At 63.8% G+C, this 53,459-nt stretch carries 61 protein-coding genes and 1 riboswitch (2 of these 62 only partly in view); of the genes, 27 read left to right on the top strand and 34 right to left on the bottom strand.

Features of this window, described 5'->3' with window-relative positions; genetic code table 11:
• A protein-coding gene (locus tag FJW10_RS30415) for a hypothetical protein (RefSeq protein WP_181177519.1) crosses the window boundary here: on the top strand, positions 1–33 show its 3' portion. Its footprint begins 462 nt before the window's first position; only the last 33 of its 495 coding nucleotides appear in the window; the start codon falls outside the window, past its left edge; its stop codon occupies positions 31–33.
• A gap of 304 nt (positions 34–337) precedes the next feature.
• Here the strand turns inward: FJW10_RS30415 and FJW10_RS30420 are convergent, their stop codons facing one another.
• On the bottom strand, positions 338–820 hold the full coding sequence (locus FJW10_RS30420) for a hypothetical protein (RefSeq protein ID WP_181177520.1): 483 nt from the start codon (positions 818–820) through the stop codon (positions 338–340).
• Between FJW10_RS30420 and FJW10_RS13355 the strand changes: the two genes are divergently transcribed.
• On the top strand, positions 802–1,350 hold the full coding sequence (locus FJW10_RS13355; protein WP_140900449.1) for a hypothetical protein: 549 nt from the start codon (positions 802–804) through the stop codon (positions 1,348–1,350). The genes FJW10_RS30420 and FJW10_RS13355 overlap by 19 nt on opposite strands.
• Positions 1,351–1,460: 110 nt before the next feature.
• On the opposite strand, the gene FJW10_RS13360 is transcribed toward FJW10_RS13355, so the two are convergent.
• Together FJW10_RS13360 and FJW10_RS13365 are read right to left on the bottom strand one after the other, a co-directional pair.
• Entirely contained in the window at positions 1,461–2,105 is a 645-nt protein-coding gene (locus tag FJW10_RS13360) for a response regulator transcription factor (protein ID WP_140831564.1), read from the bottom strand.
• Positions 2,102–3,499 (bottom strand): sensor histidine kinase, encoded by a 1,398-nt coding sequence (locus FJW10_RS13365; protein ID WP_140900450.1) that lies wholly within the window; start codon positions 3,497–3,499, stop codon positions 2,102–2,104. The genes FJW10_RS13360 and FJW10_RS13365 overlap by 4 nt, the downstream gene beginning before the upstream one ends.
• Positions 3,500–4,046: 547 nt before the next feature.
• Between FJW10_RS13365 and FJW10_RS13370 the strand changes: the two genes are divergently transcribed.
• Both FJW10_RS13370 and FJW10_RS13375 read left to right on the top strand, forming a co-directional pair.
• Positions 4,047–4,229: a hypothetical protein gene (locus FJW10_RS13370; protein WP_140831568.1), complete on the top strand. Its 183-nt coding sequence runs from the start codon at positions 4,047–4,049 to the stop codon at positions 4,227–4,229.
• 475 nt (positions 4,230–4,704) lie between these two features.
• Positions 4,705–4,926 carry a hypothetical protein gene (locus FJW10_RS13375; RefSeq protein ID WP_140900451.1) on the top strand — a complete coding sequence of 74 codons (222 nt, stop codon included), beginning with the start codon at positions 4,705–4,707 and terminating at the stop codon, positions 4,924–4,926.
• Between the two features lie 128 nt (positions 4,927–5,054).
• Here the strand turns inward: FJW10_RS13375 and FJW10_RS30425 are convergent, their stop codons facing one another.
• From FJW10_RS30425 to FJW10_RS13385, 3 genes are all read right to left on the bottom strand, one after another.
• Positions 5,055–5,216, bottom strand: a complete 162-nt coding sequence (locus tag FJW10_RS30425) for a hypothetical protein (RefSeq protein WP_181177536.1) — start codon at positions 5,214–5,216, stop codon at positions 5,055–5,057.
• Between the two features lie 147 nt (positions 5,217–5,363).
• Positions 5,364–5,744, bottom strand: coding sequence for a YkvA family protein (locus FJW10_RS13380; RefSeq protein WP_140900452.1), 381 nt, complete (start codon positions 5,742–5,744; stop codon positions 5,364–5,366).
• A 59-nt stretch (positions 5,745–5,803) separates the two neighbouring features.
• Entirely contained in the window at positions 5,804–5,986 is a 183-nt protein-coding gene (locus tag FJW10_RS13385; RefSeq protein WP_140900453.1) for a hypothetical protein, read from the bottom strand.
• A gap of 246 nt (positions 5,987–6,232) precedes the next feature.
• Between FJW10_RS13385 and FJW10_RS13390 the strand changes: the two genes are divergently transcribed.
• Positions 6,233–6,382: a hypothetical protein gene (locus FJW10_RS13390; RefSeq protein WP_140900454.1), complete on the top strand. Its 150-nt coding sequence runs from the start codon at positions 6,233–6,235 to the stop codon at positions 6,380–6,382.
• A gap of 35 nt (positions 6,383–6,417) precedes the next feature.
• Here the strand turns inward: FJW10_RS13390 and FJW10_RS13395 are convergent, their stop codons facing one another.
• Both FJW10_RS13395 and FJW10_RS13400 read right to left on the bottom strand, forming a co-directional pair.
• Positions 6,418–6,753, bottom strand: coding sequence for a hypothetical protein (locus FJW10_RS13395; protein ID WP_140900455.1), 336 nt, complete (start codon positions 6,751–6,753; stop codon positions 6,418–6,420).
• A 159-nt stretch (positions 6,754–6,912) separates the two neighbouring features.
• A complete protein-coding gene (locus FJW10_RS13400; RefSeq protein ID WP_140900456.1) occupies positions 6,913–7,668 on the bottom strand; it encodes an SDR family oxidoreductase in 756 nt (251 codons plus the stop codon).
• A 104-nt stretch (positions 7,669–7,772) separates the two neighbouring features.
• On the opposite strand from FJW10_RS13400, the gene FJW10_RS13405 reads away from it, so the two are divergent.
• Positions 7,773–8,675, top strand: a complete 903-nt coding sequence (locus FJW10_RS13405) for an AraC family transcriptional regulator (RefSeq protein WP_140900457.1) — start codon at positions 7,773–7,775, stop codon at positions 8,673–8,675.
• 59 nt (positions 8,676–8,734) lie between these two features.
• Here the strand turns inward: FJW10_RS13405 and FJW10_RS13410 are convergent, their stop codons facing one another.
• The 4 genes from FJW10_RS13410 to FJW10_RS13425 all read right to left on the bottom strand — a co-directional run bounded on the left by FJW10_RS13410 (position 8,735) and on the right by FJW10_RS13425 (position 11,496).
• A complete protein-coding gene (locus FJW10_RS13410) occupies positions 8,735–9,682 on the bottom strand; it encodes a DMT family transporter (RefSeq protein WP_140900458.1) in 948 nt (315 codons plus the stop codon).
• A 65-nt stretch (positions 9,683–9,747) separates the two neighbouring features.
• Positions 9,748–10,332, bottom strand: coding sequence for a hypothetical protein (locus FJW10_RS13415; RefSeq protein ID WP_140900459.1), 585 nt, complete (start codon positions 10,330–10,332; stop codon positions 9,748–9,750).
• Positions 10,333–10,383: 51 nt separating this feature from the next.
• Positions 10,384–11,124, bottom strand: coding sequence for a CbtA family protein (locus tag FJW10_RS13420; RefSeq protein ID WP_140900460.1), 741 nt, complete (start codon positions 11,122–11,124; stop codon positions 10,384–10,386).
• Between the two features lie 162 nt (positions 11,125–11,286).
• Entirely contained in the window at positions 11,287–11,496 is a 210-nt protein-coding gene (locus FJW10_RS13425; protein ID WP_140658443.1) for a CbtB domain-containing protein, read from the bottom strand.
• Positions 11,497–11,640, bottom strand: a riboswitch (adenosylcobalamin (AdoCbl) riboswitch).
• A gap of 85 nt (positions 11,641–11,725) precedes the next feature.
• On the opposite strand from FJW10_RS13425, the gene FJW10_RS13430 reads away from it, so the two are divergent.
• Positions 11,726–12,298, top strand: a complete 573-nt coding sequence (locus FJW10_RS13430; RefSeq protein ID WP_140900461.1) for a histidine phosphatase family protein — start codon at positions 11,726–11,728, stop codon at positions 12,296–12,298.
• 41 nt (positions 12,299–12,339) lie between these two features.
• Positions 12,340–12,720 (top strand): PilZ domain-containing protein, encoded by a 381-nt coding sequence (locus FJW10_RS13435; protein ID WP_348639754.1) that lies wholly within the window; start codon positions 12,340–12,342, stop codon positions 12,718–12,720.
• A gap of 210 nt (positions 12,721–12,930) precedes the next feature.
• Here the strand turns inward: FJW10_RS13435 and FJW10_RS13440 are convergent, their stop codons facing one another.
• The 6 genes from FJW10_RS13440 to FJW10_RS13465 all read right to left on the bottom strand — a co-directional run bounded on the left by FJW10_RS13440 (position 12,931) and on the right by FJW10_RS13465 (position 19,597).
• Positions 12,931–13,254, bottom strand: a complete 324-nt coding sequence (locus tag FJW10_RS13440; protein WP_140900462.1) for a DUF2934 domain-containing protein — start codon at positions 13,252–13,254, stop codon at positions 12,931–12,933.
• Positions 13,255–13,352: 98 nt separating this feature from the next.
• A complete protein-coding gene (locus FJW10_RS13445) occupies positions 13,353–14,462 on the bottom strand; it encodes a mandelate racemase/muconate lactonizing enzyme family protein (RefSeq protein ID WP_140900463.1) in 1,110 nt (369 codons plus the stop codon).
• A gap of 55 nt (positions 14,463–14,517) precedes the next feature.
• Positions 14,518–16,956: an FAD-dependent oxidoreductase gene (locus FJW10_RS13450; protein WP_140900464.1), complete on the bottom strand. Its 2,439-nt coding sequence runs from the start codon at positions 16,954–16,956 to the stop codon at positions 14,518–14,520.
• A 148-nt stretch (positions 16,957–17,104) separates the two neighbouring features.
• Complete coding sequence (locus FJW10_RS13455) at positions 17,105–18,103, bottom strand: L,D-transpeptidase (RefSeq protein WP_140900465.1); 999 nt, start codon at positions 18,101–18,103, stop codon at positions 17,105–17,107.
• A 315-nt stretch (positions 18,104–18,418) separates the two neighbouring features.
• Positions 18,419–18,646: a hypothetical protein gene (locus FJW10_RS13460; RefSeq protein ID WP_140541733.1), complete on the bottom strand. Its 228-nt coding sequence runs from the start codon at positions 18,644–18,646 to the stop codon at positions 18,419–18,421.
• 63 nt (positions 18,647–18,709) lie between these two features.
• Positions 18,710–19,597 carry a transcriptional regulator GcvA gene (locus FJW10_RS13465; RefSeq protein WP_140900466.1) on the bottom strand — a complete coding sequence of 296 codons (888 nt, stop codon included), beginning with the start codon at positions 19,595–19,597 and terminating at the stop codon, positions 18,710–18,712.
• A gap of 133 nt (positions 19,598–19,730) precedes the next feature.
• Between FJW10_RS13465 and FJW10_RS13470 the strand changes: the two genes are divergently transcribed.
• The 3 genes from FJW10_RS13470 (at position 19,731) to FJW10_RS13480 (ending at position 21,450) form a co-directional block, all read left to right on the top strand.
• The gene (locus FJW10_RS13470; protein ID WP_140900467.1) at positions 19,731–20,192 is read left to right on the top strand and encodes a VOC family protein; all 462 of its coding nucleotides are present in this window, start codon (positions 19,731–19,733) and stop codon (positions 20,190–20,192) included.
• A 31-nt stretch (positions 20,193–20,223) separates the two neighbouring features.
• Positions 20,224–20,955: an SDR family oxidoreductase gene (locus tag FJW10_RS13475; RefSeq protein WP_140900468.1), complete on the top strand. Its 732-nt coding sequence runs from the start codon at positions 20,224–20,226 to the stop codon at positions 20,953–20,955.
• A gap of 306 nt (positions 20,956–21,261) precedes the next feature.
• A complete protein-coding gene (locus tag FJW10_RS13480) occupies positions 21,262–21,450 on the top strand; it encodes a hypothetical protein (RefSeq protein WP_140900469.1) in 189 nt (62 codons plus the stop codon).
• A gap of 25 nt (positions 21,451–21,475) precedes the next feature.
• Here FJW10_RS13480 and FJW10_RS13485 read toward each other — a convergent pair whose 3' ends face one another.
• Both FJW10_RS13485 and FJW10_RS13490 read right to left on the bottom strand, forming a co-directional pair.
• Positions 21,476–22,234: a sulfotransferase gene (locus tag FJW10_RS13485; protein ID WP_348639755.1), complete on the bottom strand. Its 759-nt coding sequence runs from the start codon at positions 22,232–22,234 to the stop codon at positions 21,476–21,478.
• Positions 22,235–22,419: 185 nt separating this feature from the next.
• Positions 22,420–23,313 (bottom strand): LysR family transcriptional regulator, encoded by an 894-nt coding sequence (locus FJW10_RS13490; RefSeq protein ID WP_140900470.1) that lies wholly within the window; start codon positions 23,311–23,313, stop codon positions 22,420–22,422.
• A gap of 177 nt (positions 23,314–23,490) precedes the next feature.
• On the opposite strand from FJW10_RS13490, the gene FJW10_RS13495 reads away from it, so the two are divergent.
• The 4 genes from FJW10_RS13495 to FJW10_RS13510 are packed head-to-tail and all read left to right on the top strand — an operon-like array spanning position 23,491 to position 26,628.
• Complete coding sequence (locus FJW10_RS13495; protein ID WP_140900471.1) at positions 23,491–24,693, top strand: MFS transporter; 1,203 nt, start codon at positions 23,491–23,493, stop codon at positions 24,691–24,693.
• A complete protein-coding gene (locus FJW10_RS13500; RefSeq protein WP_140900472.1) occupies positions 24,690–25,154 on the top strand; it encodes a cyclophilin-like fold protein in 465 nt (154 codons plus the stop codon). Before FJW10_RS13495 ends, FJW10_RS13500 begins: the two co-directional genes overlap by 4 nt.
• 19 nt (positions 25,155–25,173) lie before the next feature.
• Positions 25,174–25,569: a cupin domain-containing protein gene (locus FJW10_RS13505; protein WP_140900473.1), complete on the top strand. Its 396-nt coding sequence runs from the start codon at positions 25,174–25,176 to the stop codon at positions 25,567–25,569.
• Between the two features lie 42 nt (positions 25,570–25,611).
• Complete coding sequence (locus FJW10_RS13510; RefSeq protein WP_140900474.1) at positions 25,612–26,628, top strand: zinc-dependent alcohol dehydrogenase family protein; 1,017 nt, start codon at positions 25,612–25,614, stop codon at positions 26,626–26,628.
• Here FJW10_RS13510 and FJW10_RS13515 read toward each other — a convergent pair.
• A complete protein-coding gene (locus FJW10_RS13515) occupies positions 26,612–27,202 on the bottom strand; it encodes a hypothetical protein (RefSeq protein WP_140900475.1) in 591 nt (196 codons plus the stop codon). The genes FJW10_RS13510 and FJW10_RS13515 overlap by 17 nt on opposite strands.
• 80 nt (positions 27,203–27,282) lie before the next feature.
• On the opposite strand from FJW10_RS13515, the gene FJW10_RS13520 reads away from it, so the two are divergent.
• Together FJW10_RS13520 and FJW10_RS13525 are read left to right on the top strand one after the other, a co-directional pair.
• Positions 27,283–27,813 (top strand): cupin, encoded by a 531-nt coding sequence (locus tag FJW10_RS13520; protein ID WP_140900476.1) that lies wholly within the window; start codon positions 27,283–27,285, stop codon positions 27,811–27,813.
• A gap of 1 nt (position 27,814) precedes the next feature.
• Positions 27,815–28,426 (top strand): dihydrofolate reductase family protein, encoded by a 612-nt coding sequence (locus tag FJW10_RS13525; protein ID WP_140900477.1) that lies wholly within the window; start codon positions 27,815–27,817, stop codon positions 28,424–28,426.
• 22 nt (positions 28,427–28,448) lie between these two features.
• Here the strand turns inward: FJW10_RS13525 and FJW10_RS13530 are convergent, their stop codons facing one another.
• Positions 28,449–28,808: a hypothetical protein gene (locus FJW10_RS13530; RefSeq protein ID WP_140900478.1), complete on the bottom strand. Its 360-nt coding sequence runs from the start codon at positions 28,806–28,808 to the stop codon at positions 28,449–28,451.
• Positions 28,809–29,008: 200 nt separating this feature from the next.
• Here FJW10_RS13530 and FJW10_RS13535 point away from each other — a divergent pair, with 200 nt between their 5' ends.
• Positions 29,009–29,323, top strand: coding sequence for an EthD family reductase (locus FJW10_RS13535; RefSeq protein WP_140900479.1), 315 nt, complete (start codon positions 29,009–29,011; stop codon positions 29,321–29,323).
• Here FJW10_RS13535 and FJW10_RS13540 read toward each other — a convergent pair.
• The 4 genes from FJW10_RS13540 to FJW10_RS13555 form a co-directional block, all read right to left on the bottom strand.
• Complete coding sequence (locus FJW10_RS13540; RefSeq protein ID WP_140831617.1) at positions 29,320–29,883, bottom strand: DNA-3-methyladenine glycosylase; 564 nt, start codon at positions 29,881–29,883, stop codon at positions 29,320–29,322. The two genes, FJW10_RS13535 and FJW10_RS13540, sit on opposite strands and share 4 nt — an antisense overlap.
• A 42-nt stretch (positions 29,884–29,925) precedes the next feature.
• On the bottom strand, positions 29,926–31,074 hold the full coding sequence (locus FJW10_RS13545) for an amidohydrolase (protein WP_140900480.1): 1,149 nt from the start codon (positions 31,072–31,074) through the stop codon (positions 29,926–29,928).
• Between the two features lie 112 nt (positions 31,075–31,186).
• Positions 31,187–32,125: a GNAT family N-acetyltransferase gene (locus FJW10_RS13550; RefSeq protein ID WP_140900481.1), complete on the bottom strand. Its 939-nt coding sequence runs from the start codon at positions 32,123–32,125 to the stop codon at positions 31,187–31,189.
• 9 nt (positions 32,126–32,134) lie between these two features.
• The gene (locus FJW10_RS13555; protein WP_140900482.1) at positions 32,135–33,682 is read right to left on the bottom strand and encodes a winged helix-turn-helix domain-containing tetratricopeptide repeat protein; all 1,548 of its coding nucleotides are present in this window, start codon (positions 33,680–33,682) and stop codon (positions 32,135–32,137) included.
• Between the two features lie 186 nt (positions 33,683–33,868).
• Between FJW10_RS13555 and FJW10_RS13560 the strand changes: the two genes are divergently transcribed.
• The 7 genes from FJW10_RS13560 (at position 33,869) to FJW10_RS13590 (ending at position 43,235) form a co-directional block, all read left to right on the top strand.
• Positions 33,869–34,627, top strand: a complete 759-nt coding sequence (locus FJW10_RS13560) for an alpha/beta hydrolase (RefSeq protein ID WP_246674244.1) — start codon at positions 33,869–33,871, stop codon at positions 34,625–34,627.
• Positions 34,628–34,771: 144 nt separating this feature from the next.
• Entirely contained in the window at positions 34,772–36,745 is a 1,974-nt protein-coding gene (locus tag FJW10_RS13565; RefSeq protein WP_140900483.1) for an EAL domain-containing protein, read from the top strand.
• A gap of 448 nt (positions 36,746–37,193) precedes the next feature.
• Positions 37,194–39,344 (top strand): ABC transporter ATP-binding protein/permease, encoded by a 2,151-nt coding sequence (locus tag FJW10_RS13570; RefSeq protein WP_140900484.1) that lies wholly within the window; start codon positions 37,194–37,196, stop codon positions 39,342–39,344.
• Between the two features lie 99 nt (positions 39,345–39,443).
• Positions 39,444–40,205 (top strand): Stf0 family sulfotransferase, encoded by a 762-nt coding sequence (locus FJW10_RS13575; RefSeq protein WP_140900485.1) that lies wholly within the window; start codon positions 39,444–39,446, stop codon positions 40,203–40,205.
• A 159-nt stretch (positions 40,206–40,364) separates the two neighbouring features.
• A complete protein-coding gene (locus FJW10_RS13580; RefSeq protein WP_140900486.1) occupies positions 40,365–41,363 on the top strand; it encodes a nucleoside hydrolase in 999 nt (332 codons plus the stop codon).
• A gap of 539 nt (positions 41,364–41,902) precedes the next feature.
• Entirely contained in the window at positions 41,903–42,325 is a 423-nt protein-coding gene (locus tag FJW10_RS13585) for a DOPA 4,5-dioxygenase family protein (RefSeq protein ID WP_140900487.1), read from the top strand.
• A 133-nt stretch (positions 42,326–42,458) separates the two neighbouring features.
• Complete coding sequence (locus FJW10_RS13590; protein ID WP_140900488.1) at positions 42,459–43,235, top strand: hypothetical protein; 777 nt, start codon at positions 42,459–42,461, stop codon at positions 43,233–43,235.
• Here the strand turns inward: FJW10_RS13590 and FJW10_RS13595 are convergent.
• The 3 genes from FJW10_RS13595 to FJW10_RS13605 all read right to left on the bottom strand — a co-directional run bounded on the left by FJW10_RS13595 (position 43,220) and on the right by FJW10_RS13605 (position 45,679).
• On the bottom strand, positions 43,220–43,831 hold the full coding sequence (locus FJW10_RS13595) for a nitroreductase family protein (protein WP_181177522.1): 612 nt from the start codon (positions 43,829–43,831) through the stop codon (positions 43,220–43,222). The two genes, FJW10_RS13590 and FJW10_RS13595, sit on opposite strands and share 16 nt — an antisense overlap.
• 64 nt (positions 43,832–43,895) lie before the next feature.
• Positions 43,896–44,492 carry a 7-cyano-7-deazaguanine synthase gene (locus tag FJW10_RS13600; protein ID WP_140900490.1) on the bottom strand — a complete coding sequence of 199 codons (597 nt, stop codon included), beginning with the start codon at positions 44,490–44,492 and terminating at the stop codon, positions 43,896–43,898.
• Positions 44,492–45,679, bottom strand: a complete 1,188-nt coding sequence (locus FJW10_RS13605) for a PfkB family carbohydrate kinase (RefSeq protein ID WP_181177523.1) — start codon at positions 45,677–45,679, stop codon at positions 44,492–44,494. The genes FJW10_RS13600 and FJW10_RS13605 overlap by 1 nt, the downstream gene beginning before the upstream one ends.
• Before the next feature lie 700 nt (positions 45,680–46,379).
• On the opposite strand from FJW10_RS13605, the gene drt5 reads away from it, so the two are divergent.
• Positions 46,380–48,002: an antiviral reverse transcriptase Drt5 gene (gene drt5, locus FJW10_RS13610; protein ID WP_140900492.1), complete on the top strand. Its 1,623-nt coding sequence runs from the start codon at positions 46,380–46,382 to the stop codon at positions 48,000–48,002.
• A gap of 19 nt (positions 48,003–48,021) precedes the next feature.
• Here drt5 and FJW10_RS13615 read toward each other — a convergent pair whose 3' ends face one another.
• From FJW10_RS13615 to FJW10_RS13635, 5 genes are all read right to left on the bottom strand, one after another.
• On the bottom strand, positions 48,022–48,267 hold the full coding sequence (locus FJW10_RS13615) for a MoaD/ThiS family protein (protein WP_140681360.1): 246 nt from the start codon (positions 48,265–48,267) through the stop codon (positions 48,022–48,024).
• A 171-nt stretch (positions 48,268–48,438) separates the two neighbouring features.
• Positions 48,439–50,703 carry a xanthine dehydrogenase family protein molybdopterin-binding subunit gene (locus FJW10_RS13620; RefSeq protein WP_140900493.1) on the bottom strand — a complete coding sequence of 755 codons (2,265 nt, stop codon included), beginning with the start codon at positions 50,701–50,703 and terminating at the stop codon, positions 48,439–48,441.
• A 3-nt stretch (positions 50,704–50,706) separates the two neighbouring features.
• Positions 50,707–51,183 carry a (2Fe-2S)-binding protein gene (locus tag FJW10_RS13625; protein ID WP_140900494.1) on the bottom strand — a complete coding sequence of 159 codons (477 nt, stop codon included), beginning with the start codon at positions 51,181–51,183 and terminating at the stop codon, positions 50,707–50,709.
• Positions 51,183–52,043: a xanthine dehydrogenase family protein subunit M gene (locus FJW10_RS13630; protein ID WP_140900495.1), complete on the bottom strand. Its 861-nt coding sequence runs from the start codon at positions 52,041–52,043 to the stop codon at positions 51,183–51,185. Before FJW10_RS13630 ends, FJW10_RS13625 begins: the two co-directional genes overlap by 1 nt.
• Before the next feature lie 297 nt (positions 52,044–52,340).
• Positions 52,341–52,877 (bottom strand): DUF1629 domain-containing protein, encoded by a 537-nt coding sequence (locus FJW10_RS13635; protein WP_140900496.1) that lies wholly within the window; start codon positions 52,875–52,877, stop codon positions 52,341–52,343.
• Between the two features lie 217 nt (positions 52,878–53,094).
• On the opposite strand from FJW10_RS13635, the gene FJW10_RS13640 reads away from it, so the two are divergent.
• A protein-coding gene (locus tag FJW10_RS13640; protein ID WP_140900497.1) for a GlxA family transcriptional regulator crosses the window boundary here: on the top strand, positions 53,095–53,459 show its 5' end (the start). 613 nt of this gene lie beyond the right edge of the window; only the first 365 of its 978 coding nucleotides appear in the window; its start codon is at positions 53,095–53,097; its stop codon lies off the right edge, out of view.

Genomic DNA, 53,459 nt, shown 5'->3' on the forward strand with positions numbered 1-53,459 from the left:
ATGGCCGATCTCAATCGCCTGAAGAATTTGTGAGACAGAGTTTGTGAGAGCGAGGTTTTATCGGGATTAGATCTTAAGGGACCGAAGGTCAGCGCTGCAAAATCAGGTTGCCACCTTTTGCTTCGTCTCTGCGGTCCTGATCGTCTTGCGGTAGAACTTGGCTACTCACCTTACCCCCGCCTTCGTGCGGGGGTAATTTTTTGCGCGGTAGAACCTGTCGTTGCGACATTGGTCAGCCATGGCGCCGGAAATGGTCCGACTGGCCGGGGCATGGGTCGTGGGCCGCTTTCGTCGCCCCGCCGGATATGAATTCTTCAAGACACCGGTTCCGCCTCGGCTATGCCGCGAGCGGAACTTCGGCCATGCCGAGATGGAACCGGAACGAGGAGAGAAGATGCAAAACATTCCTTTCAGCAAGCTCGTCTGGCTCGCCTTGCGCGCTTCGACCGCGCTGGCGCTCACCGTCACGCCTTATCACCTGACGCTCGACGGCGCCAAGTTGGTTCCATCCGCCGCCTATGCAGAGGGCGAAGGTGGTGGTGGCGGCGGCGAGGGTGGCCATGGTGGTGGCGGCGACGGCGGTCACGACGGCGGCGACCACGATGGTGGCGATCATGACGGCGGCGACCATGACGGTCAGGGTGGCGACCACGATGGCGGTGACCACGACGGCCAGGGCGATGATCACGATGGCGGCGACGACGGCGCCGAACACGATCATGGCGAAACTGTCGATGACAATGACGATCAGGGCGAGGACAATGGCGACGCGCCGCCATTGGTTACGCCCAACTAAGGCTGATGAGAGCGACCCGGGCATTCAGCACAGGCTGGTTCATACTGCGTGCCTCCAGCGCGCTGGCGCTGACCGTTGCGCCCTGGCACGTCATCTTTGAGGGTACACCGAGGATTGCCGTAGCCACGGCCGATGCCGGCAACGGCAATAACGGTGGTAATGGCGGCAACGGCAGTGGCGGCAATTCGGGTTCCGCCGGCGGCTCGAATTCCGGCAATAGCAATGCCGGCGGCAATTCCGGCAACAGCAATGCCGGCGGCGGCAACTCCAATGCCGGCGGCGGCAATCCCAATGCCGGCGGCGGCAACCCTAATGCCGGGCCGGGCAACAACAGCGGCAAGGGCAATACCGATCCTGGCGGCAAGAACAGCTACACCAACGCTGCAACCGGCGACACACTCTCGATCGATGGCGACAAGGTTACCGTCATCCATCGCAACGGCATGAAGGAGCAGGTCCAGAACGGCCGTTTCGAGATGAAGGACGCGCAAGGCCGCACCATCATCGAACGGCAGGCGACGGAGGAGGATCTGTCGCGTCTGCTGAACCTGTGAGGGTTGAGGAATTGAAGAACTGAAGATCTGGGGAATTGAGGAGCCCTTTCTTCTTCAAATCTTCAAATCTTCGATTCCCCAATTCCTCAATTCCTCAATTCCTCAATTCCTCAATTCCTTTCCCTCGCCTCATGCATCAGCAGCGCCGCCTCGGTGCGGTTGCGCACGTTGAGCTTGGCGAGCACCCTGGTCATGTGATGCTTGACCGTCTTCTCCTGCAGCGACAGCCGGGCGGCGACCTCTTTGTTGCTGAGGCCCTCCGCGACAAGTTTCAGGATCTCGGCCTCGCGGCCGGTGAGTTGGCTGAGCGGATCGGGCTTGCTGCCGGTGGGCTGCAAAAGGTCGGAAAGCAGCCTCGCCGAGAGGCTCGGCGATACGTAGCTTTGGCCGCCGGCGACGTCGCGCAGGATCTCGGCCAGCGCCTTGGAGCCGACGCCTTTCAGCACATAGCCGCGCGCGCCGGCCTTCAGCGCCTGGGCGACGTCGGCGTTGGTCTCCGACACGGTGAGCATGACGACCTTCTGCTCGGGCATCGCTGAAAGGATGCCGGCCAGCGCGTTGAGGCCGCCGCCCGGCATGCTGATGTCGAGCAGAAGAATATCGGGCGTGCTGGCGCGCGCCAGCCTTTCGGCGTCCTCGGCGCTGGCGCCTTCGCCCACAAGTTCGAAGCCGCCTATCTCGCCGAGGCTGCGCGCCACGCCCTCGCGAAACAGAGGGTGGTCGTCGACTATTGCGATGCGGATGGATGTGCTCACGGTTGCTCCTCGACAGACAAGGTGATCACCAGCCTGGTTCCTCCCGGGCCGGTCAGCGTTTCGAACTGCCCGCCTATGCTTTCGATACGTTCCCTGAGGCCGGCAAGCCCAAGGCCCTCGCTTCGGGCCGGGTCGAAGCCGGGGCCGGTGTCCAGCACCTCGACCAGGAATTTGCCGCCTTTCGTCGTGGCTCTGACCTGCTGGCCCTTGCCCTTGCCGTGGCGGAAGGCGTTGTTCAGGCCTTCCTGCACGAAGCGATAGATGCTGATCTTTTCCGATGTGCCGAGTTCCGGCAAGCGCTCGGGCAGGGTTAGCAACACTTTGGTGCTGGTGCGCCGCTCATGCTCGGCCACCGCCAGCCGCAAAATGTCGGCGATAGCCTGCGTTTCGATCTGCGGCAACACCAGCCCGTTGCAGATGCCGCGTATCTCGCGCATCGCCTCGCCGAGCGTCTTGTGGATGCCGGCGATCTCGGCCTCGCGCAGCGCGCTCGATGTGGTCGGATCGACCAGCACCGGGCTGTCCATCCTGAGCGCGGCGAGCGCCACCAGTTGCGCCGGCCCGTCATGCAGGTCGGCGCCGATACGCCGCAGATACCGCTCGTTGATGGCGGTGGCGCGGCGCGAGGCGCGCTGGACGCGCTGGCGCAGCGACGAATTCTGCGCCAGCGCCGCCTGCAATTCGGCAACCTTGGCCTCGAGCGCAGCCTGTTGGGTGACGATGGTGCGGCTGCCGCGGAAAACGATGCCGGAGAGCAGCGCCAGCGCCGCCGCGGTGGCGGCCGCCACCACCAGCCACGTCCACAATAGGGCGGAGTGCAGCGATTCCTCGAAGTCGCCGGACAATTCGTAGAATTCGGTCACGGCGACGACCTCGCCCGACCAGGGCTCGCGCACCGGGTTGTAGATTTCCAGCAGCGGAACGTCCATCGACCGCTCCTTGTCATCTTCCTCGTCCTCGAGCCTGTTGTATTTGACCATGATATCGCCGGCGAAAGCGGCGATGAGATTGGCGTTGGGCTTGATATGCATGCCAATAAGGCTCGCGTCCTTCGAGTAGAGGATCGTGCCGTCCCGCCGCCACAGTTTGAACGACACTAGTCGTTTCCCGAGCGCGCCTTGGCCGAGCGTCTCGTCCAGCGCCCGCTTGACGGTGTCGTCGAGCTCCTGGCTCTTGCGCATATCGGGCAGCAAGGGTGCGATCACGCTGTCGACATAGAGCGCGGTGGTGGCGGCGGAATTGTGCAGGACGCCGTCACGGATCTGCGATGTCACCCACAGCCCGACCACGAGCATCACCGCCAGAAGGCCGATGCCGCCCGCGATCACGAACTGCCAGGCCAGGGAGAGCCCGCTCCAGACTCGTGCAAGTCGCTTGAAATATCTCCCAAACATCGGCCCCGCTCACCCACCCGCTTGCAAGATTATAGGCGAGGGACGGCAATTGCGACACCGACCTTGGTCCGTGCCCATGGGGAAGGTTAATGGCGACGGGTTTGCGCGCTCGCGAACGGTCGGGCTTGGTTTCGCCAGCGGCAAGGGTGGCTCTCCCCGAGCGGCAAAAGCCCGCGTCATTCCTGTTGACGGAGAAGACGCGGGCCGGCTGCCACCTGAAATTATGGATGATTTTAGCAAGACAACCACCAATCGAGCGCCGGGTCCATACCAAAAGACGTATAACCTGCAAGATATAGCGCCACACCGCCCGCGCCTTGGCCTGAGGCGGTCTTTTTATCGGGCGTTGTAGGTAGAGACATATAGCGGCGGACCTGTCGGATGGATCGGCATGCAACCCGTCCACATTCGGCAGGCCGAGCCGCACCCTCGCGGCAGAAGACGCGGCAAAATTTGCCCCCAAAAGAAGTCAGGGCCACGGTGTTGATGGGTCGAACGGCCGCCGCATATACGATGGGCTTCACCTTGCGCTTCTTGGCAACGCACTATGGACGCCGGCACAAAAAAACAAAAAAGAAACCAGCGGCTGTCGATCTTTGAGCTCGAGGCTTTGCGGGAAGCTTTCAGGCAGTCCGTTCGTGAGAACGACGTCGCTGAAGCGGAATGGGCGCAGCACGCCGAGCTTTTCGTCAGGAGGGCGCTGCAAAAGGGCGGTCTTACGGGGGCTTGAGCGTTCGGGCGTAGAGCAATTCCAGCAAAAAGTGTGAGCGGTTAGGCTCGGCGCTTCCCCGCAGCCTTCCGTCCGGAATTGCGGCATCACGTCTCCAGCCGGTCGGACCATTGCGCTGGCGCATAGGACCTCAGCGACAATTGCGGGCGCAACGGGAAACGGACACTCTATCCGTGCGCCGGCTTCCCCCCAAGGAAACCCAATGGTCGGCGCTTTAGCCCGGCTTGTCTGTCAAAGAGCCGTACTCTTTTACCGCCAAGGCAAGCCGGGCTACCCCAGCCGCCGATCCGGCGCGCTCTCATGCTCGATACCGCTTGAAACAGGGCGCAAACTTAAAGAAATGCGCCTTCGCGGGTATCGTGACGCATGGAGGTTCCGCCGCGCCACCGTCGAACCGGGAACGCGTTAGGGTCGAGGCGTCCGGCCCGCCGCTTTCGACGGAACGAAAAGCGGGGCAAGCGCGTTTTCCGCCGCTATGTCGAGGATCCTTCACCATAGCAAGGCCGAAAGGGCTTTTCAGGCCTCGGTTGCCGAGGCCGAGCGCCTGGCGCGCGCGCAAAAGAATGCCAGGCTGAAGGATCTTCGCACCCACGCTTCATGGCTGGTGCTCGACCCGCAGGCAAACTTCCAGGAGGAGATCGACTGTTCGGCGTTGTTCGGCGACCTGTCGATCCGAAAGGTCGTCCGCGACGGCTAGAGCAATTCCAGGAAAAATGTGTAACGGTTTTTCCGTCCGGAATTGCATAAGCACGAAGAGTTAGAGCCGTTCGGCGCTTCCGCGAAACGCTGAACCGCTCTTTAGCAATGAAAACGGTGGCTCGAGCCTCAGACCGCCTGTAGCCCGACTGCGCCATCCTCGCGCGACATCTCGATGAGCCGCGCGACCGCCCATGGCGCCATCAGCGCGAAGAACGCCGTGACATCGAGGAAGAGCGACCGTGCCAGATCGAACCCGCTGTGGTCGTAGCAGACTGCGAACTCCATCACGCCTGACCCCTTGTTGACCCACCCATTGCGCCTGCCATTTCACGCGCTCGGCGAGCATGACCCTGATTTGCATAAATTACAAGGGACAGCTAATTTAGCTGCCGGGTGAGATTCCGCCAGGATGCGCGGCTGCGCCGGCTGAAGGATCTAGGCCGGCTTCGGCCAGAACAGCCAGGCGAGGACCAACGCCGCAAGCACCCAGAGCGCGATCATGAAGGCGAGCCCGGCCTTGCTCGCCGGCTTCTCGCGTCGCGCGGCCTCTTCGCGGAATTCCTGCATCAGACCGGGCGGGACCAGCTTGACCGCGAGCATGATGCCGACAGGCACGATCAGCAGGTCGTCCAGGTAGCCGATGATCGGGATGAAATCCGGGATAAGATCGATGGGGCTCAGCGCGTAGGCGGCGACTGCGCCCGCGGCGGCTTTTGCATACCAGGGCACACGCGGATCGCGGGCGGCGATCCAGAGCGCAACCACATCGCGCTTGATCTTGCGCGCCCACCGCTTCGCCGTATCGAGTATCGACATGCCGCTTATATATGGGTGCGCGGGTCTTCAGGCCATTTGGCGATCGATGGCTCGGCCTCTCAGGCGCAGTCCTTCAACTCGACAACCTCGACGCCGAGGCGGTAGGCTTGGCCATCGGCATAGGAGCGAGCATATTGCTCGGCTTCGAAGGGAAATATGAGTGTCGTGCCGTAGGCGGTGACGCGCACCGTCCACTTTTGGCCCCTGACGAGTTCAACGCCGTGAAGCTTCGCCGTAACCATCTCACCCTCCTCAGATCCGGCACTTCGGCGACATCCGCATAACGTCGCCAAAGTCATTTGAATGCAAATAATCCGACTTAATCGTGTCGCTGCGGTGTGGATTCCGACATTGGGTCGTTTACGTCCGTGAAATGGTTCACCGACAGCGGCGCTTTTTTTTCGGCCGGGCCGCGAGCGGGCTGGATGGCCTGCCTGGAACCGCGACGGCTCCAGCGGGTTAGATTCCTGGTCCACAAGGAGATCGCCATGATCCGCAAGCTGAAATCCGGCGAATACAGGCTCTACTCGCGTAAAACCGATCCGAGAACCGGCAAGCGCCGCAATCTAGGTACCTTCAAGTCGCGCGAAGCGGCGGAAAGGCACGAACGCGAAGTGCAGTATTTCAAGCGCCATTAGACGGCCATCGTCCCACGACAGGGCTCAGCCCCGGCTCACCCATGCGGTCGCGGCGGGGTGCGTGGGCGAGGGTGGCCCGGCACGTTCGAGCCGATATGGTCCAGGTCGCAACGTCGCGTCACCATCTCGATCGACCTGGTGTCGACGGTCACGCGCCCCAGAACCTGCACGGTCGTGCGTCCGAGATCCTCGTCGACATGCACGACTTCGCCCTCGAGTCTGAGCTTGTCGCCAGCCTTGGCATTGGGCTCGACCGTCGAATATTTATGGCTGTCGCCGTCGAGCCTCAGCATCACGCGGTCCTCGGTGCGTTCGACCACCGTGGCGATGACAGCCACCCTGTCGCCTATCTCCACTGCCGGCCGTGTCATCGCGGCCTCCTTTCCGCCCTCGGCGGTATCTCGCCGACGGAGCCGGCTGGCGCCACGCTGTGTGTCGGCAGCCGCTGAAATAAACGGCAAAACAAGCATTTGGTTGCCGCCGGCCGCCTGCAGAGGCCGGCGTTGACCCCCGGCGTTTGCCCGCTGCCCTCAGGCCGACAGCGCCAGGGCGACCGCATCGGCGCCGGCGGGAAAGCGCAGCGTGCCGGTCGTGTCGTTGACGGCCCGCCACACGCTTTCGGCGACATCGGCTTCCCTGGTGGTCAGCGCCCCGGTCATCGCCGGATTGGCGAGATTGCCGAAGATTGCCTTGGCGAACTCGGCATAGGCCTCCGGGATGAGATCCTGGACATTGACGCCGGTGTTGGCGGAGAACCTTGTCGTCGGGCCGTAGCCGGGTTCGACCAGCTTGGCGAGCACGTTGAAGGGCGCGAGTTCCAGCGCTAGCGAGCCCGTGAAGCCTTCGATTGCCTGCTTGCTCGCGGTATAGGGCGCCGCCAGCGGGAAGGGGGCAAGCGCGGCGCTCGACGTTACGTTGACGATGACGCCGGAGCGCCGCTCGCGCATCTGCGGGATCACCGCCTGGGTCATCGCCATGACGCCGAACGTGTTGGTCTCGAAGACCTTGCGGATATGCGTCATCGGCGTTGCCTCGAAAGCGCCGGCGACGCCGATGCCCGCGTTGTTGATCAGCGCGTCGATCGACCCGGCCGCCTCGACCGCCGCCGCGATGCTGTTGTCATCCGTCACGTCGAGCGCAAGCACGCGCAGTGACGGCGAATGCGGCAGCACGTCATCGCGGGGGCTGCGCATGGTGGCAACGACGTTCCAGCCATTCGAGAGGAAATGGCGCGCCGTTTCCAGGCCGTAGCCCGAGGAAGCGCCGGTGATCAGGACGGTTTTCATGGGATTGGTCCTTGTTGCTTGGTGTTCACTGCGGCAAGGTTTATCGCCAAAATTCAGGACTATCTACAATTGACAGTCCACATTTTGTTTGCAAAAGTCCGGATATGGTCGATCCACTATCCGAAGTCATAGGCCTGCTCAGGCCGCGCGCCGTATTCACCAAGGGCATCAGCGGTGCCGGGCGCTGGGGCGTCCGCTACGCGGATTTCGGCCATCCAAGCTTCGCCATGGTCATCGAGGGAGCTTGTCGGCTGGCGGTGGACGGCCAGCCGCCTTTGACGCTGGAAGCAGGCGATTTCGTCCTTTTGCCGACCACGCCTGGCTTCACCATGACGGGCTTCGAGCCGGTCATTCCGACGCTGATCGATCCCAACCTTGCCGCGGCGGCAACGAAAGAGCTGCGTCACGGCAAGCAGGACGGCCCCCCGGATCTGCGCATGCTTGGCGGCTATTTCCTGTTCGATGGCGAGGATTCCGGCCTGCTCGTTTCGCTGCTGCCCGGTCAGGTGCATGTCCGCGGCGTCGATCGGCTGTCGACCTTGGTCAAATTGCTTATCGAGGAGGCCTCTGGCCGGCATGCGGGGCGCGACCTGGTGCTTGCCCGGCTGGTGGAAATCCTGCTGGTAGAATCCCTGCGGCAGACGCAGGCGCCCGACGCGCCGGCCGGCCTGCTGCGCGGCTTGGGCGACGCGCGGCTTGCCGAGGCGATCCGCCGGATGCACGCCGATCCGGCGCGGCCGTGGACGATTGTCGAACTGGCGAAGGAGGCGGCGCTCTCGCGATCCGCCTTCTTCGACCGTTTCGTGCGCGGCGTCGGCGTGCCGCCGATGGAATATCTGCTCGCCTGGCGCATGGCGTTGGCGAAGGACCTGTTGCGCCGCGAGCAGGCGGACATCGCCGAGGTCGCCGCGCGAGTCGGTTATGGCTCGGCGAGCACGTTCAGCACCGCCTTCAGCCGTCATGTCGGCCAGCCACCCGGCCGTTATGCCCGGTCGGCGGCGCACTAGGTTCCGCATGTCGACTGCTGTCGCCGCCACGGCAGCGGGCTCGCGGCGGCCGGTTTGATCTACCTAACGCTGATCAGAGCCGTGCCGACGATGGCCAGCAGCGCGCCGGTCCAGGCGGCCGCGGTCGGCCGCTGACCGCTGCGCAGCCACAACATCGGCAGGATGATGACCGGCGTCATCGAGGACAGCGTCGAGATGATGCCGGCATTGCCGGTGCGCAGCGCGGCCATCAGGCAGGACATGCCGAGCGAGGTGCCGACGAAGGCGGAAAGCACGGCGAGCCCGACCGTGCCGAACCGGACGGCCTCCCGCTTGCCCCTGCCGAACGGCGTCGCGGCGAGCGCGATGAACAGGATCACGGCTAGGCCCGAGCGCAGCGCCATGGCGCTGAACGGCTCGACGCCGGCGGCCATGGCCGGCCGCGCCAAAAGGGTGCCGATCGCCTGGCCGAATGCGGTCGTGACGCCGAGCACGATGCCTGGTCCCAGGCGCCCGGTGAGCGGCGGGCCGGGCGCGGTGCTGACCGGCACGGTGGAAGGGGTGAGGACCGGCATCGCCGGCGCCAGGTCGCCGCGCATGAGGAACCGCCGCGGCATGCCGATGGCAAGCACGATGCCGGCAAGCGCCAGCGCCACGCCCAGCGCCTGCCAGCGGCTGATGGTTTCGCCGAGCACGAGATAGCCGAGCGCCAGGGCGAAAGGCGAGGTAAGCGAGAAGAGCAACGCCGTGATACGCGGGCCGACCGAATAGATGGTGGCGAAATAGGTCGTGCTGGCAATGCTGATGCCGGCGAAGCCCGATCCGGCAAGCAGCCAGAACTCCCTTGGTCCGATCGTGTGCCAGCCGCCGATCGCCAACGACACCGAGCCGGTCATCACGAAGGTCGCGAGCATCTGCCAGCGGGCAAGCTGGAGCAGGGGAACGCGGCCCTTGAGCTCGCTCAGGAACATGGAGCTCAGCGCGCTGCACAAGGCGGCGGTGACGGCGAAGGCTTCGGGGGCGAACATGGCTGGCGGCTGCGAATCCGGGAACCGGACAATTGCCGATGCTTACGCCGGCGCGCAGCGCTCGGCTAGGCCGCGCGGGCGCGCGGCGTGCCGAAGATGGACCATGCGGCGACGACGAGCGCCGCCATCGTGGCAAGCAGCACGCAGAGGCTCGGCAGGTGGAAGACCATGTCGCGCCATCTGGGCTCGACGACGGCGCCGGTGCTGAAGGCCTCGCCGCTATACTGGCACAGGATCCACGACGCGCCGCTGCGCACCATGTCGGCGTCGATATCGGAGATTAGTGCTTTCGCGTTGCGTTCGGCTGAGGGCATCGTCGCCATATAAGTGAGCAGCGCCTTGGCGGTGGCGAGGTAGGCGTGGCTGCATTCGTTGAAGGGGCTCTCCTCGTCGCCGAGGCTGCCCGGCATCAGGCCCCAGAGGCAATAGGTGAATTGCAGATTGCCGTGATTGTAGAGCCGCCGGAAGGTCGGGTCGGTCGCGGTCTGGCGCTGGGCGAGCTCGAGGATCTCGCCGCGGTAGCGCGCGATCACGGCCATCTGGCCGTGGGTCAGGCTCGGGATCTGGATGCCGGGAGGAGGCGGGGCGAAGGATCCGCTATGCGCTTCGGCGGGTGCTACCGCCGTCATGATCGAAAGGGCGGTTGCCAAAAAGAAAATGGCCGCCAGGGCAAGGAACCGTGGCGGCCGACGCATCGGATTTCAGGCGAAGCGGCGGGCAGGGCTGCGCTGGTCGCGCGCCGCGACCACGCGCTCGGCAACCGCGCCGAAGCCGAGCCCGACGACGGTCCATAGCACAAGCTGGATGCCGAGCGAGGCGACGCGGAACTGCCACAGCACCGTCGCCGAGAAGTTCTCCGGTACTTCGTTGATGTCGGGCAGGGCTGCCTTCACCAGCGCGAAGACCACGAGGAAGGCCAGCCCAGCCACGATCGAGGCGTTCCAGGCGCCGAGCCGGGTCCACAGCCGCTGCGCTAGGCCGACCGCCGCCACCATCGCCGCGATCGAGACCACGATCATGATGAAGAACAATTCCGTGCGGTAGCCGATGGTCTCGGCATTGCCGACCGCGGGCGGGTTGGCCGGGTATTTGAGGCTGGGCACCACGATCACCGCCAGGAAGCCGAGCAGCGCTATGAGCGCCGAAGTGCCACGGGGCCCAAGCGAACCCAGCCGGCCATAGGCATAGGCGAAGACCAGCGAGAACAGCCCGCCGAGGGCGGCGCCATAGACCAGCACGCCGGTCGCGAGACCGATGCCGGCCTGCGTGACCCGGCTGACCATGTCGGGCTGCGGCGCCTCGCCGGCCGCCTGGGCCTGCTGTTCCTCGAAGGCGATCGCCTTGTCGACCTGCGGCTCGCCATAGACGCGGGCGAAGGCGAATGCCAGAATCCCCGCAACCAGCCCGACAAGCATGCCGCGCAGCAAAAGTTTTCCGACCATGTCGTTAACCCTCTAAGCAATTCCAGGGAAAGTGCGTAGCGGTTTTCCCGTCCGGAATAGCGTTAAACCAACCCAGCAATTCCAGGAAAACTGCGTGCCGGTTTTCCGTCCGGAATCGCGTTAGACCAGAATCGAAGCGAGTTCAGCGATGCTGACCCCGTCTTAGTGGCAGGGGAAGCCGAGCAGGTGGCGGCCGTCATGCACGAATTCGTGCACATAGGTGCCGCGGATCAGCGACGTCGCGCCTTCTTCCGCCCCGACGAAATAGATCGCCAGCATCAACAGCAGGCCGGCGAAGATGGCCCAGGGCAGAAGCTCGCGAACCGGAATCGCAACCGGACCGTAGCTGGGGGCGAAGGTGGTGTCGGACATATTGACCTCCCGTGGGATACTGCGTCCCGTTGATCGAACAATGCTGCGGAATAAGGCCTGACTTTCGGCTGGTGCCGATCACAGTGGCGCGACCGTGCCGGACTCGCACCGGCTTCCAATCCCGTATAGCGCTAAAACACTTGTCAGCACTTCGTTCGCCTGTCAACGACATGTAATGGCCAACACGGCTTCGCGCGGCCGAAATTTCACTGGACCAGGGAGTTTTGGGATGCTCGCCCGCCTTACGATGATCGCAAACGGCGCGACGCGGTCCATGCGCAAGAGGCGCTTTCCGAGTGACGAGGGGCTGGAGCCGCAAGCCATCGACCGCGCCGCTGCGCTGGCCGTTTCGCTGCGCCGCGCCGACCGCGTCTGGACGAGTCCGGCGCTTGCCGCGCGGCAGACGGCCGAGGCGCTCGGCCTCGAGGCGACGGTCGAGCCGCTGCTTGGTGAGCAGGACTTCGGGCGCTGGGCCGGCAAAGGCTTCGAGGAGGTGCAGGCAGAGGATCCGGAAGGCATGGCGGCTTGGTTCGCCGATGCGGACGCGGCGCCCCATGGCGGCGAATCGCTTGCCGCCGTCGCCCGGCGCGGCGCCGCGCTGATGGAGCGCCTCGCTTCCGAGAGCGGTCATACCATCGGGCTCACGCACGCCCTGCCGATCCGCGCGGCCATGGTGCATGTTCTGGGCGCGCCGCTTTCCTCGGTCTGGAAGATCGACATCGAGCCGCTGTCGCTCACCGAGTTCCGCGGCGACGGCCGCCGCTGGGTGCTGCATGCGAGCGGTGTCATCGTCTCTGGTTGAACCCTCTGGGCGTGAAAGATCCCGATGAACGCGGTCGGCCTATGAAGCTGCCGTTCCGCGTTTCAGTGATTGCTAACGGAACGGAAACGCCTCGCTGCTATGGTGCTGCCCGGTTGCGAGGAGAGCCTTGCCTGAGGAGCCCGTCGGATATGGCCAATTTTCCCGAGACCGAGCGCCGTCTTCATGCGCGCGAATTCGTGCTCAAGGAAGCCACGATCATCGCCGCCGGCGTTAGGATCGGCTGCTCGGTCAGAAATCAGCACGAGCAAGGTGCGGAATTGCGCATCGGCGCCGATGTGGAGATCCCAGACCGCTTCCTGCTCGAGGTCCCGGCCGACGATACGGCCTATCGCGCTTGGGTGCGGTGGCGGCGCAACGACCGCATCGGCGTGGCGCTCTACAGCAACGCGCCGAAAGACTGATACGCGGGCTCGCCGCTCAGCAATTCCTGATTTGATCCTGCCCAAGGCGACGTGCAACCTGGCATATCGGGAACGCAGCCGCCGCGAGCGCGTCCACTGCCGGACCAGCAGGGATTTGCGAATGAGCAGGACAGCCGTTTGGGTGGCGCTGCTCGCTTACCTGTTGCAGGCCGTGCTTCCCACCTCAACTCGCGCTCGATTTAATATGGATCAACTCCGCCCCTTCGCTTTCAGACTCCGCGCCGCCTGCTCGATCGCCGCGCGGTCGTTGCCCAGCCGGTCGAGCAGTTCCTGCGCCTCATCGCCGGAAATGCCGGTGCGCATGGCAAGCGCCTCCACCGTGAGCACATCGGCGCTGTCGATCTCGCGCGTTTCGGGCAGAGCATCGTCCGCTGTCAGCGGCAGGGCCGCCTCGCGGTCGATCTCCAACTCGGCCTGTTGCCAGTGCCGTTCGTGATTGCCGAGGATACCGCCCTCGCGTTGAAATATCTCATAGGCACGCTGCCTGATCTTCTCGGTCCGATCGTCGTCCATTGCCGTTCCTCCTTGCGTGTCACGAGAACGCAGGACAGGGCGGAACGATCCGTGGCATCGCGAAGGTGATCGACCGGCGCTGTTCCAGGCGCGTCCGCTCAGGGCCCGTAGATGGCGACCGGCTTGCCGAACATGCCGGGCTCCGGTTTCACGCCCAGCCCCGGCCGTTGCGGTACGGCGATGTGGCCTTGCTTGATGACGATCGGGTGCTTCGCGTCGAAATGGCCTTTGATGTATTCCTGCGCGATCCAGGCGCCTTCCATGCGGCGCGGCTCGACCGTGGCGGCCAGATGCACGCAGGCCGCCGCGATGATGTCGCCGCCCCAGGCGTCGTCGCAGCTGTGCGGCAGCGAACGGATGGCGCAGAGATCGCGCACCGTCGTCATCTTGGTGAGGCCGCCAAGCCGCGTGACCTTGAAGCCGAAGCCGTCGGCGATGCCGAGCGAGATCGCGCGCAGCACGGCGTTCTGGTCCTCGGTGCTTTCGTCGAGATAGACCGGATGCGTGATGCGGCCCTTCAGGGTCGCGATCTCGTCCATCGTGTTGCAGGGCTGTTCGAAGACGAAGGGGATTTGCTGGCAGAGCCGGTCGAGGTGTATCGCGGCGGCGACCGTCAGGCCGCGGTTGCCGTCGACCGCTAGCCGAGCCTTGTAGCCGACCGCTTCCCAGACCTTGTGGACGACGGCCACGTCTTCTTCCAGGTTGCGCCCGCCGATCTTGATCTGCAGGCGCGGATAGCCTGCCTTCACTTTGTCGGCGGCGATCCGCGCCGTCTCGTCCGGCGCCCCGACGATCAGCGAATAATAGGCCGGCACGCGGTCGGTCAGCGCGCCGCCCAAAAGCGTCGAGACCGGTACGCCGAGCTTTTGGCCGAGCAGGTCCAGGAACGCCATGTCGAATGCGGCCTTGGCGTAGCCGTGCCCGCTGAGCCGCTCGTCCATCTGTTTCGCCAGCAGCCTGATCGAGGCGATCTCCGAGCCGATCAGACCCGGCGCGATTTCGGCGATCGCGGCGCGGGCGCCAAGCGCATGATGCGGCTGGTAGACCGGGCCGATCGGACAGGTCTCGCTCCAGCCGGCAAAACCATCATCGGTGACGATTTCGACCAGTGTGGAGTCCAGCGCCTCCACGTCGGCGCTCGCCATGCGGTAGACACCGCCTTTGACTGGCAGCTGCGCCGAATAGACGTTGATGCGGTCGATACGCATACGGGCTTCCCTCCGAAGGACACGTCGGTAACGGGGCCTTCGCAGGCCCCGCCTATTACATCCGCGCCCTGGCCGAGGTCGGGTCGTAAGGCGAATCCGCGATCACTTCGGCGGCCTTCCATTCGCCCAGGATCGCGACGTCGAGCTTCGTGCCGGGTTTGGAAAATAGTTCGGGCAGCAGCGCCAGCGCCACGTCATGCCCGAGCGCATAGCCGTAGCCGCCCGACGTGATGCGCCCGACCAGCGCGCCGTCGCTGTAGAGTCCTTCATTGGCAAGGGAGCTTGCGCCTTCGGTGTCGATCCTGAGCGTCACCGAGCGGCGCTGGTCGTTGCGCTCCTTGTATTTCAGCACCGCGTCGCGCCCGACGAAGTCGCCCTTGTCGAGGCGGATGAAGCGCTCCAGCCCGCTCTCCAGCGCGTTGAGCTCGGGATTCATGTCGCGGTACATGGCGCGATAGGACTTCTCGAGCCGGAGCGACTCCAGCGCGTGCAGCCCGACCAGCCGCAGACCGTGCTTCTCGCCTTGCTTCAAGATCGCGTCGAGCAATTGACGCTGATAGGGCAGGGGATGGTAGAGCTCCCAGCCCAACTCGCCTTCATAGTTGACGCGCAGCAGCCGCACGTCGCTGGCCAGAGCCACATTGCCGGTCTTGACGCCGAACCACGGAAAACTTTCGTTGGAAAGGTCGATCTCGGTGAGCGGCTGCAGCACCTCGCGCGCCTTGGGTCCGACGACCGTGAAACAGCCGCGATCGTTGGTGACGTTCTTCAGGCTCACGCTGCCATCGGCGGGGAGCAGCCTGGACAGATCGTCGAAGTTCCAGCGCTCGGCGCGCGGCGTCGAGATCAGGTAGAACAGGTCATCGCCGAGGCGCGCCACCATATATTCCGCCTGCACGCCGCCGTTGGCGGTAAGCTGATGCGCCAGCGTCACCTTGCCGACCGCCGGTAGACGGTTGGCGATGATCCGGTCAAGCCAGGCGGCCGCGCCTCGTCCCGACACTTCGAACTTGGTCATCGGAGTCATCTCGACCAGGCCGACGGCGTTGCGCACAGCGAGCACCTCCTCGCCGACGAGGTTGCCCTTCGGCGTCCAGCGCCAGCTAAACTGGTCCTTGGCCTCGACCCCGTCGCGCGCGAACCAGTTGGGCATCTCCCAGCCATTGAGCACGCCCCAGACGGCGCCGAGCTCGGTCAGCCTGTCATAGGAGGGCGCGGTCTTTTGCGGCCGCGCGGCGGGCATGTCCTGTCCGGGATATTTCTGCTCGGCATGCGTGCCCCAGGCCTCGCGCACCTTTTCGCGCGTCCATTCCTTGTTGGCGTAGTCGCCGAAGCGGCGTGGATCGAGATCGGAGGTGTCGATACTGTTGCCGCCTTCGACGATCCGCTCCGACAGATTATAGCCGATCGTGCCGCCCCACAGGATGCCGCCCGGCACGCCTTCGGCCAGCCACACATTGGGCAGGCCCCAGGCCGGACCCATCAAGGGCAGCTCGTCCGCCGTCATCTGGAAGGGGCCGCGCACATTGGCCTTGATGCCGACGCGTCCGAGCGCCGGGACGAGCTGAAGCGCCTGTTCCCAGTTCCACGCCACCGCGTCGAAATCCTCTTCCAGCAGGTCGGCGCCGAACCAGGACGGCACGCCATCCTCGGCGAACAGCTTCAGGTTGGCAGTGCGTTCGTAAGGTCCGAACATCAGGCCGTCGCCTTCCTCGCGCAGATAGCCCTCAAAACCTTCGTCGCGCAGGATAGGCATTTCGGGCCGGCCAGCGCGTTTGCGCTCGACCACTTCCGGCACGGCTTCGGTGATCCAGTACTGGTGCAGGATCGGGATCGCCGGGATGTCGAGGCCGAGCAACGCGCCGGTCTGGCGCGCGTAATTGCCTGTGGCCGTGATCACGTGCTCGCAGGTGATGTCGCCCTTGTTGGTCTCAACCAGCCACTCGCCGCCCGGCGTCCGTTTGAAGCCGGTGACCTCGGTGTTGAGATAGACCTTGGCGCCGAGATCGCGCGCGCCCTTGGCCATGGCATGCGTCACGTCGGCCGGCGCGATATGGCCGTCATCGGGATGGTAGAGCGCGCCGAGCATCTTTTTGTTGTCGAGCAGCGGCCAGAGCTTGCGCGCCTCGTCGGGCGTCAGCAACTGCGCCCGCATGTTCTGCACCTCGGCGACGCTCATATAGCTTTTGTATTCGTCGAGCCGGTCCCTGGAATTGGCGATGCGCAACTGCCCGCATTTGTGCCAGCCGACCGGCTGCCCGGTCTCGGCCTCGAGCCCTTCATAGATCTCGATGGTCTTGTTGATCATCCGCCCGACATTGATGTTGCGGGCGTAGGACGGGATCAGCCCGGCCGCATGCCATGTCGAGCCGGCGGTCAGTTGCGTGCGCTCCAGCAGCGCGACGTCCGTCCAGCCGCGCTTCGCCAGCCCATAAAGGATACCGGCGCCGACGCATCCGCCGCCAACGATCACCACCCGCGCATGTGTCTGCATCAAACCACCGAAACTGTATCATTGTTGAACGAGCGCCGCCGAAACTACAGGCGGGGAAAGCCCGTGTAACGTCTTCAAAAACTGGGGGTCATGATAAGCTGGATTTATGCAGCAGGTTACAACTCGGCGGCCTCGACCTGCCGGCATTTCATTGCGCCTGCCCGTCTTGCGCCGTCTCCTGCTCGAAGTCGACTTTGGTGCCGGGCTTGACCATGGCGGCGAGGTCTTCGGCATCCCAGTTGGTCAGCCGGATGCAGCCATGCGAGAAGGTCGTGCCGATCTTGCCCGGATCGGGCGTGCCGTGGATGCCGTAGCTTTCGATCGACAGATCGATCCAGACGATCCCGACCGGATTGTTCGGCCCCGCGGCGACGGTGAAGGGCCGCTTGCTCCTCACCCCCTTGAAGGCGAACTTCGGATTGTAATGATAGGCCGGATTGTGGACGACGCGCTTGACCTCCGCCGCGCCGCTCGGCGCCGGCTTTTCCTCGCTGCCGATCGAGGCGGGATAGACCGCGAGCGCCTTGCCTGACGCATCGAGCGTGCGCACCTGGCGCGTGCCCTTGTCGACCTCGACGCTGGCGACGGTCGCGGGAGGATCGCCGCGGCCGATATCAGGCACCACCAGCGTGGTGTCGGCCCTCCTGAAACCGATTTTTGGATTGAGCAGCCTCAGCAATTGTTCGCTGACATGGAAGCGCTCCGCCAGTTTTTCCCGCGCGTTGCGATAGCCGAGCCGCTTCAGATGCGCCATCCGCTCCATGCGGGCGGGGATGCGCCTGGTGAACGGCCCGCGCACATCCTTGGCCGTGACCTCGTAGCTTATCAGCACCGGGCCGGCGAAAGTCGCCGCCAGCTTGTCCCAGGTATCCCGGGTGAGCTTGCCGTCGGAGGGCAGTCCGTTCGCCGCCTGGAAGGCCGCGACGGCCTTGGAAAAATTGTCGGAAAGGCGGCCGTCGATCAGACCGGGGGAGAAGCGGGCGCGATCGAGAAGGATCTGCGCTCTGAGCACCATCGGATCCACGCCCTTCGGCTCGCCCTCGCCGAATTGCGCCTGGTTGACAGCAGCGAGGTCGAGCTTGGCTGCCAACGTCCCGCCGCAAGCGAGCGCGAGCGCCAATGCAACGACAACAAGCAGCTTGACCATCGACGTCACTCCAGGATCACGACAAGAGCCTGTCCCTATGACGCGGGACGGCCGATGTGGTTCCTGTCGCGGGGAGCCGCACGAAGATCATCGCGAGTGTGCGCTTTCTCCCATATACATTTGAATTTTAAGCCGGAAACCAGTTTCCAGGAACGCACAGAACTGGCATTATTGTGTCAGGGCCTGCGCATTTTTCTCATTCCATGGCCCCTCGTCCTGGTAACCGGCGGCTCCCCAACGCCCCCGCCATGCCGTCGGTTGCCCTGTTGAGCGCTTTCCGGTCTGAGCCCCATGGGCTCCGGCGGCAGCGGCTGGTCATCGGCTGGAATTGAGCTTCTGGATGCGCCCCTTATCCAGTCGGAATACGCCGTCCGTGCCGCCCTGGAGCTCGAAATCGGTTTGAAGCTCATCCCATGAGCCGAGATATTTGCCGCACTCAGCGCAATGGATCGCCGTTTCGGGTTGAGCATCGGCCGGAATTTGCAAACGGATAGTGCCGCAAAACGGGCATTCCAATTTGTGATCCAGATACTCGCCAGCCATGGTTGCGCAACATCGCGCAATCGGCACGTCTTCGCAAGGCTGGGATTTTGGCAAGCCTTTGCTTCAGCCCGGCCCGATCTCCTCAAACAGCCAATCGCGAAACGCCTTCACCTTGCGCTGGCGGATCGCCTCCGGCGGGTAGACGAGGTAAAAGCTGGAGACCGCTTTCAGCGCATGGTCGAACGGCCGCACCAGCCGGCCGGTGGCGAGGTCGGCCGAAACCAGCATGGTGCGGCCGAGCACCACGCCTTCGCCCTGCACCGCCGACTCCACCGCGAAGGTGGCGGAGTCGAAGGTGAGGCCGCTGTTCGGGTCGATGCCCTCGACGCCGGCACTGGCCAGCCACGCCGCCCAGTCGATGCGGTAGCCGTCGCGGATCAGCGTGTGGTGCCTGAGGTCCTCGGGCCGCTTCAGCGGATGCGGACCCTCCAAGAGCTTCGGGCTGCAGACGGGAAACACCTCCTCGCCGGTGAGGAATTCCGACGTCAGCCCGTGATAGTGCCCGCCGCCATAACGGATAGCGACGTCGATGCCGTCGCCGCGGAAATTGGTCAGCTTGCCGGTGGTCGAGACGCGCACGTCGATGTCGCCATGCGCGCGGTGGAAACGATAGAGCCTCGGCACCAGCCACTTGCCGGCAAAGCCGTCCGAGGTGCTGACATTCAGCGTCGAACCCGAATGGCGCGAGGTCGCCGTGTGCGTCGCCAGCGCGAGCTGGTCGAGCGTCTCGCGCACGGCCAGCGCATAAGGCTCGCCGACCGGGGTGAGCCGCACCGAGCGCGTGGCGCGTTCGAAGAGCTGCACGCCGAGCTGCTCCTCCAGATGTTTTATTGCCCGGCTGACGGCGCCATGGGTGAGATTGAGCTCGTCCGCGGCCCTGGAAAAATTCAGGTGCCGGGCGGCAGCCTCGAAGGCCGGGAGGGCATTGAGCGGCGGCAGTCTGCGGGTCATGGCCAGATCGATTTGTGAGTGTTGGTAACAAATCCTTGCCAAACTTTGGTTTGTCCGTCGAGCTTTTTCCAGCCAAAAATCCTCACAGAATTTGTGATCAACACTCACTTCAGATCAAACCTGCGAGGACATCATGGCCACCGTTCACCCTTTCCTCTGGTTCAACCTGGACGCCGAAGTCGCGCGCGACTTCTATCTGTCCGTTTTCAGGAACGGTCGCGCGCTGCAGAGCATCGAGTTCACCGACAAGCCGCACGCGATCTTCGACTTCGAACTGGAAGGCCAGCGCTTTACCGCTTTGAATGCCGGCGGCGTGCCGCCCTTCAACGAGCGCATCTCGCTCTACATCGAGACTGAGGACCAGGCCGAGACCGACTATTTCTGGAACGCGCTGACCGCCGACGGCGGCTCGGAACAGCCCTGCGGCTGGCTGAAGGACAAATTCGGCGTCTACTGGCAGGTCATTCCCAGCGAAGCCCTGCGGCTGATGAACGACCCGGACCGCGAAAAGGCCGGCCGAGCGCGGCAGGCGATGTATTCGATGAAGAAGATCATCCTCGCCGACATCGCGGCCGCCCACGCCGGCCGCGCCTGAACATCCCACAATTGAAGAACGGAGAAGACCTATGGCCAGTCTCACGGGAAAGAAGCTCATTGTCGTCGGTGGCAGCTCCGGCATCGGTTTCGGCGTCGCGGCCGCGGCGCTGGAAAACGGCGCCGAAGTCGTGATCGTCGGCCGCTCGGTGCAAAAACTGAAGACCGCCGAAAAGCGGCTCGGCGGGGCAGGGCGCGTGACTGGCATCGCCGCCGACATGGCCAATGAGGCAGAGGTGTCCCGCTTGTTCGAGGCAGCCGGCACCTTCGATCATCTGGTGGCGACGGCCGGCACGCCACCGCCCAATTATCCGATCGGCGAGACCGACATGGATTTCGTACGCGGCTTCGTCGACGGCAAGCTGATCGGCGCGGTGATGCTGGCCAAGCATGCCGTGCGCACGCTGAACAAAGGCGGCTCGATGATCTTCACCTCCGGCATCAACAAGGATCGCCCGCCGGTCCCGGGCGGCTCGGTGGTCGCGGCGGTCGCCGGCTCTTTCAGCTATTTCGCCCGCGCGCTGGCGCTGGAGCTTGCGCCGATCCGCGTCAACATCGTCTCGCCCGGCTGGGTCGACACCGAGATGTGGGACGAGATCGTCGGCGAGGCTAAGACAGGCTATTTCGAGCAGATGGGCGCGCGTATCCCGGCGGGAAAAATCGCCAAACCCGCCGACATCGCACCCGCCTATCTCTATCTGATGCAGAACGAATTCATGACCGGCGAGACCGTCCACATCGACGGCGGGCAGCGGCTGGTGTGAGCGGGCAGGGCCGGATCTCTGCTGAGGATCCGACCTCATCCATCGCCGCCGCAAGGGCCGGGCGTCGCCTTCCGGACCTTCGCCGCGCAATGGCGTTTCCGGCCGAACGCTAATATACAAGACGCTCGAATGAGCAGCGCCTCCGCTTCGTCGAGGAATGCCATGCGAAGGGTCATCGTCACAGCCATGTGGATTGGCGCCGCGACAGGCGCCAACGCCCATGACTGGTACGAAAACAAGGTTGACCCGGTAACCAACTTCAAATGCTGCGGCGGCTCGGATTGCCGCCCCATACAGGAGTCTGCCGTGCAATCCAGGGCCGACGGTGGCTATGTCTATCTTCCCGATGGTTTCAACATCCCGCGAGAGCGCGTGCAGGAATCGCCGGACGGCCGCTACCATATCTGCGAGAACCATTACGTCATAACCGACCAGCCCTATCTGCGCTGCTTCTTCGCGCCGCGGCTCAAGGTCTCGCGGCTGCTCCCGCGCTGATCAAACGATCGCTCCTCGACTACGCTTAGGTCTGGTGATCGACATCAGCCGAATGCTCGGCCTGCGCGTATCCGAAATAGTCCATGATTTCCCGCGCTTCGCCGGCGTCGAAACGGCAAGCCACTTCCGTCGGCAGCCTGGATCGCCAGCCGCCCCTATAATCGGTGATCGGCTGGTTCACCTGGGCGTGCCGGCGAGCGGAATGCGCCGTGCGAACCGCCTTTTCCCGCCCCCATACAACAGGCTGCTTGTGATAGTTCAGAATGCCCGGATCGAAGGCCACGCCGATGAAGCGGCACAGCCGTTCGATGGAAAGCGCCGGCGATTCGATGAAGTCCTCATAGCGCCACAGGATGCTTTCGCCCTTTTCGACGCGCAGCATCGAGGCCTTGCTGTCGGCGATCCATCTTTGGAAAGCCTTGTCGAAATCGCCCTCGTAACGCTGTCCGAGCGAAGCCACGACATCCCTGCCGTCGCGCGTGACGACGATAAAGCGCGCGCCCGGGATCGTCTCGATGATCTGCCTTGTGTAGTGGATATGATTGGGAGTCTTTTCAACCCAGACGCTGCGGCGTGAAATGGCCGCCTGCAATAAGACCAGGCTTAGCTTGGTCCATCGCGCCCCGTTTGGCGAGACAAAAGCGCTTGTCTCGCGTCGAATGGCGAAAACATCCGGATGGCCAGCCAGTATCCGGGCGAGCAAGGTCGATCCCGTATGCCCACAACCGCAAATGAATATGGAAACCTTGGGCTTCGGAAGAAGCCGCACCACACCCCTATGCACGATTTTTTATTCTCCCCCGGAAATTTTAATGAACCTTCTTCTTCCGGAGATTGCAATAGGAAATGCTTATATGGGGGTCGGCGATGAACAGCTGATTGCCGCTGACGACAGTGACCTGGAGGGCGGGGGCAAGCGCCGGACGTCCGGCTGGTCCAGCCGGTGGAAACGACCAGGACGTTCTGCCGTCAAACGCGGTGCCGAAGCGCCGCGACGATCACCGCCATCGCCGGCGAGAGCTGGCGCCGGCTTGGGTAGTAGAGGTGGTAGCCCGGAAAGGGCAGGCTCCAGTCGTCGAGAACGAGCCTCAGCCGGCCCTCGGCCACATGCTGGCTGACGAGGTCTTCCGGGACATAGGCTATGCCGTAGCCGGCGAGTGCGGCCTCGACCATGGGGATAGTCGTGTTGAAGGTAAGTTGGCCCTCCACCCGAACCCTGAGCTCGCGGCCCTTTTTCTCGAACTCCCACGCATAGAGCCCGCCGAATGTCGTCTGCCGCAGGCAGATACAGTCATGCGCGACCAGGTCCTGCGGCGCTTTCGGGATGGGGCGGCGCGAAAAATAGTCCGGCGAAGCGACGGCCACCAGCCGCCAGTCGGCGCCGATGCGCACCGCGATCATGTCCTTGTCGACGTTCTCGCCGAGCCGCACGCCGGCGTCGAAGCGCTCCTCGACGATGTTGCGCATGCCGTTGTCGCTGTAGAGCTCGACGCGCAGGTCGGGATAGTCGCGCAGCATCGGCTGCAGCTTCGGCCAGACAACCATCCGCAGCGCATGGTCCGACAGCGTGATACGCACCGTGCCGGCAGGCCTGTCGCGGAAGGCGACCAGGCTCGACAGGTCGGACTCTATGCCTTCGAACCGCGGGACAAGCGACTGGTAGAGCCGCTCGCCTGCTTCCGTGGGCGCCACGCTCCGCGTCGTGCGGGTCAGCAGCCGCACGCCGAGCCGCGCCTCCAATTGCTTGATGGTATGGCTGAGCGTCGATTGCGACGTGCCGAGCTCTGCCGCCGCCCTGGTAAAGCTGCGCTCCCTGGCCACCGTCAGGAACCACAGCAAATCCTTCAGATTCTCGCGCTGCATGGGCACAATCCTGGCTCGGGCGCTCGTTCTAGCTCTGGCGGTTCGTGGCCACCACTCGTCAATTTATATCAAAAATGGATAAGTCCATGCAGATTGCAACGGCTAATGCGAATAGTGCCAGTGATCTATATAGCCGTCAGCGAAATGACTGGAGGGCCCGACGGCGGGTCGCGGCATATGGATACGACCTACGACCGCCAATTGGCGAAAGCCCAAGCGGTGAAAGCGCCCAGTGCCTGGGGAGCGGTGACATGCCTGTCGCTGCTCACCTTTGTGCTGGTGGCGTCGGAGTTCATGCCGGTCAGCCTGCTGACTCCGATCGCCGATGAACTCGCCATCTCGGAAGGGCAGGCCGGCCAGGCGATCTCCGTCTCGGGCTTCTTCGCGGTCCTTACCAGCCTGTTCGGCAGCGCGCTCTTGTCGCGGCTCGACCGGCGGACCGTCATTGTCCTCTACACGGCCATCCTCGTGGTCTCCGGCCTGGCGATCACCTTCGCGCCGAACTATCTCGTCTTCATGCTCGGCCGGGCCCTGATCGGCGTGTCGATCGGCGGCTTCTGGTCCTTGTCCACCGCTATCCTGGCCCGCCTCGTGCCTGGCTCCGACCTGCCCAGGGCAATTGCCATGCTGCAGGGCGGAACGGCCTTTGCCACGGTGATCGCGGCGCCGCTCGGAAGTTTTCTCGGCGGACTGATCGGCTGGCGCGGCGCCTTCTTCATCGTCGTCCCGATTGGCCTCCTCGCGATCGTCTGGCAGCTTGCCGCCTTGCCGAAAATGCCCGCGGGTGAGCAGGCTTCGGTCGGCAAAATGCTGGGCCTGCTCGGCAATCGCGTCTTCGCCATCGGCATGGCGGCCACCACGCTCGCCTTCATGGGCCAGTTTGCACTCTCCACCTATCTTCGCCCCTTCCTCGAAGGCGTCACCGGCCTGGAGGTGAATACGCTGTCGCTGGTGCTGCTTGGCCTCGGGCTCGCCGGCCTTGTCGGCGCGTCGCTCGTCGGCTTCATTCTTCGCACGCATCCTGGCGTGGTGCTGGTCGGCCTGCCAACGGTTCTGGCGATCATCGCGTTGCTGCTGATCGCGCTCGGCCCGTTCGCCATCGCGACCGCCGCCCTGCTGATCGCCTGGGGCCTGTTCACCACGCCGATTCCCGTCGCCTGGAACACCTGGATGGCCCGGGTGATCCCGCACGATCTCGAGGCGGGCGGCGGGCTGCAGGTCGCGCTGATCCAGTTCGCCATCACCTTCGGCGCGTTCGCGGGCGGGCTGCTGTTCGACGCGGCCGGCTGGTGGGGCCCATTCGCGCTCGGCGCCGTGCTGCTTCTCGGTTCGGCGCTGCTTGCCGCCGCGGCGACAGCGCGCGGGAGCAACCATCGATGACGCGACAACCGGTCAGCCGGCGAACGCTGCTCTGCGCCGCGCTTGCAACCGTGGTCGCGCCGCGGTCGGCCAACAGCCAACAGGGCAGGGATCCGGCCAACCAGGAGCCGACCGACATGAGAATCAGGATGACGTTCGATGGCCGGACCATGACCGCCACGCTCCACGACAATCCTTCGGCGCGGGACTTCTTCTCGATGCTGCCGCTCGACCTCAAGATCGAGGACTACGCGCACAACGAGAAGATCGCTTACCTGCCGCGCAAGCTGACCGGGGAGGGCAGCGGTCCATTCGGCAACGAGCAGCCCTACGATCTCTGCTATTTCATGCCCTGGGGCAATCTGGCGATGTTCTACGCCGACTATCGCCATCCTGGGCTGACCAGGCTCGGCCGCTTCGACGAGGGCCAGGAGGGCTTGCACGGTCGCGGCGCTTTCCCGCTTCACATCGAACGCATTTGACGACGTAAAGGAGATTACCATGGACATTCTTCGCGCAGGCACCAGGCCTTCCGGCAAGGGCCCTTCCGACTGGTTCACCGGCACGGTGCGGATCGATCCCCTCTTCAACCCCTTCGACGCCGCGCGTGTGCAAGGCGCGCAGGTGACTTTCGAGCCCGGCGCCCGCACCGCCTGGCACACGCACCCGCTCGGACAGACTCTGATCGTCGTTGCCGGCCTCGGCCGCGTGCAGCGCGAGGGCGGCCCCGTCGAGGAGATCCGGCCGGGTGACGTCGTCTGGTTCGCGCCTGGCGAAAAACACTGGCACGGCGCGTCCCCCGCAACCGCCATGACCCACATCGCCCTCCAGGAGGTCAAGGACGGCAAGGTCGTCGACTGGCTGGAACACGTCAGCGACGCCGATTACGGCGCCTGAGCTTCCTGCCCGACCCTGTCTGATTGAACGAAAGGAAAGCAAATGCTCGCAACCGTTCTTCACAAGCCCGGCGACATCCGCTGCGAGGAAGTCGCCGATCCGAAAATCCTGCGCTCGACGGACGCCATCATCAAGCTCTCGGCCAGTTGCATCTGCGGCTCGGACCTGTGGCCCTATCGCGGGCTGCAGCCGGTCGACGGCCCGCAGCACATGGGTCATGAGTATTGCGGCATCGTGGTCGAGGTCGGCAGCGAGGTGCGCAATGTCCGTCCCGGCCAGTTCGTCGTCGGCTCCTTCTGCCTCTCCGACAACACCTGCCCGCATTGCCGTTTCGGCTTCCAGTCGTCCTGCGAGCAGCGCGAGTTCATGAGCGGCGCCCAGGCGCCTTATGCCCGCGTGCCGCTGGCCGACGGGACGCTGGTGGCGACTCCCGAGGTTCCGCCGGCCGAACTGGTACCGGATCTTTTGGCCGTCTCCGATGTGCTCGGCACCGGCTGGTACGCGGCCGATGCGGCCGAGGTCCGCGAAGGATCGACGGTGGTTGTCGTCGGCGACGGCGCTGTCGGCCTCATGGGCGTGCTGGCGGCCAAGGAGATGGGCGCCGAGCGCATCATCGCCGTGAGCCGCCACGCGAGCCGCCAGAAGCTGGCTCGCGAGTTCGGCGCCACCGACATCGTGGCCGAGCGTGGCGAGGAAGGCATTGCGCGCATCAAAGAGCTTACCAGGGGCATCGGCGCGGATTCGGTGTTGGAATGCGTCGGCACGGGAGAATCCTTCGACCAGGCGCTGGCCTGCTCGCGGCCCGGCGGCACGATCGGTTATGTCGGCGTGCCGCATGGCGTGAGCTTCGACGGCCAGCGCCTGTTCTTCGGCCAGAAGCGCATGTTGGGCGGTCCGGCGCCGGTGCGCCGCTTCCTGCCCGACCTGATGGAACGCGTGCTGCAAGGCCGCATCAAGCCCAGCACGGTCTTCGACCTCAAGCTGCCGCTGGCCGAGGTGGCGGAAGGCTACCGCGCGATGGACGAGCGTCGCGCCGTCAAGGTCATGCTCGAGGTCTAGGTTTCGCCGGCAGGTGGCCGCGAGCCCTCGGCAGTCGGGCCGAGGACCCGCGCATGTCAGTGCCGGGGCACTTCGGCCCACAGTTTGGTGGCAAAGCCGCGCTGTCGAGCACCCATGGCTGGCCGGTGATCACCGCCTTGCCAGCCGCGCATTTGTAGGCATAGACGGCGTCGTGTCCCGTCGCGAAGGCCGGCACGACGTCCCCATTCGGGTTGGTCCTGCAGAACTCGTCCGCGCCGGGATTGTCGCGCGCGGCGTTCATCTTCGCGCAGGGCAGGTTGGCGCCGACGAAGCAGGCCAGCAGCTTGCCGTTCATGCAGCGATAGTTGGCTTGCGTCGCAAGCTCCGATTCCTGCGGCGCGCTCTTGGCCTCCGGAAACAGCTTCTTGAACGCCTTGACGGTGCCGGCGTGAAGCGCGTGCGAATAGGGGCGGACCGTGTCGTCATTCTTCACCTGGCGGCAGAGCTTATGGAGATCCTGCGCAGGCGCCGCCGTGGCGTTGCCGGCGGCAGCGGCGGTAAAGGCAACTGCCGATGCAAAAAGGCCGATTGCCGAAAGACGAAATGCAGCCATTGTGACCTCCTCGGACTGGCCGGAGCAAAACCCGCGGAAAACCGTTAGGTCCGATTAAGACCATGCAGGAAGCCGCAAGGATGGCACAATCTGTCAACAAAAAGGAACCGCTCGCCTTCCGCTTTGCCGATGACGGGCTGGTGCCCAACCATCCGCGCTGGCCGATGCTCGTCTATCCCGGCGCGGTGCAACTGCCGAATGACGCCGATCCCGCGGCCGTCTTCGAGGATATTTTTGGCGCCAATGGCTGGGGCGACAGCTGGCGAGACGGCATCTACGGCTTCGTCCACTATCATTCGCGCATCCACGAGGTGCTGGGCATCGCGCGCGGCGCCGCCGAGGTCCGCTTCGGCGGCGATAAGGGCAAGGTGCTCAAGGTCAAGGCGGGCGACGTGGCGCTGCTGCCGGCCGGCACCGGCCATCAGCGCCTGTCCGCCTCGGTCGACCTTCTGGTGGTCGGCGCCTATCCGCCTTTCGGCACATATGATCTGTGCCGGAGCGCCGAGCAGCACGCCGAGGCGCTGCGCACCATCCCGGCTGTCGGCCGGCCGGACAAGGATCCGGTCCATGGCGGCGACGGGCCGCTGCTGAAAGCATGGAGCGAAGGCTGAAATGGCAAGGATCGTCGCCATCGAGCATCTGACGCTGGACGGTGTTTTCCAGGCGCCGGCGCGCGCTGATGAAGACACGCGCAACAGTTTTGCGCATGGCGGCTGGGGCATTCCGGGCAGCGACCCGCAGATGCAGGAGGTCATCGGACGCGCCATGGCCGGCGGCTGGTCGCTGCTCGCCGGCCGGACGACCTATGAGGATCTTCACGAAGCCTGGGCTGTCCGCCAGCCAGCCAGTCCGATGACCAGGGCGCTGACCGGCGCGCAGAAATTCGTCGCCTCGCATGACGCCGGCTACGAACCGCGCTGGGAGAATTCGACGCTGCTTGCCGGCGATGCCGGGGAGGCCGTGCGCGCGCTTAAGCAAGGCCACGACAAGACGCTGGTCATGTTCGGCAGCGGCAAGCTGCTGCGCGCGCTGATGCGGCACGGGCTGATCGATGAGCTGGTGCTGATGGTCCACCCGCTGGTGCTGGGGGAAGGCTCGCGCCTTTTTGAGCCGGGGCAGACGCCGTCGGCGCCGAAGCTGTCGGACCTGGTATCGACCGCGACGGGCGTGGCGATCCTCACCTACGCGTTCGACGGGGAGGGCGCGGCGGAGCGGCCGCGGTAGAAACCGGGCCGCGGCCCACCGCCTACGGATAATGCGTCTTCTTCGGCGCGTAGGTCGACGGATCGAAATCCAGTTCCTTCGGCAGCGGCTGGCTCGAGCACTGCAGATGTATCTGGCGGGCGAGCAGCCGTCGCTGCTGCTGCTCGTGCTCCTTGGCGGCCGCGACGAGCCCCATGCTGTAGGGGCCAACCAGCACGCCGAAGCCCCAGCCGGGGTTCTGCTTCTCGCGGGTGGCGTAATCCGAGGCCGCTTTGCGGGCCTGCTGGCATTCCGGCGAAGCCCATTTCGGATCCTGCTGGGGAAGCGAGGCGCCATAGTCGACTGGGGAGGATACGCACCCAGCCGCTGCCGCGCTCAGCGCGACGATGACCGCAATTTTCATCGTTTGAGTCTCTGCTAATTTAGGGCGAAGACTACACGGAACGCGTCTTCGCACAAGCGAGATGGTTTCGAAAGCGGATGGAAGGACCGAGAGCCGCATCGTCGCACTTCGAGCCCGGTTCCCGGATTCTTTTCAACGCCCCGTTCCATTTCCGCCCGCCATTTCGTCCTTGGTTCGTCCACGCAAAAAGGAGAACCGCAATGGCTGGAATGATCGTCATCTACAAGCAGCCGGCGGACGCGCAGGCGTTCGACAAGCATTATTTCGAGACGCACATACCGCTTGCCAAGAAAATTCCGGGTCTCAGGAAATACGAGGTCAGCCGGGGACCTATCACGGTGCTGGCCGGCCCATCCGACATCTACCTGATCGGGGTGCTGCATTTCGACGATCTCGACGCCATGAAGAAGGGTTTCGCGAGCCCGGAAGGAAAAGCGGCGGGCGCTGATCGCCGGCTTTACGCACCTGACGAGTCGGGCGTCCAGATGTTCATTTTCGACAGCAGGGAAGTTTAGAACCTGCGGCTGAGATAAGCCGATCCGCCGAGGCCAAAGCGCCACTCGGCTTCCACGCCCTTGGTGAGGCCGATCCGGCGACCCGCGAGGATCGCGGCCGGGTCGGCTTCGGAACGGGCGAATTCGAAAGGTGGCGCGGTCAGCGGCAGCCGGTTGTGCGAGCTGTCGATGCCCAGCGCCTGGCAAAGCTTGCCGGGGCCTGAGCAGAGCAGCCGCTCGTCGTCCATTCCGCGCCGCGCGCGCATGGCGGCGATACCGGACTGCGGTTGGATTGCTCGGATCAGCACCGCGCTGCCCGGCAGGCACACCGCGTTCAGGCACCAATGCAGTCCGTAGGAGCGGTACACGTAAGCGGAGCCGGGCGCGCCATACATCGGCGCGTTGCGCGGCGTGCGGCCGCGAAAGCTGTGCGAGGCGGGGTCGTCGGGCCGGTACGCCTCTGTCTCGACGACGATGCCGCCGACGCCACTGAGCTCAATCCTCGCGCCGATCAGCGCGCGTGCCACGACAACCGCGTCGCGGGCGAAGAAATCGGCGGCGGAGCCAGCACTAAATGGCATGGTGATTGACGTCGATCGGGCAGGCCATCTTTGGCGCGCCGCTCAGCCCAAAAGGTTGCGCGCCGTGCGCATGAAGATGCGCGAGCCGATCGGGATGAGGTCGTCGGGGAAATCATAGTCGGGATTATGCAGCGAGGGGGTGCGTTCGCCGGCGCCGAGGAAGAACATCGCCGACCTGGCATTATGGCCGAAAATGCCGAAGTCCTCCGAGGCGCGCATCGGCAGCGCCGCCTCGCTGCGTAAAACGCCTTCCTCGTCGAGCGCGCGGTTGAGATGCTCCACCGCGTCCGGCGCGTTGACGCTGGCAACGAAGATTTCATGATAGTCGAAGCGCACGGCAAGGCTGTGCCTGGCGGCGATTTTTGCCGCAAGCGCTTCCGCGGCGGCGACCTGTTCGGCCATACGCTCGTCGCGGCGCGTGCGCAGCGTCGCCCACACTTCCGCGTAGCCGGGCGCGATGCCGAACACGGCTTCGCCCATCACGCAATGGGTGACGGTCACCATGCCGAAATCCTCATCAGCGAAGGTCCCGCTCCCGAGCACTGGGAGCGCCGGCATCAGCTCGCTCACCGCCGGCATCGGCGAGGTGCCGGTTTCCGGCATCGAGGAATGCGCGGTCTTGCCCTCGAGCACGATGCGCATGCCGCGCGAGGCGCAGTTGACGGTGCCGGCCTTCAGCCGCGCCTCGCCGAACGGCACGCCCGGCAGATTATGCAGCGAAAACGCGAAATCAGGCTGAATCTCGCCGAAGCGCGGATCGGCGACAACGCCGGCCGCGCCGTTGCCGGTTTCCTCGGCCGGCTGGAACATCAGGACTACGCGGCCTCGCGCCGGCCTTTCGCGTCCGAACTGGCGGCCGAGCGCCGCCAGGATCGCGGTGTGCCCGTCATGCCCGCACATATGCGACTTGCCTGGCACCTGCGAGCTATGCGCGACGCCCGAAAGCTCCTCGATCGGCAGCGCGTCGAGCTCCGACCGGAACAGCACCGTCGGCCCGGCCTGCCCGCTGTCGTAGACCGCCGCCACGCCGTGGCCGCCGAGCCCCGTCAGCACTTTGTCCGGTCCCGTATCGGCGAGGAAGGCAACGACCTCGCTCGCCGTCTTCTGCTCCTCGTTCGAGATTTCCGGCTGCCGATGTAGCTTGCGCCGCCATTCGGTCAGCTCGACGATGTCTCGATTGGTGAGGGTCATGGGTTGGGGCTCCGATTGGCTTGCCGGTCACACAAACACGATAGGGTTTTTCTCGCGCCGTGCCATGCCGATCAATTCCGATGGTCCATCGGCTTTCGCAAAATCAATGCCGCTATCTGACCGCCTTCACCTGCGGCAGGTCGCGACTGATCGGGCGAAAGCCGACGCCGTAATACATGTTCCGGGCGGCCGGATCCGCCGGCGCGCCGCGGCAGGCGATCAACATGCGCGTGGCGCCCGCGGCTTTCGCCAGCCGCATGCCGTGCAATTGCAAGGCGGTGCCCAGTCCGCGCCGGCGAAAAACGCGATGCGTGCCGACAGGTTCGAATTCGGCGGTCCGCGTCGTCTCGTCCAGCCAGATGATCGCGGTGGCGGCCAGCGTGCCGTCGGGCGCGGCGATGAGCACATGCAGGTCGCCCCGGTACGGCCACGTCCGCCGCACCCGCTCCAACGCCGCCTCGTTGAAGCGCGACTTATGCCAGGCCTGGCGATGCGCCTCTACCGCATCGGCCGCCGAAACGTCGTTCGCGTTGAGGAAACGGAAGCCTTCGGGCAGCGCCGGATCGGGCAGGTCGGTCAATTCCCGCGTGTTGAACTGCGCCCAGGACCCGTTATCCGCGCCGGCTTCCGCGTCGAAGGCGTAGCCATGCGCGGCGACGATCCGCTGCGCCTCGATGTCGGCGGATTGCACTGTCAGCAACTGGTCGACACCGCCGGCGACGTCATCGTACCAGTCGAGGATTTCCCCAAGCAGCGCGGCGCGGTCCGGATGCGTCTGCCAGGTCAGGTTGGCGGTCTCGATCTCGTGCACCGTGCCGTCGCCGCGCGGCACCCGATGGTGCAGGCAGGCCCATCCCCATGCCACCAACCGCCCATCCACGAACCACAGCCGGTGCCGCCAGAAGGGGGCGAGCGCATCGAAATCCTTGGCCCAGACCCAGGCCAACTCGCCGATTGTCGCATCCCCGTTGAGCAGTTCCGGCCGCAGCGCCGTCACGTCCTGGGCGAGGCCTTGCATCAGCCTGAGCTCGGTCGGGCCGGGTTCTTCCATCCTGATCGCCTATTCCGGCAATCCGGCCAGCCGCAGCGCGCCGGTCACCTCGTCGACGATCTCCGGCGCGAAGCCCACCGCCTTCGACCAGCCACCGATGGTGAAATGCGGGTCGAGGGCCGTCAGCCGCGCGCCTGCGGCCCTGGCCTCCTCGATGCGTCCGAGCCTTGCCAGCGGCGCCGCCAACCAGCCGTGCAGGACGCTGAAGCCAGGTGTCATCTCCACCGCGCGCCGGCCCGCGGCGACCGCCTGCTCGTGCTGGCCGGCCAGGAAATTGCCGAAGCCGATAATGCCTTGCGGCACGCAGTTCATGGCGTCCAGCGGCGACAGTCGTAGCGCCTGCTGGCCCCAGTCGATGGCTCGCCGCGCGTCGCCGCCATAGGCTACCGAAACGCAGCCGAAAGCATAGACGAAGGCGCAGGAGGCGCTGAGCGAAAGCGCTTGCGAGAACGCCTCGTCGGCGAGCTTGCGATCATGCTCGACCATGCCGATGGTGAAGCCGGCCAGCGCCAGCGCCATCGCGTCGCCTGAGCCATGCTCGATCGCCGCATGGGCGTGGCGGGTCGCCTTGTCGCGGTGCTCGGCCTGGAAGCCGCCGCGTATGAACAAGGTCTGATGCGCCCAGGCGGCGAAGCCGTGCGCCAGCGCGTAATCGGGCTCGATGGCCAAGGCCTGGGCGAGCAGCGGCAGCCCTTTGGCGGCGCCCTGCGGCATGAAGGTGTAGACATCGGGCAGCGCGCGCAGGAAGAGATCGTAAGCGTCGAGGCTATCGGGCCGCTTGCGCCTGACGCGCTCGATCTCGGCGCGGCGCAGATTGGGCTCGATCGCCGCCACCACGGCGATGGTGATCTCGTCCTGCAGCGCGAACACGTCGGTGAGGTCGCGGTCGTAGCGCTCGGCCCAAAGGTGGCTGCCGTCCTCCGCGTCGATTAACTGGCCGGTGATGCGCACTCGGTTGCCCATCTTGCGCACCGAGCCTTCCAGCACATAGCGCACCCCGAGCTCGCGCCCGACCTGCTTCACGTCGACAGCGCGGCCTTTGTAGGTGAAGCTCGAATTCCGAGCGATCACGAACAGCCAGCGGATGCGCGACAGGCCGGTGATGATGTCCTCGACCATGCCGTCGGCGAAATAATCCTGCTCCGGATCGCCGCTCATGTTCTGGAAGGGCAGCACGGCAATCGAGGGACGGGCGGGAATTTCGGGGCGGGGGGCAGCTTGCTCCGCCGTGGCGGTGCCCTGCGCGCCGTCCTCGCGCACCGTGCCGACGAAGCGCAGACCCCGGCGCAGGATGGTGCGGATCAGCCGCTGGTCCTCGCCATTGTCGCCAAGCGCGCCGCGGGCGGCGTTGACGCGGCTGGCCAAGGTGGCGTCGGAGACGATGCGCCCCTGCCATACGACGTCGACCAGATCGTCCTTGCTCACCACCCGGTCGCGGTTGCGGATGAGGTGCTGCAAAAGATCGAACACCTGTGGCTCGACGGGGATCAGGTCGTTGCCGCGGCGCAGCTCGCGCCTGTCCCCGTCCAGAACGAAATCCTCGAAATGATATGGCAATGCCTGCTCCACCCGCCGGAAAAACGCCGGCTCCGATAGTCTAGCCGGCTGTTGGGCGCAAAATCAAAGCGATCTCAAGGGAAAATCAAGAGATCCTGAAGGCGGCCTGAAAGCGAACCCGACCGCTCCGTCGCATAGTCCTCCTGCAAGCAACGCAAACAACGCTTTTGAACAGGAGAACTCAAAATGTCTACCGCTGCAATCATCGCTTCCGCCGCCCTGGCCCTCGGCGTCGCCGCCGCCGGAACGGCAAATGCCCAGCCTGCGAAATCCGTCGTCCTCGTGCATGGCGGCTTCGTCGACGGTTCCGGTTGGGACGGCGTCTACAAGATACTTAAGAAGGACGGCTACGACGTCACCATCGTCCAGAACCCGACCACATCGCTCGCCGACGACGTCGCGGTCACCAAGCGCGCCATCGCCGCAGCCAAGGGCGACGTCATCCTGGTCGGCCATTCCTATGGCGGCGTCGTGGTCTCGGAAGCCGGCACCGATCCCAAGGTCAAGAGCGTCGTCTACATCGCGGCTTTCGCGCCGGACGCCGGCGAGTCGGTCTCCTCGCTGATCGCCAACCCGCCTGCTGGCGCTCCGGTGCCCCCGATCCTGCCGCCCGTCGACGGCTTCCTGATGCTGGACAAGGCGAAGTTCGCCGCCTCCTTCGCCGCCGACGTCAAGCCCGAACTCGCGTCCTTCATGGCCGACTCGCAGGTTCCGTGGGGTGTGGCGGCGCTCGAAGGCAAGGTCACCCAGCCGGCCTGGAAGGTGAAGCCGTCATGGTACCTCGTCGCCACCGACGACCACATGATCCCGCCGCCGGCACAGCGCCAGATGGCCAGCCGCGCCAAGGCGACGACGGTGGAAGTGGCCGGCAGCCACGCCGTCTACGTCTCCAACCCCAAGGCCGTCGCCGACCTTATCGAAAAGGCCGCCGCCGCGAAAAACTGAAACCGCTTTATCCTTGCGAACAGCCCGGACGCCTGGCGGCGCCCGGGCTTCCGGCTGCCGCGCCGGCCCCTGATCGAGAAATGCACCGTAAACCGCTGAAATCCTTAACACGATTTTCATTCCGCTCGCCTAACCACTATGGCCATGACAGGGCATGATGAGCGGCTGCTTGCAGGTCTCTCCTCCGAGGGACACAGCGAAGCCGTGGAAGCAGGCATCCTGCGCGACCAGCTTGCGGATCTGAGCAAGTGCGTCTTCATCTCGATGCCCATAGGCACGGTGCTCTCGGCCTTGATCCTGGCGGTGCAGCTTTTGTCGGGCGGCGGCCTTGCCGCGGTGCTGTGGTTTATCGCGATCGCCTTGATCAATGGCGCGCGTGTGGTGCTTGCCGTGGCTCAGTCGGATGCTGCCGACGACAGGCCCGAGGCGGTGGGCGCGCGGCTTTCCCTCTATGGCGTGCTGGCGCTCGCCTCGGGCGTCGCCTGGTCTTTCCTGGCGCTGCTCAGCGACGGATACACCACGCCGCAGGCGCCGCTCTATCTGATCGTGCTTGCCGGCACCTCGGCCGGTTCGGTCACTTATGGAACCTCCTACGCGCCGGCTTCGATCAACTTCATCGTGCTGCCGCTTCTCACCGCCGCCGGCTGCGTGTTCGCGCAAGGCGGCGTCGAAAATGGCGTGCTCGCCTTCACGATCCTGCTTTTCCTCGGCGGCATGATCAGGAGCGCGCTGCTCGGACAGTCCCGTTTCCGTGAGACCAGCCGCCTCAAATACGAGGCGCGCGAATTCGCCGCCGAGATGGAGCGCAATTCCAGGCGGGACCCCCTGACCAACCTTCTCAACCGCTACGGGCTGGAGCAGGCGATCGCCAAGCTCGGTCTTTCCGACGGCCCGTTCGTCGCCATGCTGATCGACCTCGATGGCTTCAAATCCGTCAACGACACCTATGGCCACAACATTGGCGACGATCTTTTGGTCAAGGTGGCGCGCCGGATCGAGGACCACGCCCCGCGGGGCGCTACGATCGCGCGCATCGGCGGCGACGAGTTCGTGCTGCTTTTCTCCGCCGACAGGTGTCCGCAGCAGGCCGGCGAGCTTGCGTCGGTCATCATCGCGGCCATCGCCAATCCGGATCCGGAGCTGAATTCGGTGCGCGTCGGCGCCTCGATCGGCATCTATCAGGCGGAAAAGCCGCGCCTGACGGAAATGCTGCTCAAGGCCGATTTCGCGCTCTACGCGGCCAAGCGCGGCGGCAGGAACGAATATTGCCTGTTCGACGCGGGGCTCGACGCCGCGCTGGAACGCAAGAACCGCATCGAGCGCGACCTGCGCGGCGCGATCGAGGCAGGCCGGCTCTGCTCCTGGTTCCAGCCGCTGGTGCGGCTCGACAGCAGCGCGGTCGTCGGCTTCGAGGCGCTGCTGCGCTGGCATCATGACGTCCATGGCGCTATCTCGCCGCCCGAGATCGTTACCGCCGCGCGCGAAACCGGCCTGCTTTCGCTTCTTACCGAGACGGTGTTCCTCAACTGCTGCGGCATGATCGGCGAACTCGTGAAGCAGGGGCGCGGCGATGTTCGGGTCGCGATGAACCTTTCGCCGCGCGAGCTCGAGGCCGGCAATGTCGACGACATGATCCTTACCGGCCTGCGGGCGAACAATGTGCCCGCCGCGATGCTCGAGATCGAGATCACCGAAGAGGCGCCGGTCGATCGCGACCGGGTCGACGAAAAGGTCGGGCGCCTGGCGGATGCCGGCATATCGATCGTGCTCGACGATTTCGGCACCGGCTTCTCGACCCTGGTGTCGCTGAAGGACAGCCGCATCCGCAAGATCAAGATCGACAAGGATTTCGTCCGCGACCTGGCGAAATCCGTCGAAGACCAGGCGCTCGTCGAGGCGGTCATCGGCCTTGGCCGGACGCTGGGGATCGAGGTGATGGCCGAGGGCGTCGAGACCGACGCCGACCGCATGATCCTGCGCTCGCTGGGCTGCATGATCGCGCAGGGCTATCTGTTTTCGGCCGCATTGCCGATGCGCGACGCGCTGGCCTTCGACGCCGCTGCCGCTGAGGTTATTTTCGAGCCGTTGCGCAATCCTCGCAGCGGCAACGCCGCGTGATGGGTCGCTCGCCCGTGACCCAGCAGGCAAGCAGCCTCGAAAGGGTAGGGTTGCCGTGAGGCGCGGCACTCGGAGCGGCGGAGCGCTCCGGGGGTGTGACGGGCGTGACTGATCGGCCGAGGCTTGATTGCCACGTGGTTCCCCCAATCCGTCGCTGCTTCGCAGCGCCACCTTCCCCCTCCGGAGGGAAAGGAAGGGAGCCTTGCTGGACGAGCGCGGCAAAAAGCTTGGCGCCTTTCCTCTACCCCGTCGATCGGGGGAGAGGTGGCTCGGCGAAGCCGAGACGGAGTGGGGGTCGACCAGCGCTACATTAGACAATGCATGCGGTTCCTCGCCCCGCCAAAGGCGGGGTGGCTCGGCGAAGCCGAGACGGAGAGGGGGAGCGCCCTCGGCGATTGGCGTGGGCGGCCCGCATGAAACCTTTTGATTTTTGGGCCGTTGTCGCGCGATGCCCCCGGCCAAGCACAAACCGAAACCGGCCGACAGCGCCACGCAGCGCGGTGCAAGCAAGCCGCGTTCGGCGCCGCTGCGCCAGGACAAGCCGCGCCAGTCGAAACCGCGTGGCGCCGCGAAGCCGCGCGCGCAGAAGGCGCGGCAAGACAGACTTCAAGAAGACCGGCTGAAGGACGACGAAGTCCGGCAACGCAAGCCACAGGCCGGCGACAACCCGCCTGGGCAAAAGGCGCCCGCCGAAGCAGCACCGGAAGCCATCGGCCACGCCGGGTCGCCGCCGCCGGAGGCCGCCGAGCCGGGTCCCGCGCTTTCGCCGGAGGAAGCCGAGCGGGCGCGCAAGAAATACCTTTTGCGGCGCTTCTGGATCAGCGGTCGCGGCTATTGGGGTTTGCACGGCGACAGGCTCGCCTGGCCCCTGACGATCGGACTGCTCACGCTGATCTGCGTCAATGTCGGGTTCCAATACGGCATCAATCGCTGGAACCGCGCGATCTTCGACGCCATCGAGCAGCGCGACGCCCACACCGTCTATTGGCTGAGCGGCATCTTCCTGCCGCTGGTCGCCGGCAGCATCAGCCTGGTGGTCGCGCAAGTCTACCTGCGCATGACCATGCAGCGGCGCTGGCGCTCCTGGCTGACCACGGCCGTCATCCAGCGCTGGCTGGCCAGCGGCCGCTACTACCAGCTCAACCTCGTCAAGGGCGACCATGCCAACCCCGAGGCCCGCCTGACCGAGGATCTGCGCATCGCCACCGAATCGCCGGTCGATTTCATCGCCGGCGTCCTCAACGCCTTCCTGTCGGCCTCGACCTTCATCGTGGTGCTGTGGACGATCGGCGGCGCGCTGAGCTTTTCGCTGGGCGGCTCCACCTTCACCGTGCCCGGCTTCCTCGTCGTCACCGCGGTCATCTACGCGGCGATCACCTCGACCTCGATGTTCGCCATCGGCCGCCGCTTCGTCCAGCTTTCCGAGGACAAGAACCAGGCCGAGGCCGAGTTCCGCTACGTGCTGACGCGCGTGCGCGAAAACGGCGAGAGCATCGCGCTGCTCGGCGGCGAGGAGGAGGAGAACGCCGGCATCGACCGCACCTTCGCCGGCGTGCTCGGCCGCTGGGCGCGGCTCACCGGCCAGCACATGCGCACGGCACTGGTCTCGCAAGGCTCCAGCCTGTTCGCGCCGGTGGTGCCGGTGCTTCTGTGCGCGCCGAAATTCCTCGACGGCTCGATGTCGCTGGGCCAGGTGATGCAGGCGGCCTCCGCCTTCGCCATCGTGCAGGGCGCCTTCGGCTGGCTGGTCGACAATTATCCGCGCCTGGCCGACTGGAACGCGTCGGCCCACCGCATCGCCTCGCTGATGATGTCGCTGGACGGGCTGGAGCGCGCCGAAGAGAACGACACGCTCGGCCGCATCCAGCGCGGCGAGACCGAAGACGGGGCGATGCTCAGCCTCAACGATCTTTCCGTGACGCTCGACGACGGCACCGCCGTGGTCAAGGAAACCGAGGTGATGATCGAGCCCGGCGAGCGCGTGCTGGTCTCGGGCGAATCCGGCTCGGGCAAGTCGACGCTGGTGCGCGCCATTGCGGGCCTCTGGCCATGGGGCAGCGGCAGCGTCGATTTCCACCCGGGCAAGCGGCTGTTCATGCTGCCGCAGCGCCCCTACATCCCGTCCGGCACGCTGCGCCGCGCCACCGCCTATCCCGCCGCCGCCGACAACTGGAAGACGAAAGAGATCAATGCGGCCCTCGACAAGGTCGGCCTCGGCTATCTGAAGGACCGGCTGGAGGAGGAGGCGCCCTGGGACCAGACGCTGTCGGGCGGCGAGAAGCAGCGTCTGGCTTTCGCCCGCCTGCTGCTGCACGCGCCGGATATCGTGGTGCTCGACGAAGCGACCTCGGCGCTGGACGAGAAGAGCCAGGACAAGATGATGCAGACGGTGATCAAGGTGCTGCCCCAGGTCACCATCATCAGCGTGGCGCACCGCGCCGAGCTGGAAGCGTTCCACACGCGAAAGATCACGCTGGAACGGCGCCAGGGCGGGGCGCGGCTGGTCAGCGACGTCGAGCTCGCGCCGAAGAAGCGCGCGCGGGGCCTGCTGCAGCGCGCGCTGTGGGGCAGCGGCGCCAGCGGCGGAGCGGGGCGGTGAGGGTGCTGGCACAATGGAACAAGTGCGGCGGCGGCAATGAGGCATTGAGCCCTGGCGTTTTTGCCGCTTTATTGGAAAGCATTTCTAAAGGGGATCATTTTGAAAGGCGTCGCGGTTTTAACCGAGGGAAGAAGCGGCTCGAATTGGCTGGGAAGCCTTACGAATGCCACAGGCGTCATGGGCCGTTCCGCTGAATGGCTCAAATCGGCCTATCTGGGTTCCGAGCCGCGCGCCTATGCTGCGCTCGAGGAAGCGGTCATGCGCAAATCCTCGACCGAAAACGGCCGCTTCGCCGTCAAGGTGTTTCCACGCCACCTGATCTGGTCGAAGGAAAAATGCGGCAAGGATTTCCTTTTGGAGGTCCGCCAGGACAAGGATCTGGGTTTCATCCTGCTTGAACGCCGCGACCGGCTCAGGCAGGCGATTTCCTTCTACCGCGCCAGCGTTTCGCGGCTGTGGACGAGCCGGGAGCAGGACGCCGGCTCCGTCGTTCCATACAGCTTTGCCGGCATCAGCCAGGCTTTCTTCCAGATCGAGCAGAGTTACGCATTCTGGCGGGCCTATCTTAACCTTTCGGAACTGCCCTATCGCCGTTTCGTCTACGAGGATCTGCTGGCGGACCCGCAACCCTATCTCGACGCCGTCGCCGAATTGCTCGGCGTTCCGGCCCCTGCCACGGTGCCGGTCTCTCAACTCAGGATCCAGCGCGACGACGTCACCGAGGAGTGGGCGAGGCGTTTTCGGCAGGAAGCCGGGCACAAAGGCGCCATCGAGGCGATCGGGGATGCGCCGGTGCCGCGCACGCTCGACAATCTGGTCCGCTTCGCGACAAAGCGGCCGCTCAACCGAAGGCGCTTCTGATGCAGTAGGCAGTAGGCAGTAGGCAGTAGGCAGTAGGCAGTAGGCAGTAGGCAGTAGGCAGTAGGCAGTATGTGTCGCCTTTCCCTACTGCCTACTGCCTCTTACCTGCTGCCTGATCTGTAATCGCACCAACCGGCCGACAGGAGGAGGACGCCACCCATGGAAAAGATCATCCTGGATTGCGACCCGGGGCACGACGACGCCATCGCCATCCTGCTTGCGGCCGGCAACCCGAACATCGACCTGCTCGGCATCACCACGGTTTCGGGCAACCACAATGTCGAGAACACCACGCGCAACGCGCTGGCCACCTGCACGGCCTATGGCATCGAGGTGCCGGTGGCGAAGGGCTCGCCCGGCCCTTTGGTCGGCGATCAGGTGCTGGCGATCGAGATCCATGGCGAGACCGGGCTCGACGGCCCCGAGCTGCCGCCGGCCTCGTTCGATCTCGACAGGCGGCATGCCGTCGACTTCATCATCGACACCGTCATGGCGCATGAGCCGAAGACCGTCACGCTGGTGCCGGTCGGTCCCTACACCAACCTCGCGCTCGCGGCCCGCAAGGACCCGCGCATCGTCGGCCGGGTGAAGAAGGTCGTGGCGATGGGCGGCAGCTTCACGCGCGGCAACATCACGCCCGCGGCCGAGTTCAACGTCTACGCCGACGCGGAAGCCGCCGACGTGGTGTTCCGCGCCGCCTGGGACGTCACCATCGTGGGGCTCGATCTCACGCACCAGGCCTTGGCCACCCCTGAGCTGCAGGACAGGGTGCGCGCCGTTGGCGGCCCGATCGCCAAATTCATCCTCGATATCTGGGAATTCATCGCCACCACGCATGGCGGCCTCCTGCAGATCGAATATCCCGCCGTGCACGACGCCTGCTGCGTGGCGGCCATGATCGACGCAAGCGTCTTCACCACCGAGAAGGCCGACATCCGCGTCGAGACCGCCGGACGCTGGGCCAGGGGCATGACGGTCTGCAATTTCGAGAAGATGGGCGGCATGCGCCATTTCGGCGGCACGGCGAGCGAGCAGGTGAACTTCCGCCACAGCGTGGCGATGAAGCTCGACCATCAAAAATTCTGCGACCTGATCGTCGACGCGGTCGAGCGGCTGAGCGGCAAGAAAGCCGGCCGAGGTCGCGGCCTTGGCGGTTAGCGTTCCTCGCCCCCATGAAATGGGCTACGGCATGCACACATTCCACGCGGCTGGCCTTTGGCGATAGCGTGCATGGCAGCTTGGCGCATGCATTGTCTTATGCAGCGCTGGTCGACCCCCACTCCGTCTCGGCTTCGCCGAGCCACCTCTCCCCCGATCGACGGGGTAGAGGAAGGCGTGCCAAGCTTTTTGCCGTCAACGCTCGTCCAGCAGCGCTCCCTTCCTTTCCCTCCGGAGGGGGGAAAGGTGGCGCTGCGAAGCGGCGACGGATTGGGGAAACCACATGGCAATCAAGCCTCGGCCTGATCAGTCGCGCCAGTCACAGAAGATGTGTGCATAGCGTAGACAAAGTGGGGTAGAGGTGGCTCGGCGCGCAGCGCCGAGACGGAGTGGGGGCCAGCGCCGGCTTCTGCGATCACGCGCCAAACGCGCCGGTGCTAAACAGTCTGTAGAGCGGCTCGCCGTTTCCAGGCAACGAAGAACCGCCTAGAGTTCTGTGCGCACGACAGACTGGAACCATCAGGGAGGGGAGCATCGCGATGAACGAAGCCAGGCCGCAGGATCCGAGACCGCTTGCGGAGATCGCCAGCTACCACGCCCATATCTACTATGGCGATGCGGCGCAGCGCCGGCAGGCCGAATGGCTGCGCCAGCGCATCGGCGAGCGTTTTCGCGTACGCCTCGGCAACTGGCGCGACGAGCCGGTCGGCCCGCACGCTGAGGCCATGTACCAGGTCTCCTTTGCCACCGAAATCTTCGCCACGCTGGTCCCCTGGCTGATGCTGAACCACGGCGGCCTGAGCATCCTCATCCACCCCAACACCACCAACCCCAAGCGCGACCACCTGATCGACCCGATCTGGATCGGCCGCGCGCTCGGTGTGCATGGGGAAGTGCTGGGCGAGGAGGACGAGGCGGAAGAGGCGCTGGAGGTGAACACCGAGCCGACGCTGGGGGCGTGAGGGGGACGGGCGGCCGCGGCAGGTTCGCGCAAGCCTGAAGGAGGATTATGAGGATTGTCTGGATAAGGCAGCACGCACTACTAGACGAATTGTGTTTCTTGAGCGCTTTGGAGTTGCAAGGCACGAGGGTGACATGCAGCGACTTTGGATAAATATCGATGGGCAAATTGAGGAACTCCATCTGCCCGGACGCTTTCAGGATGTGGTGCCAGGAGTCACGTGGGGTTCACCTGACGAGCTTTTCACACCGTCATTCTGGAAGTACCAGTCGGAGGCGCAGATTCGGCGAAACCGCTATGTCGAACATCGACTCGGACGAGACTTACTTGAGGAGATTGCTGTCTGCTTGTTAGGTGGTTACGGCATTCCTGCAGAAATGGGAATAATCGCGTTCGAACGCCTGAGACAGCATGGATTGCTTGATGGGTCGGCGACAGAACAAGGCATATTGGATCAACTCTCTCGGCCGTTTGAGGTGGCCGGACGAGAGCGGCGCTACAGGTTTGTCGGACAGAAGGCTTCCTATTTATACAGGGCGCTCGCTTTGGCAAAAGACCTTGAAACCGACCTTTCCGCGAGGGAACTAAGAAACAGTTTGCTTGTACTTCCTGGCATAGGCCCGAAGACAGCTTCCTGGATCGTGAGAAACCACCTAAATTCTGATGATGTGGCGATTATTGATATCCATCTTCATCGCGCTTGCGTTATGATGAATTTGTTCAACCAGAAGATGAGTCCTTTGAAAGACTATTTTCGGCTGGAAGATTTGTTTTTAGGTTTTGCTCAAGCGATTAAGGTACGGGCGAGCGTCTTAGACGCTGTCATGTGGGATTTCATGCGTCGGATCGGCCCAACAGCGCGCACTGCGGGGCTTGAGAAGTGGACGGGCCAGCTTCAGCTGGGAATCTGATCTAAGCTGGGCTTTCCAATCGCAGCCACCCCAACGGGGACGATTCTGCTGTTACCAGGCAAAAGCGCATCGACAACCTGCTGGCCAAGAATGCCAAGTGGGCAGAAGGCCAAGTCACGAGCTTCTGCGACCAGTGCCATTGCTTGGATGACCGCGCCTGCGTCTCGCCAAAGAAGTGATTGATAGTGGGAGTAAAGGCGGGATAGATCACTGCTATCTGCAATTAGCGCCACCCAGTGACCATTGGCCTGGGGTAGGACTTTCCGGCAGTTCTCCAAAAATGCATCCAAATGTTGATTGTCCCGCACTCCAACTGCAAGAAAGCAATCAGCAAAATCGTCGTAGGCGATCGCGCCGGCGGCTCGGTCAAGCAATATGGCTTTCACGGGGTGCAACGCACCCGCCGAGACCACCGCTTTTAGCTTTCGCCCGTGGCTCGTACCCTCCCCAACGAAGTGGATGCGCAGCGTTTCTCGAATAACGGACGCGACCTCTTCAATAGGAGCCTCGGAGAAAATTCTAGTGGAACGACGTGATCGGAAAACGCTCGCAAGTGATCGTTGCTCGAACGAACGCGAACCCACATCGAGGTCCATGATGCGAGGGTTCAGCCATCTAATTGCGTCACCGCAAGGGATGAATCCAACGTTCGGGCGCGGATCAATAAGGGTCAATGCCGATTGCCTCCATCGTCTCATAGTGTTTTCGGCAGCCCCTACAGTAACCACAGGCGTAGTCGCTGACATGGCACGAATGCGACCAAGCAAGAATGTCTATGGGAACTCCCGATGCCCGGACAAGTTCTTCGGCTGTATAGTTGGCAGCAGGCGCTTCCAGCCTGAGCCCTCCCTCCTGCATTGAAAGCACCGCGCTGAGAGCTTCGATGAAATCACGCCGACCATCAACATGGAAACCATCGGTACGCAGAGCGCCTATTTCGATTATGGAGATACCGCGTTGAATGCAGCCCATCGCTGCCAGCGTGACAAGCATTTGATTTCGGTAGGGCCACCACTCGCTCGCAGGTGCATTAGGATCGGCAGGTTTTCCCGCAAGATCGCCACTGCCCAATGCGGAAAGATCACATCTAATCAATTGATGATCGATGCCGAGGTGCTTACAGACCGCCGTCGCTGCTCGAATCTCACCCTCCGCAGCTTTGTGACCATAGTCAATCGTTATGGCCAAGTCAGGTCGCCGCCAGAATGCGAGGCACGTCGAATCCATTCCGCCGGAGAGCAACAGGGCTCGCCGCATCAGCGCCACGCAATCTGGAAAAGCGCACTTACATAATCTTCGTGAAGTAAGGCGCCAGCTCCCTTTGGCAATTTTAGATCGACTTCCCTCATGTTCTGCGTGACGCAGAAGACTGGTTTGCCCAAAGCGCTTGCGTAGCCGACTTCGAAGACCGTGCCCGGGCTGCCGCCGTTCAGAATCGCGAAAACGGCATCACACTGCTGAATGGCCGCCAAATCTTGCCTAACGACGACTTCCGCCGCGCCTGGGCCGATGTCATGGACTGGACTGAATACTCCCATACCAAGGGCTTGGAGCTGTGACCGCGCGTCGTCGATAAGCATACGCTGTCCGGTTTCCCGGAACGGGCCCGCTAAATAAATTCGCCCTCCGGTTCGATGTGCCACTTCACGCTTGGTTGATGTCTCATCGCTGGGAGGTTCAATGGGAAGCGTCCGGGTCTCGACATAGTTCGCCGTCGATAAACTTGCAAAATTTGCAGCTGCAGTTGCCTGCATCTTTTTATATGCCCAAGCATATGCGAAGGCGGCGACGAAGACATCTCCCGAACCAATCGAGAATACGTTTCGGGTTTTGTAAGCCGGAATGGGTTGGCTCACGCCATCTGAATAGACGGTTGCTCCATTAAGACCATCCTTTACGATGACGACCTCGGTTTTTTGTATATCGAAGATCAGCCTAACGGCGTCATCGACAGAACTTGCATATGTCATCTTCAATACCTCGCCTCGATTGGCAACAATGGCGAGATGCTTGGCCCGGGACCTGGCACTCGAGAATGTCAACGGATTCAACGCCGACTGGGGGTCGTAAATTCCGTAATTGGCGTCAACCTGGGGATCTGCCTCCATCATTCCAAATTTGACTACGATCTCGCCCGTAACGGCTGGCATATTGACGGAATTTATCATTGGTTGCGGCGAAATTCGTGGTATCGCGAGACTATGTAAATACTCGAACTCTATCGGTTCGTTCCTGCGCGAGAGGAATAGATCAACGCCTGCCGCGCCGAACGATGCTTCGGCCGTTAACTCTTCACCTTTAGACAGAGCACTGTGGAGCCGGATCGGCACGGCAAGGCCGGCGAGCGCCGTCGCAGCGCGACCCGCCGATCCAAATATTTGATCCCAATAGGGGAAGGCACACTTTTCCCTATAGATGCCTCCGACGATATCGATCGCAGTCATACCGGATAAATTTCCACCGTAACTGCACCTCCATTTATTTGTATGACGCGTGCTTGGTATTGCCGCCCTGCGCGCATGCATTCGATGATATCGGCCAGCCGGGCGGACGTAATCGACCCAGCAAGTGCCGAACCAGACATGGCAACCACACGAAGTGGATTGTTCTGAAGAACCACGCTTAAAACCGACCCGACCGTCAGTGTACTAACGACGGCGATATTCGGCGAAGCAAGGTTTGTTGACTCAGTGAAGACGCATGGATCTGGGCCTACTGGTCCACCCCCGCCCGCACTTCCTTCGGTCGGTTTAGGGGCCGTTGAGACGGGTCGCCAATCACCGCCACCACCACCGCCGCTGCTCCCAGACATAGTGTCCTCCCACGTGATACTCAAATGCTAACTAATCGCGAGAGCTTGCGTCAACCTCTTCTGTCGGTGTCTGGGCCTTACCCCCAAAAATAACCGGAAAGACATTTCAACATATGGCTTTTGAAGTCCCTATCGATCGATTAATACAGTAATTCCAGTGGCGCTTGCGCCTCCTGCTGTGTAAACAGATTTGGAATGAGAGATAGTCGCTTAGCCAAGTGTTGCTGCCACGCCATATTGGGCTTGTCAGCTAAGTCACCGAGCGACTATCGCCGAGGTAGCGATCGGAGCCTGCTGGCTATTTCGGCTAACATTGGATCTGGGGTTGGTGCATGGCGCGCAAAACGGAGAAAGGTCAGAAGCCTGTAAAGGCACCGCAAGCTGTCCAGATCACAGAAGCACCAGTTGGACCGGAGGCGAAGGCGAAAAGATCAAGAGAAAATAAGTCTTCGACTGTGGATGCTACACCTGCCATCTCCAGCACGCGGGACTTCTTCTTGGAAGATTTCCCAAAAACACTTTTTCCACTCTCAACAAATCGTGTGTTGGTTGAGTTGGGCGAAGCTGAGATACGAAGCTACATCAGGAAGTGCCTCGACGAAAAGGAGCTCGCTTATAGTTTTGCGCCACAAAAGCGCGTGTTTGTTTCAAAGCCACAAGGATATCTACGCCGTACGGTGAAGCTTGACGTTGTTGCGGAATATTATCTCTATGATGTCGTTTATCGAAATCGCGCTCTCTTTCGAAAACCGCACGCCAAGCACCGTACTCATTATGGCTATAGGTTTGAGAACGGGGTTCCGATCGCGGCAACCCAGGCGTACAAGGGCTTCAAGGGAGGTCTTGCCGATTACGGCTCGCGCTTTGGGCATTCCCACAGCATGGATGTGGCGACGTATTTCAACAGTCTCTATCATCATGATGTCGTTTCTTGGTTCCACGACCGCAACGCTCCACAACAGGATGCCGAGGGCCTAGGGCAGCTGCTTCGTGAGATAGCGGGTGGCCGATCTGTCGACTGCTTGCCGCAGGGTCTTTACCCAACCAAAATGATCGGCAACGACTTTCTCCGCTTTGTGGAGGAGTTTCACGACCTTAGATCAGACCAGGTCATCCGCTTCATGGACGATATCGTTCTATTTGCTAACGACGGGAAGGCTATCCAGGATGACTTTCAGACAATTCAACGCCTTATTGGAAACAAGGGTCTATCGCTGAATTCGCACAAAACGCGTATAGACAATCACAAGGAGACGTCGATCGACAGCGCGATCGATCAGATGAAAAAGAAATTGCTGCGCCGCCGTCGTGTAGTCATCACGACTGGCTATGACGATGACGGTGCCGAGATCATAAAAAAGGCTTTCATCAAATCGCCACTAAGCAGCGAGGAGATGGTCTATATCGACGGAATTCTCGCCAAGCCAGATATTGAAGAGGAGGATGCAGAGCTCCTGCTCACGATTATGCGCGGCTATACAAACCGGCTGGAAAAGCGGTTGCCTTACATAATCGAGACCTATCCTCATCTTGCAAAGAACGTGCACGCTTTCTGTGCAGGGTTTGAAGACAAAGAGATGCTCGCTGAGATGATATTGAGCCTAGCGAAGAGGCTAGATAGTATGTCTGAGAGCCAGTTGTTCTGGTTCTGTGCAATTCTAGTCGACGAGTTGATGGGGTCGTCGAAGGCCTCGGCGCTGATTTCAGTATTATTCAACCATCGTTCCGCCACCGCTATTACTAAAGCGAAAATCCTTGAAGTTGCAGATATCCGCTTTGGGTTGCAGGATTTGCGCAATGAGCTCCTGGCAAACGGTCAATCCGATTGGCTAGGGTGGGCATCGGCTGTGGGTTCTCGTGTGTTGAATCCATCAAGCCGCAATCATCGGCTCAAATATTGGGCGAAGGGTTCGAACATGAACCACCTCATCGCTACGATCATTCTCAAGGCGTGAGCATTTCGCCGATACTTGCCTATCCCCCAGCCAACCTCGGCAGCAGAAAAATCTCCGCCCCCTCGGGCAGCTCCTTCCCCCAGGTATCCCTATAAATCACCCCATCGATCGCCACCGCGATCCCGCGATCGATCCACGGCTCGATCCCGGGATACTGTTCCGCCAGCTTGCGGAACAGCTCCCTGATGTCCTTGGCCTCGATCTCGTGCTTGGCCTTGCCCCCGGCGACGGCGCTGAGCGAGCCCCAGAGGGTGACGGCGACCATTATCGCCTCAAGGTGCGTCGATATTCAGGTGAGGCCGGCCTGCGAACGACGGCTTCCTGCGCTTCCGGTGCTCACGTACTTCAAGTACGCTCCGCTCCGGTTCTCGGAAGCCATCATTCTCGGCTCGGCCTGACCTGAATCTCAACACACCCACCCAAGCTTGGATGCCTCTCAGCCTTCCCGCTCCGCGTCCAGCGCCGCCAGAATCCGCGGCGGCGACATCGGGATGTGGGTCATGCGCACGCCGACGGCATTCGACACTGCGTTGGCGATCGCCGCCAGCGGCGGCACGATCGAGGTTTCGCCCACGCCGCGCACGCCATAGGGGTGGTTGGGGTTGGGGATCTCCAGGATCTGCGTGTCGATCATCGGCAGGTCGGAGCAGACCGGGATGCGGTAGTCGAGGAAGCCGGCGTTCTGCAGCCGCCCGTCCTTGCCGTAGATATACTCCTCGTTGAGCGCCCAGCCGATGCCTTGCGCCGCACCCCCCTGGTACTGGCCCTCGACATAGGTCGGGTGCACCGCCTTGCCGGCATCCTGCACCACCGTGTAGCGGATCACCCTGGCAGCACCCGTCTCGGGGTCGACCTCGATGTCGCAGATATGGGTGGCGAAGGAGACGCCGGCGCCGTCGGCGACGAGCTCGCTATGGCCGGCGATCGGGCCGCCGGTCGTGCCCGACTTGGCCGCGATGTCCTTCAGCGACAGCGGCGACAAATTGCCGTATTTCTCGCCCTTGGCGATGGCGTGGCCCTTTTCCCAGACCACGTCGTCGACCGGGATATCCCACATCTGCGCGGCGCGATCGCGCAGGATCTTGATCGCGTTGCGCGCGGCCGAGATCGTCGCCATCGAGGAGGAGAAGGTGCCGCGGCTGCCGTCGGTCATGTCGTTATAGCCCAGCGAAGACGTGTCGGCGACGATCGCCTTGACGTTGCTGTAGTCTATGCCGAGCTCCTCCGCCGCCACCAGCGACAGCGAGGCGCGGGAACCGCCGACATCCACCGTGCCCACGGCCAGCGACACCGAGCCGTCCATGCCGATGTTGAGGTCGGTGCAGGTCTGGCCGCCGAAATTGAACCAGAAGCCGCAGGCCATGCCGCGCCCCTGGTTGGCTTTCAGCGGCGCCTTCATATGCGGATGCTTCTTCACCGCCTCCAGCGTCGGCCCGATGCCGATCGGCCCGTAGACCGGACCGTAGGAGGCGCGGGTGCCTTCCTGCGCGGCGTTCTTGATGCGGAAGTCCACCGCATCCATGCCGATCTCGCGGGCAAGCTCATCGATCGAGCTTTCCACCGCGAAGGCAGCCATCGGCGCCGAAGGCGCGCGATAGGCCGCCGTCTTCGGCCGGTTGACCAGCACCTCGTAGCCGACCGTCTTGACGTTTTCGAGCTTGTAGCAGGCGAACGCCGTCATGGCGCCGATCTCGGCCCAGGAGCCGGCATAGGGGCCGCAGCTATAGCGCAGCGTCGCTTCCGCCGCGGTGATGGTGCCGTCCTTCCTGGCGCCGATCCTGACGTCGATCGAGGTGGCGCTGGTCGGGCCCGAGGCGCGAAAAACCTCGTCGCGGGTCATCACCAGTTTTACCGGACGGCCAGCCTTGCGCGACAGGGCAAGCGCCACCGGCTCGGCCCAGACATGGGTCTTGCCGCCAAAACCGCCGCCGATCTCCGACGAGGTGACGCGCAGCTTCGAGGCCTCGAGCCCAAGCAATTGCGCGCAATGCTGGCGGTAGACGAAATGGCCCTGCGTGCAGACCCACAGATCCGCGGTGCCGTCCGGGTTGACGCTCGCCACGCAGGCATGCGGCTCGATATAGCCCTGATGCGTCTGCTCGGTCTTGAACGAGCGCTCGACGATGAAATCGGCCTCGGCAAAACCCTTGTGCACATCGCCATGGCCAAACTGCGTGCGCTTGGTGACGTTGGAGGGTTTCGCCGGCTTTTCCTCCAGCCCCTCGGTGAAGACCTGGTCGTTGATCAGCGGCGCATGGTGCTGCGCCGCCTCGTCGACATCGGTCACATGCGGCAGCACCTCATAGTCGACCTCGATCAGCTTCAGCGCCTGGCGGGCGATGCGGGCGTCGATCGCCGCGACCGCGGCCACCGCATGGCCGTCATAGAGCGCCTTCTTGCGCGCCATCGAATTGTCGAGGATGTCGTACATGGCGGCATCGCCGTCGGTGAGGTCGGGCAGGTCCTTCGCCGTGATCACCGCCTTCACGCCGGCGAGCTTTTCCGCCTTGGACGTGTCGATCTTCTTGATGATCGCGTGCGCGTGCGGGCTGCGCAGCACGCGGCCCACCAGCTGTCCAGCCATGTTGAAGTCGGCGCCGTAGCGGGCGCGTCCGGTCACCTTGTCGATGCCGTCGGGGCGGATCGGCCGTGTGCCGACCGAGGAGAAATTGCGTCCGGAGTAGCGCGGATCGAAATTCATGGATTACGCTCCCTTCATCACTTCCGCCGCGTCCTGGACGGCGCGCACGATCTTGTCATAGCCGGTGCAGCGGCACAGGTTCCCGGCCAGCCCGAAGCGGATTTCCTCCTCGGTGGGCGAGGGGTTCTTGGTCAGCAGGTCCTTGGCCGCAATCAGGAAACCTGGCGTGCAGATGCCGCATTGCAAGGCCGCGTGCTCCAGGAATTTCTGCTGCAGCGGGTGCAACTGGTCGCCATGCGCCATGCCTTCGATGGTCTCGACCTTGCGGCCCTCGGCTTCCGCGCCCAGCACCAGGCAGGAGCAGACCAGGCGGCCATCGACGATGACGCTGCAGGCGCCGCAGTCGCCGGTGCCGCAGCCTTCCTTGGCGCCGGTCAGCCCCAGCCGGTCGCGCAGCACTTCCAGCAGCGTCTCGTCGGGCTGGCAGAGATATTCGACGGCGTCGCCGTTGATCGTGGTTGATACAGCTACACCGGCCATTATTTGCCTCCCGCACGCTTGTAGGCGATAGCGGCGGCCCTTTGCGCCAGCACGCCCCCGACTTTCCGTCTGAATTCGATGGTGCCGCGCTTGTCGTCGATGGGACGGCAGGCGCCGGAACAGATCTTGGCCAGCCGCTCCAGCGTGGCTTCGTCGAGCTTCGAGCCGACCAGCACTTGGCCGGCTTCCTCGACCAGAAGCACCGTGGGTGCGGCGGCGCCGAGCGCCACGCGGGCGGTCTTGATCGCGCCGTGATCGTCCAGCGTCAGGTTCACGCCGGCGCTCACCACCGCGATGTCCATCTCGGTGCGCGGAATGAAGCGCAGATAGGCGTCGCCCGCATGGTCAGGCCGTTTGTCGAGCAGGATCGCCTCGATGATCTCGCCCTTGGCAAGGGACGTGCGGCCCGGTCCCGTCGGCACGCTCTCCACCGCGATGGTGCGCTTGCCCGAAGGCCCGGCAACAACCGCTTGTGCCGCGGCCGCCACCAGCGCCGGCACGCTGTCGGCGGCGGGCGAGGCATTGCACAGATTGCCGGTGATGGTGCAGCGGCCCTGCACCTGCTTGGAGCCGATCAGGTTTGCCGCCTCGACCACGCCTGGCCATGCCTTGCGCAGCGCCTTGTTCTCGCCCAGTACCGCGCAGGGCACCGCGGCGCCGATCCGGAACCCGTCGGCCGTTTCGGTGACGTCGGCCAGGCCGCCGATGCGCTTGATGTCGACGATCAGCTCCGGCTCGATGAAGCCGCCCTTCATCCTCACCAAAAGGTCACTGCCCCCGGCCAGGATCGCGGCCGGTCCTACCGCCTTGGCGAGTTCGCCAACGGCATCTTCGATTGAAAGCGGACGTATGTAACGCATCGTCTCCCCTTGGTCGTCGCTATGTCAGCGACCGTTATAAAGCGTCTGGTTATAATGGCCATCCCGTTCGTGCATGTCCGGGTTGGGCCAGAGCGATGCTCCAGATGCGCCCAGCGGACGGGCCAGGGCGGCGGCACAGCGGATGCGGCCAAATCGCCTAGGGGGTTCCCCCACTCCGTCTCGGCGCTGCGAAGCAGCGACGGGACGGAGGAACCACCCATGCGATTGCCCTGAAGAAGGTGCGGGCAGGCGGATGAGGGACGACGCCACCTCAATGATTGGAATAGCTGTTATTCGTCAAGCGATTGCCGTTCCCGATGCCCATACCGCCTCGAACGACACGTTGCGCAACCCGGCCTTGCGGACCCGTTCGACGAACACCTCATTGACGAAGACCGGGGAGGCCCGCATCGGCAGCTTGAACACTTCCGCCGTCCCGATCTTTTCCGCGTCGAAGGCGTAGCGCTCGATCGCCAATATGTCGCCGTCCTCGAAGCGGACGATCTGCGAGCGAGGCTCGTCCAGCGCGTCGATCACATTGGTGACGTTGAGCAGCCAGACCTTCTCGCCGCGCAGCGCGACGAGCTCGCCATAGGGCCGCAGCGCCGCCGCCAGCGCGTCGACGGCCGGCCGGCGTAAAAGCGGCGCGTGCTCGCCGAGCCATGGGAAATCGGAATAGAGCCGCTCGCCTTCCTCGACGCGCCGCATCACCGGCGGCTGCCAGCCCTCCAGCGAGCGTCCGTCGAGGCCCAAGAACTCCTCGTAGGTCTCGTCATCGACCGGCAGCACCCATTCCTGCCCTTCCGACACAGCGAATTGATGGATGGTCGTCATCGCCCGATGGCTCCGCGGCTTTCGATGAAGGTCCGGCGATGATGGCGCCGTGCCGGATTGCGACGCCCGGCGGTCGCCGAAAGCGCGCGCGAGGAATCATGCAACGGTCCAAACCGCTATTCAAGGCCACGCGCTATCCAGTCCGTTCGCCGGTTGATAAACGTCGCGGCTGGCGGTCCAGGATGGCGCCTGGCTCGAATGAGAGGTCGGCTCGCGAATGGCCAAGAAGTTCGCATTTCTCCTGGTGCGCGATTTCACCTTGTCGCCGCTGTCGCTGTTCATCGATACGCTAAGGCTGGCCGGCGACGAGGGCGACCGCAGCCGCAGGATCGAGTTCGACTGGGAGATCGTCGGCGAGCGCGGCCTGCCGATCCGCGCCAGCTGCGGCGTCGAACTGCTGCCGACCAGGGCGATGGGCAATCCGGAGGATTTCGACAATGTCGTGGTGGTCGGCGGCCTGCTCGACACCAACCGCAAGCTGAGTTCGGAAAAGGAAGCGTTCCTGCTGCGCGCCGCCGCGAAAGGCGTGCCGCTCACCGCCCTCTGCACCGGCAGCTTCGTGCTTGCGCGCTATGGCCTGCT

The sequence above is a fragment of the Mesorhizobium sp. B4-1-1 genome, from assembly GCF_006439375.1.
Lineage (GTDB): Bacteria > Pseudomonadota > Alphaproteobacteria > Rhizobiales > Rhizobiaceae > Mesorhizobium.

Excerpts from the sequence above, each read along its gene's own strand:
- FJW10_RS13355 (WP_140900449.1), top strand. The coding sequence starts at position 802 with ATGAGAGCGACCCGGGCATTCAGCACAGGCTGGTTCATACTGCGTGCC.
- FJW10_RS30420 (WP_181177520.1), bottom strand. The coding sequence starts at position 820 with ATGCCCGGGTCGCTCTCATCAGCCTTAGTTGGGCGTAACCAATGGCGG.
- FJW10_RS13365 (WP_140900450.1), bottom strand. The coding sequence starts at position 3,499 with ATGTTTGGGAGATATTTCAAGCGACTTGCACGAGTCTGGAGCGGGCTC.
- FJW10_RS13370 (WP_140831568.1), top strand. The coding sequence starts at position 4,047 with ATGGACGCCGGCACAAAAAAACAAAAAAGAAACCAGCGGCTGTCGATC.
- FJW10_RS13375 (WP_140900451.1), top strand. The coding sequence starts at position 4,705 with ATGTCGAGGATCCTTCACCATAGCAAGGCCGAAAGGGCTTTTCAGGCC.
- FJW10_RS13380 (WP_140900452.1), bottom strand. The coding sequence starts at position 5,744 with ATGTCGATACTCGATACGGCGAAGCGGTGGGCGCGCAAGATCAAGCGC.
- FJW10_RS13385 (WP_140900453.1), bottom strand. The coding sequence starts at position 5,986 with ATGGTTACGGCGAAGCTTCACGGCGTTGAACTCGTCAGGGGCCAAAAG.
- FJW10_RS13390 (WP_140900454.1), top strand. The coding sequence starts at position 6,233 with ATGATCCGCAAGCTGAAATCCGGCGAATACAGGCTCTACTCGCGTAAA.
- FJW10_RS13395 (WP_140900455.1), bottom strand. The coding sequence starts at position 6,753 with ATGACACGGCCGGCAGTGGAGATAGGCGACAGGGTGGCTGTCATCGCC.
- FJW10_RS13400 (WP_140900456.1), bottom strand. The coding sequence starts at position 7,668 with ATGAAAACCGTCCTGATCACCGGCGCTTCCTCGGGCTACGGCCTGGAA.
- FJW10_RS13405 (WP_140900457.1), top strand. The coding sequence starts at position 7,773 with ATGGTCGATCCACTATCCGAAGTCATAGGCCTGCTCAGGCCGCGCGCC.
- FJW10_RS13410 (WP_140900458.1), bottom strand. The coding sequence starts at position 9,682 with ATGTTCGCCCCCGAAGCCTTCGCCGTCACCGCCGCCTTGTGCAGCGCG.
- FJW10_RS13420 (WP_140900460.1), bottom strand. The coding sequence starts at position 11,124 with ATGGTCGGAAAACTTTTGCTGCGCGGCATGCTTGTCGGGCTGGTTGCG.
- FJW10_RS13425 (WP_140658443.1), bottom strand. The coding sequence starts at position 11,496 with ATGTCCGACACCACCTTCGCCCCCAGCTACGGTCCGGTTGCGATTCCG.
- FJW10_RS13430 (WP_140900461.1), top strand. The coding sequence starts at position 11,726 with ATGCTCGCCCGCCTTACGATGATCGCAAACGGCGCGACGCGGTCCATG.
- FJW10_RS13435 (WP_348639754.1), top strand. The coding sequence starts at position 12,340 with ATGAAGCTGCCGTTCCGCGTTTCAGTGATTGCTAACGGAACGGAAACG.
- FJW10_RS13440 (WP_140900462.1), bottom strand. The coding sequence starts at position 13,254 with ATGGACGACGATCGGACCGAGAAGATCAGGCAGCGTGCCTATGAGATA.
- FJW10_RS13445 (WP_140900463.1), bottom strand. The coding sequence starts at position 14,462 with ATGCGTATCGACCGCATCAACGTCTATTCGGCGCAGCTGCCAGTCAAA.
- FJW10_RS13450 (WP_140900464.1), bottom strand. The coding sequence starts at position 16,956 with ATGCAGACACATGCGCGGGTGGTGATCGTTGGCGGCGGATGCGTCGGC.
- FJW10_RS13455 (WP_140900465.1), bottom strand. The coding sequence starts at position 18,103 with ATGGTCAAGCTGCTTGTTGTCGTTGCATTGGCGCTCGCGCTCGCTTGC.
- FJW10_RS13460 (WP_140541733.1), bottom strand. The coding sequence starts at position 18,646 with ATGGCTGGCGAGTATCTGGATCACAAATTGGAATGCCCGTTTTGCGGC.
- FJW10_RS13465 (WP_140900466.1), bottom strand. The coding sequence starts at position 19,597 with ATGACCCGCAGACTGCCGCCGCTCAATGCCCTCCCGGCCTTCGAGGCT.
- FJW10_RS13470 (WP_140900467.1), top strand. The coding sequence starts at position 19,731 with ATGGCCACCGTTCACCCTTTCCTCTGGTTCAACCTGGACGCCGAAGTC.
- FJW10_RS13475 (WP_140900468.1), top strand. The coding sequence starts at position 20,224 with ATGGCCAGTCTCACGGGAAAGAAGCTCATTGTCGTCGGTGGCAGCTCC.
- FJW10_RS13490 (WP_140900470.1), bottom strand. The coding sequence starts at position 23,313 with ATGCAGCGCGAGAATCTGAAGGATTTGCTGTGGTTCCTGACGGTGGCC.
- FJW10_RS13495 (WP_140900471.1), top strand. The coding sequence starts at position 23,491 with ATGGATACGACCTACGACCGCCAATTGGCGAAAGCCCAAGCGGTGAAA.
- FJW10_RS13500 (WP_140900472.1), top strand. The coding sequence starts at position 24,690 with ATGACGCGACAACCGGTCAGCCGGCGAACGCTGCTCTGCGCCGCGCTT.
- FJW10_RS13505 (WP_140900473.1), top strand. The coding sequence starts at position 25,174 with ATGGACATTCTTCGCGCAGGCACCAGGCCTTCCGGCAAGGGCCCTTCC.
- FJW10_RS13510 (WP_140900474.1), top strand. The coding sequence starts at position 25,612 with ATGCTCGCAACCGTTCTTCACAAGCCCGGCGACATCCGCTGCGAGGAA.
- FJW10_RS13515 (WP_140900475.1), bottom strand. The coding sequence starts at position 27,202 with ATGGCTGCATTTCGTCTTTCGGCAATCGGCCTTTTTGCATCGGCAGTT.
- FJW10_RS13520 (WP_140900476.1), top strand. The coding sequence starts at position 27,283 with ATGGCACAATCTGTCAACAAAAAGGAACCGCTCGCCTTCCGCTTTGCC.
- FJW10_RS13525 (WP_140900477.1), top strand. The coding sequence starts at position 27,815 with ATGGCAAGGATCGTCGCCATCGAGCATCTGACGCTGGACGGTGTTTTC.
- FJW10_RS13530 (WP_140900478.1), bottom strand. The coding sequence starts at position 28,808 with ATGAAAATTGCGGTCATCGTCGCGCTGAGCGCGGCAGCGGCTGGGTGC.
- FJW10_RS13535 (WP_140900479.1), top strand. The coding sequence starts at position 29,009 with ATGGCTGGAATGATCGTCATCTACAAGCAGCCGGCGGACGCGCAGGCG.
- FJW10_RS13540 (WP_140831617.1), bottom strand. The coding sequence starts at position 29,883 with ATGCCATTTAGTGCTGGCTCCGCCGCCGATTTCTTCGCCCGCGACGCG.
- FJW10_RS13545 (WP_140900480.1), bottom strand. The coding sequence starts at position 31,074 with ATGACCCTCACCAATCGAGACATCGTCGAGCTGACCGAATGGCGGCGC.
- FJW10_RS13550 (WP_140900481.1), bottom strand. The coding sequence starts at position 32,125 with ATGGAAGAACCCGGCCCGACCGAGCTCAGGCTGATGCAAGGCCTCGCC.
- FJW10_RS13560 (WP_246674244.1), top strand. The coding sequence starts at position 33,869 with ATGTCTACCGCTGCAATCATCGCTTCCGCCGCCCTGGCCCTCGGCGTC.
- FJW10_RS13565 (WP_140900483.1), top strand. The coding sequence starts at position 34,772 with ATGACAGGGCATGATGAGCGGCTGCTTGCAGGTCTCTCCTCCGAGGGA.
- FJW10_RS13570 (WP_140900484.1), top strand. The coding sequence starts at position 37,194 with ATGCCCCCGGCCAAGCACAAACCGAAACCGGCCGACAGCGCCACGCAG.
- FJW10_RS13580 (WP_140900486.1), top strand. The coding sequence starts at position 40,365 with ATGGAAAAGATCATCCTGGATTGCGACCCGGGGCACGACGACGCCATC.
- FJW10_RS13585 (WP_140900487.1), top strand. The coding sequence starts at position 41,903 with ATGAACGAAGCCAGGCCGCAGGATCCGAGACCGCTTGCGGAGATCGCC.
- FJW10_RS13590 (WP_140900488.1), top strand. The coding sequence starts at position 42,459 with ATGCAGCGACTTTGGATAAATATCGATGGGCAAATTGAGGAACTCCAT.
- FJW10_RS13595 (WP_181177522.1), bottom strand. The coding sequence starts at position 43,831 with ATGGACCTCGATGTGGGTTCGCGTTCGTTCGAGCAACGATCACTTGCG.
- FJW10_RS13600 (WP_140900490.1), bottom strand. The coding sequence starts at position 44,492 with ATGCGGCGAGCCCTGTTGCTCTCCGGCGGAATGGATTCGACGTGCCTC.
- FJW10_RS13605 (WP_181177523.1), bottom strand. The coding sequence starts at position 45,679 with ATGACTGCGATCGATATCGTCGGAGGCATCTATAGGGAAAAGTGTGCC.
- drt5 (WP_140900492.1), top strand. The coding sequence starts at position 46,380 with ATGGCGCGCAAAACGGAGAAAGGTCAGAAGCCTGTAAAGGCACCGCAA.
- FJW10_RS13615 (WP_140681360.1), bottom strand. The coding sequence starts at position 48,267 with ATGGTCGCCGTCACCCTCTGGGGCTCGCTCAGCGCCGTCGCCGGGGGC.
- FJW10_RS13620 (WP_140900493.1), bottom strand. The coding sequence starts at position 50,703 with ATGAATTTCGATCCGCGCTACTCCGGACGCAATTTCTCCTCGGTCGGC.
- FJW10_RS13625 (WP_140900494.1), bottom strand. The coding sequence starts at position 51,183 with ATGGCCGGTGTAGCTGTATCAACCACGATCAACGGCGACGCCGTCGAA.
- FJW10_RS13630 (WP_140900495.1), bottom strand. The coding sequence starts at position 52,043 with ATGCGTTACATACGTCCGCTTTCAATCGAAGATGCCGTTGGCGAACTC.
- FJW10_RS13635 (WP_140900496.1), bottom strand. The coding sequence starts at position 52,877 with ATGACGACCATCCATCAATTCGCTGTGTCGGAAGGGCAGGAATGGGTG.